This is a genomic window from Streptomyces sp. YKOK-I1, assembly GCF_054660435.1.
In genome coordinates, this window is the sequence record NZ_BAAGDR010000001.1 from 7740219 (window position 1) to 7797294 (window position 57076).

Below are 57076 nucleotides of genomic sequence, written 5' to 3' on the forward strand. Positions count from 1 at the left end.
CGAAGATCAGCGGCATCCCGCTGACCGGCCAGGACGCCGAGCTCGCCGCCATCCAGCGGATCGTCGCCGGCACCCAGTCCTCCACGGTCTACAAGGCCTACAAGCCCGAGGCCGACACCGCCGCCGAGCTCGCGGTCAACCTGCTCGAGGGCAAGGACATCAAGTCCCTCGCCGACACCTCGGTGACCAGCGGCTCCGGCGACAAGGTCCAGGCCAAGCTGCTGACCCCGGTGTCCGTCACGGTGGACAACATCAAGGACACGGTCGTCAAGGACGGTCTGTACACGGTCGCGGACATCTGCACCGCCGACTACGCCGCCGCCTGCAAGAAGGCCGGCCTGGAGTAGTCGCGCGCACCCCGCGCGACCCGGCCCGAGTCCCGTCGAGGGGCTCGGGCCCAGACCGCCGAGCGGTCCCGCGAGACCCCGCCGACGCCTGCCCCACCTTCACACCCCGCTGCCGGGGCGGGCGTCGGACGGAACCGTTGCCAAGCGCGACGGATTCGCGCATGTTCATCTTGTAAACCTCGTGCGTACCGCGGCCCCGCGCCGCCCCTCGCACGTCCCTCCGCGCACTACCCCAAGCGCGGCATCCCCGCCGGTCAGGCGGCGAAGGAGATGGTTCACGTGTCCGCTACGCCCGTGCTGGCGTTGCGCGGAGTCTCCAAGCGATTCGGTGCGGTCCAGGCCCTCACCGATGTCGATCTGGAGGTTCACGCCGGAGAAGTGGTCGCCCTGGTGGGCGACAACGGCGCAGGAAAGTCGACCCTGGTCAAGACGATCGCGGGTGTCCACCCCATCGATGAGGGCGTCATCGAGTGGGAGGGCAAGCCGGTCAGCATCACCAAGCCGCACGACGCCCAGGGTCTCGGCGTCGCGACGGTCTACCAGGACCTCGCGCTCTGCGACAACCTCGACGTCGTGGGCAACCTCTACCTCGGCCGCGAGCTGCTGCACCGGGGCGTCATCGACGAGGTGACGATGGAGAAGAACGCCCGCGAACTGCTGTCCACGCTCTCCATCCGGATCCCGAGCGTGCGCATCCCGATCGCGAGCCTCTCCGGCGGTCAGCGCCAGGTCGTCGCCATCGCCCGCGCCCTGATCGGCGAGCCCAAGGTCGTCATCCTCGACGAGCCCACCGCCGCCCTCGGCGTCGAGCAGACCGCGCAGGTCCTCGACCTGGTCGAGCGGCTGCGCGAGCGCAACCTCGGCGTCATCCTGATCAGCCACAACATGGCCGACGTCAAGGCGGTCGCCGACACCGTCGCCGTCCTGCGCCTGGGCAAGAACAACGGCTCCTTCCCGGTGAAGGACACCAGCCACGAAGAGATCATCGCCGCGATCACGGGTGCCACGGACAACGCCGTGACCCGTCGTGCGGAGCGGCGCACCGCGGAGGCGGCACAGTGAGCGACACGTCGAAGACCGTGAAGAGCGACTCCCCGGAGCCGGAGAAGTCCGGTACGGCCACCAAGGTCGACACGACCGAGGGTTTCGCCGCGACGCAGGACACCGTCGCCCCCGCCGACGACCCGACGGCCGCTCCGGTCGCCGTCGTCGACCCGCGGCTGCTGGTCCGTGAAGAGGGCCTCAAGGGCTACCTCACCGAGTTCAAGCGCAAGGTCAAGGGCGGCGAGCTCGGCTCGCTGCCGGTCGTCATCGGTCTGATCGTCATCTGGACGATCTTCCAGACGCAGAACGACCGCTTCCTCAGCGCCGACAACCTCTCGAACATCAGCTACTTCATGTCGGCCACCGGCATGCTGGCCATCGGCCTGGTGTTCGTCCTGCTGCTCGGCGAGATCGACCTGTCGGTCGGTTCGGTCAGCGGTCTGTCCTCCACCCTGTTCGCCGTGTTCGCGGTGAACCACGGGGTGAACCCCTGGCTGGCGCTGGTGCTCGCGGTGATCACCGGTGTCGCCATCGGTTCGCTCCAGGGCTGGTTCTTCGCCAAGGTCGGCGTGCCGGCGTTCGTCGTCACCCTGGCCGGCTTCCTCGGCTGGAACGGCCTCATGCTGTGGCTGCTCGGCGACAGCGGCACGATCAACATCCCGTCCGACACCGGTCCGGTCCATCTGCTCGGCCAGAGCTCCTTCTTCATGGACCAGGCCATCATCGGCGCCTACCTGCTGGCCGGCCTCGCCGTCGTGCTGTCCCTCGTCGGCAACTTCAACGAGCAGCGCCGCCGCAGGGCCGCGGGTGTGCCGTTCCGGCCGACCAGCGAGATCCTGCTGCGCGTGGGCGCCCTCGCCGTGGCGGCCTTCGTCTCCGCCGCCGTCCTGAACGACGCGGCCGGTGTCTCCAACGCCCTGGTGATCTTCCTCGCGGCGCTGGTGGTCGTCGACTTCGTGCTCCGCCGTACCACCTACGGCCGTCAGGTCTTCGCGGTCGGCGGCGGCATCGAGGCCGCGCGCCGTGCCGGTATCAACGTGCCGATGGTCCGGATCACCGTGTTCGCCATCTCCGGCGGCTTCGCGGCGATCGGCGGTATGTTCTTCGCCGGCCAGACCGCGAGCGCGACGCTGTCCGCCGGTGGCGGCAACACGCTGATGCTCGCCATCGCGGCGGCCGTCATCGGTGGCACCAGCCTCTTCGGTGGCCGTGGTTCCGTGTGGTCGGCACTGCTGGGCATGCTCGTCATCCAGTCCATCCAGACCGGTCTGGACCTGCTGAACATGAACACCTCGATCCAGTACATGATCACCGGTGGCGTTCTGCTGGGCGCCGTCGTGATCGACTCCGTGTCCCGTAAGTCCCAGAAGGCCGCGGGTCGCGGATAGCGCCTCTCGCCGTACGGGGTGCGGTGGGACTGCGGCTGACTCCGCCGTCGCGGCCTGTCGCGCCCACGCGGCGGAGCCGCATGTAGATACAGCCCCGCGCCCCTTCCGGTATCCGAATGTGCCCGGCACCTCACCGTGCCGGGCATAGTCGTGTCATAGGCCGGGTCGCGGAACATTAGACTCGACTGGCCCGGCAACAGCTCGAACAGCGTTTACTGCAAGGAGGCACGGGTGCCGCTGCTGACCCGCATCAGGGGACCGCGCGATCTGGACCGGCTCAGCCCGGAGGAGCTGGACCAGCTGGCGGAGGAGATCCGGACCTTCCTGGTCGATGCCGTGTCCAAGACCGGTGGCCACCTCGGCCCCAACCTCGGCGTGGTCGAGCTCACCATCGCGCTGCACCGGGTCTTCGAGTCCCCCAAGGACAAGATCCTGTGGGACACCGGCCACCAGTCCTACGTGCACAAGCTGCTCACCGGCCGGCAGGACTTCTCCCGGCTCAAGATGAAGGGCGGCCTGTCCGGCTACCCCTCGCAGGCCGAGTCCGAGCACGACGTCATCGAGAACAGCCACGCCTCCACGGTCCTCGGCTGGGCCGACGGCATCGCCAAGGGCAACGAGATCCTCGACCGCGACAGCCATGTCGTGGCGGTCATCGGCGACGGCGCCCTCACCGGCGGCATGGCCTGGGAGGCGCTCAACAACATCGCCGACGCCAAGGACCGTCCGCTGGTCATCGTCGTCAACGACAACGAGCGCTCGTACGCGCCGACCATCGGCGGCCTCGCCAACCACCTCGCGACCCTGCGCACCACCGACGGCTACGAGCGGTTCCTGGCCCGCGGCAAGGACCTCCTGGAGCGCACCCCCGTCGTCGGCAAGCCCCTGTTCGACACCCTGCACGGCGCCAAGAAGGGACTGAAGGACTTCATCGCGCCCCAGGGCATGTTCGAGGACCTCGGTCTGAAGTACGTCGGCCCGATCGACGGCCACGACCTGGAGGCCCTGGAGTCCGCGCTGGCCAAGGCGAAGCGCTTCGGCGGCCCCGTGATCGTGCACTGCCTCACCGAGAAGGGCCGCGGCTACCAGCCCGCCCTCCAGGACGAGGCCGACCGCTTCCACGCCGTCGGCAAGATCCACCCCGACACCGGTCTGCCCATCGCCTCCTCCGGCGCCGACTGGACCTCCGTGTTCGGCGAGGAGATGGTCAGGCTCGGCGAGGAGCGCCAGGACGTCGTCGCCATCACCGCGGCCATGCTCCAGCCCGTCGGGCTCGACAAGTTCGCCAAGCGCTTCCCGGAGCGGGTCTACGACGTCGGCATCGCCGAGCAGCACGGCGCCGTCTCCGCCGCGGGCCTCGCCCACGCCGGCGTGCACCCCGTCTTCGCGGTCTACGCCACCTTCCTCAACCGCGCCTTCGACCAGGTGCTGATGGACGTGGCCCTGCACAAGTGCGGTGTCACGTTCGTCCTGGACCGGGCGGGTGTCACCGGCACCGACGGCGCCTCCCACAACGGCATGTGGGACATGTCGATCCTCCAGGTCGTCCCCGGCCTCAGGCTCGCCGCACCGCGCGACGCCGACCAGGTCCGCGCCCAGCTCCGCGAGGCCGTCGCCGTCGACGACGCGCCGACGGTCGTACGGTTCTCCAAGGGCGCCGTCGGCCCCGCCGTCCCCGCCGTGGGACGCGTGGGCGGCATGGACGTGCTGCGCGAGCCGGGCACCGACACGCCCGACGTGCTGCTCGTCTCCGTGGGCGCCCTCGCCCCGATGTGCCTGGAGATCGCCGGCCTGCTCGACCGGCAGGGCATCTCCACCACCGTCGTCGACCCGCGCTGGGTCAAGCCCGTCGACGAGGCCATGGCGCCGCTCGCCGAGCAGCACCGGGTGGTCGTCACCGTCGAGGACAACAGCCGCGTCGGCGGAGTCGGCTCGGCCGTCGCCCAGGCCCTGCGCGACGCGGGCGTGGACGTCCCGCTGCGCGACTTCGGCATCCCGCCCCGCTTCCTCGACCACGCCTCCCGTGCCGAGGTCATGGCCGAGATCGGGCTGACCGCCCCCGACATCGCCCGCCAGGTCACCGGACTCGTCGCCAAGCTGGACGGCAGGTACGGCACCCAGGCCGCCGAGGTGGACTCCGTGGAGCCCGCCCGCGACTGACACCCGCCGGGGGCAACCCGACACGCCCGGATGGGCCGGTTCCACCACTGCGAAGAGTGGTGAAACCGGCCCATTCGCGTTAACCCGCCCGTGCCGGGGCATACGACCTAGGCCCCCTCTCGATCATGTCGAGGACGACACAGCGTGGGAGGTACCCCGTGAGCAGCACCCTCTTCCGGACGAAGAGAGTCGAGCAGTCCATCCTCGACACCGAGGAACCCGAGCACGCGCTCAAGAAATCCTTGTCCGCACTGGATCTGACCGTCTTCGGCGTCGGCGTCATCATCGGCACCGGCATCTTCGTCCTGACCGGCACGGTCGCCAAGAACAACGCCGGACCCGCCGTCGCCCTGGCCTTCGTCGCGGCCGGGGTGGCCTGCGCGCTCGCCGCGCTCTGCTACGCCGAGTTCGCCTCCACCGTCCCGGTGGCCGGCTCGGCGTACACCTTCTCGTACGCCTCCCTCGGTGAACTGCCCGCCTGGATCATCGGCTGGGACCTGGTCCTGGAGTTCGCGCTCGGTACGGCGGTGGTGGCCGTCGGCTGGTCCGGGTACATCGCCTCGCTGCTCGACAACGCCGGCTGGCATCTGCCGGCGTCGCTCAGCGGGCGCGAGGGGGCGGACGGCTTCGGCTTCGACATCCTCGCCGCCGCGCTCGTCCTGCTGCTCACGACGATCCTCGTGATCGGCACCAAACTCTCCGCGCGGCTGACCTCGATCGTCGTCGCCATCAAGGTGACCGTCGTGCTGACCGTGATCATCGCGGGCGCCTTCTTCATCCACGGCGAGAACTACGACCCGTTCATCCCGAAGGCCCAGACGGTGGAGGCGGGCAACAACCTCCAGGCGCCGCTCATCCAGCTGATGTTCGGCTGGGCGCCGTCCAACTTCGGCGTGATGGGCATCTTCACCGCCGCCTCCGTGGTGTTCTTCGCGTTCATCGGCTTCGACGTGGTCGCGACGGCCGCCGAGGAGACCAAGAACCCGCAGCGCGACATGCCGCGCGGCATCCTCGGCTCCCTGATCATCTGCACCGTCCTGTACGTCGCCGTGTCGATCGTCGTCACCGGGATGGAGCACTACAGCAAGCTGTCCGTGAGCGCCCCGCTCGCCGACGCGTTCAAGCACACCGGACACCCCTGGTACGCGGGCTTCATCAGCTTCGGCGCCGCCGTCGGCCTGACCACCGTCTGCATGATCCTGCTCCTCGGCCAGACCCGGGTGTTCTTCGCGATGAGCCGCGACGGACTGCTGCCGCGCTTCTTCTCCCACGTCCACCCGCGCTTCAAGACCCCGCACCGGCCGACCATCCTGCTCGGTGTGCTGATCGCGATCCTGGCCGGCTTCACCAGCCTCAGCGAGCTGGCCGAACTGGTGAACATCGGCACGCTCTTCGCGTTCGTCGTCGTCGCGATCGGCGTGATCATCCTGCGCCGCACCCGCCCCGACCTGCCGCGCGCCTTCCGCACCCCCTGGGTGCCGGTCGTCCCGATCCTTTCGGTGTGCGCCTCGCTGTGGCTGATGCTCAACCTGCCCACCGAGACCTGGCTCCGGTTCGGCATCTGGATGGTCGTCGGCTTCTTCGTCTACTTCCTCTACGGCCGCACGCACAGCCGCCTCGGACGCCATGAGGAGACGACGGCCGACGAGGTGCGCGGGGGAGGGGAGACGGCCTGAGCCTCCTTCAGGAGGCGTCCGCCGGACCCCGTACCGCACGAGGGCCCGTCACCTCGGCGCCGAGGTCCGTCACCCGGCGGCGCAGCGCGCGGTCGGCGGTGACGACCAGACGGGGGCGGCCGTCGGCCCGGGCGACCAGGCCGACGATGTGGTCGTCCCCGCTGCCGGCCGCCGACTCCACCCGAACCCCCGCCACCGGCTCCACCCCGCGCGCCGCGCCCTCCACGACGAGCACGATCTCCACGGGCCCGGCGTGCCCCGGCAGCCCGTCCGCGGCCAGCCGGTCCCGCAGCCGCTCCGCGGCGCCCCGCCGGTCCCGCCACCAGCCGTCGGGCACCGACCCGACCACGTTCGCGCCGTCGACGATCACGAGCAGGGCGGGGCTGTCGTCCGCGGGGGCGTCCAGGGCGTCCATGGGACCAGCGTCCCACGGACGCCCCGGCCACCGGCCCGGCGGGAGTGGCGGGGAAGCCGCCGACATAAAGTGAACGGGTGAACGGCGACTGGCTCATGCGCGGCCGCGACGGGCGGCTCAGTGTCTATCTGACGTCCGACGACGCCGTCCTGTGCCGCGCGGAACGCGCACCGGGCGGGCCCTGGGACGGCCCGCGCCGGGTCGGCGGCGACCAGCGGCTGCACCCCGTGCTCGCCGTCGGCCAGGGCGCCGACGGCTACGCGCATCTGGTGTCCTGGCGCCCGACCGTGAAGACCGAGGCGAGCCTGGTGCACTCCGTCCACTACCGGCCGCTGCTCGCCCCGCTGGACTGGGCGCCCGTCGGCCACCCGGACCGGCGGGGCGTCCGCACCGGGCCGCCGGCCGTCGCGGTGGACGCCGAGGGACGCGCCCATGTCTTCGTCCGGGGCGGGGCCGCCGGGCTCGGCATGCTCGCCCAGAAGGAGAAGGGCGGCTGGGAGCCCTGGCGGGATCTCGGGGGCAAGGGCGTCGAGGGGCCGCCCGTCGCGGTGACGGGGGAGTCGGGACGGATCGAGGTGTACGCGGCCGTCCCCGGCGGGATCCTGCACTGGCGTCAGGAGGAGGCCGGCGGGCCGCCCGTACTGGAGGAGGCACTGGAGGCGCCGGTCCGCCCCGGCACCCTGCGGGCCCTCGCCACCTCGGCCGAGCACACCACCCTCTACTACACGGACGACTCCGGCGAGGTGTGGGCCTGGCGTCCCGGCGGCAAACCGGCCCCGCTGCTCGCCGCCGCCGGGTCCGGTCCGGTCGCCGCGATCCGCTGCGCACTCGACGGCCACGACTGCACCCTGCTCGCCCAGCGCTCGGCGAGCGGCCGGGTCGCCTTCGCCGCCTACCCCACCGAACAGGAGTCGGCGGGCGCCTGGTGGGCGGAGTCCGGCCCCCGGCTGGACCCGGACGCCGAGGTGGCACTGGCCGTGGACCACGAGGACCGCGTGGTCGCCGCCACCCTGTCCCCGTCGACCGGCCGCCTCCTGCTCAGCCGCCGCAAGGACGAGCCGGTGCTCGCGCTGACGGCGTGGCAGGAGGTCTGACCCACCGTCACCTTTGCCGGAGGCGTGGCGTCGGCGGTCAGGAACTCCCGCCGGTGGCCGGGGACTTCTTCGCGGACTCCGGGATCTCGGCGTCGGAGCGGACCGCCTTCCACAGGGTGGAGGCCTGGGGCTCGGCGGCTACGACCCGGTTCGGGTCGACCTTGTCGTACGCCACCGGGAGCATGATCGTCTCCATGGTCGACGGGTCGACCCCGTTGAGGCTGCGGCCGAACTCCGACAGCTTGGTGAGCGAGGCGAGACCGGAGTCGGTGGTGAGGGCCGCGGTGAGCTGGTCGGCGATCTTGTAGGCCTTGGCGGGACTGCCCAGCAGGTCCTGCTTCTTGATCTCGCTCAGCAGGGCGAGCATGAACTGCTGCTGGAGTCCGATGCGGCCGAGGTCACTGCCGTCGCCGATGCCGTGCCGGGTCCGGACGAACTGCAGGGCCTGCGTCCCGTCCAGCCGGTGGGTGCCCGCGGTCAGGTCGAGGCCGCTGGAGGTGTCGTGGATGTCCTGGTCGACGGTGACCGTCACCCCGCCGATCGCGTCCACCAGCCCCTTGAAGCCCGCGAAGTCGACCTCGACGTAGTGGTCCATGCGGACCCCGGACATCTGCTCCACCGTCTTGACCACGCAGGCCGGACCGACCTGCGAGTAGACGGAGTTGAACATCACGCGCTTCGCGGTCGCCACCGTCGAGCCGTCGGACTTGGTGCACTCGGGCCGGGTCACCAGGGTGTCGCGCGGGATGCTGATGGCGACGGCCTCGGTGCGGCCCTCGGGGATGTGCATCACCAGCGCGGTGTCGGAGCGGGCGCCCGCGACCTTGCCGGTGTTCAGCGCGGCGTTCGCCCCGGCACGCGAGTCCGACCCCAGGATCAGGATGTTCTGGCCGGAGGTCGGGAGCTTCTCCGGCCGGTCGTCGCCGATCGCCCGGTCGATGTCGACGCCCTTGAGGTTGCCGTCGAGGTCCCGGTAGAGCCAGTACGCGGTGCCGGCGCCGGCCACGAGGAGGAGGGTCAGCGCGAGCAGGATCCACCGGCCGGTCCGGCGTCGGCGGCGGGGGGCGCCGCCGCCCGGGGAGGGCGATGTGCTCGGGCTCTCGACGGCTGGGGTCGTCATACGGGTCGGTGTCCTCGTGCTTCTGGGATGACTTTCTCGGATCCGGGCAGGCGTGCACCCGGGCGTTCGGAAGACCGGCGACCCCCGTCGGCCGTTGTACGACAGTGATCCACATCACGTGAATGCCCTGGTGGGCCGGGGTGGGTGAGGGTGGCCTCCCGGCCGGTCTCCCCGCCGGTCTCCCGGCCGGTCTTCCCGCCGGGCCGTCCGGCCGGTGGCTCGGAGCAGTGTAGGGACCATGCATATGATGTGAGAATTCCAGCCACCCGGCGTCACGGGTCGGCCATGTCGTCAGGAGGCCGTGATGCCGGTGCGGGGTCGGTCCGCGCGCGCCGCGACCCGGCGCGGTTCCGCCGTGCCGGTGGCCGCTGCCGCCGCCGTGCCGCCTGCGGCCGTGACCGGCACGGCCACGGGCACCTGGCTCACCCTCGGCAGGGACGGCCGGCTCACCGCGTACGCGCCCGCTCGCGGCGGACTGCTGCGCTGGACCGAGGCCCGGCCCGGCGGCCCCGGCTGGTCGGGACCGGACCTCGTGGAGGTCCGCGGCCTCACCCATCTCGCGATCGTCCAGGGGGCGGACGCCTACGTCCACTTCCTGGGCCGGCGGGAACGCCCGCACGGGGACGGGGCCGTCGAGGTGGACGTCGTCCACGCGATCCAGTATCAGAGCGGACGGCCCGTCACGGAGTGGCGCTCCCTGGGCAATCCGCACCCCGAGCCGGACCGTGCGCGGCGTTTCGGCGCCCCGGCGGGTGCCGTGGCCTCCGACGGAACCGTGCATGTGTTCGCGCCCAACGCGGGTGGCGGGCTGATGATGCGCCGGGAGGGCAGGGGCGGCCGCTGGGAGCCCTGGGCCGATCTGCGCGGCACGGACGTGCGGGACGGGCTCACCGCGGCGGCGACCTCGGACGGCCGGGTCGAGGTGTTCGCCCCGGCCGGGGGCGCCGCCCTGCACTGGTTCCAGCCCGAGCCCGCCGCCGACCCGCAGCGCTCGCACGACGTACGGCCCGCCCCGGCGCCGGGATCCGTCGCCGCGCTGGAGACCGCGCCCGGCCGGCTCACGTACTTCTGGACCGACCCGGTCGGCGGCGGGCTGGTCGGCCACCGGCGCGGCGGCTGGTCCGTCCCGCTGGGCGGCACTCCGGGGGACGGGGCCAACGCCGTGCTGCGCACCGTGCTCGACGGCCACGACTGCACGGTGATCGCCCACCGCGGCGCGTCCGGCACCGTCCTGGTCGGGGTCTGCGCCACGGAGGCCGAGTCCTCCGGCCTGTGGTGGACGGACACCGGCCTGCCCTGTGCGGGCGATCCGGCCCTGGCTCACGACGGCCACGGCCGGGTGGTGGTCGCGGCCTTCGATCCCGGCGGGACCCTGCGCCTTGCCCGCCAGATTTCCGGACCGGGGCTGGTCCTCGGGGAACCGGCGCCGGTGTGAGGCCGGGGGAAACCGATTACCGCCGGACCGTCGATTACTGCTGGACAGCCCGTGGAACAGGTGGAAACATCATGACTGATCAGTAAATCTTCGGTAATCCTTTGCTGTTCATCAGGTGAACGGGGGGTGCCGGTCTCGTGCGCGAGCCGGCCTCGGACGTGGAAAGTGCGGAAGTACAGGTGAGCCTCAACAACCCCGAGGCGAGCGCGCTCGTGTCGACATATCGATCTTTGGTGCCGCTGGGGGCGCGGCGCCGGATCGTGCGACGGGTTCCCCACCCGCTGCGTTCCTCGGTGAAGCGTTCCCTGGCCTCCGCCGACGCCGTCCGTTCCGCCGTGGTCGTCCGGGCACTCGGCGGACAGGGCCGGGGAGGCCGGCGTACCGGCGCGGGGATCCGGGTCGTCCGGGTGGCCGGCAAGCACGTCCGGGCCGTGGAGGTCCCCGGGGCCACCGCGTGGGCCGCCCGGGCCCGCAATCTGCACATCCTCGTCTCCGTGCTGGAGGAGGCGGGCATCGACTACTTCTGTGTGCGCGGTCATGGCTCGCTCACCCCGAGCGTCGCCGTGCCCGCCCGGCGGCGGGCCGAACTGGAGGCGCTGCTGCGGGTCGTCGGCGAGGAGGGTGCCGGATACGCCGGTCCCGTCTCCGGCGGACCGATGCGTCCCGGCGGCGCCGTCGCCACCTGGCGGGCCCTGCGCGGCCAGGACGTGGTGCGCGTGGCGTGGAACGTCTGCGACCCCAGCGGCCATCTGGTCTTCGGCCGGGAGTCCGGCTGCGACATCGAGTTCTGGGCGGAGCGCGACGGGCAGTTGGTCGCGCCGCGCCCCAACCGGGTGATGACCGAGGTGCCGCTGGACGCGGGCCGCTGCTGGGCGGAGCAGAAACGTTTCAGTGTCGTACCGGCCGTCTACTCCACCGGACACGCCCGCACCCTGCCGGAGTTCGTCGCCGCCCTGCCCGAGGACCACCTCTTCCCCATCGACGTCGTCTACACCTGGGTCGACGACTCCGACCCGGTCTGGCGGGCGAACCGCGACGCACTGCGCGGCCGGCACACCACCGCCTCCGGCGGCGCACTGCACGAGCAGGCGGCCAACGACGCCCGCTACACCAGCCGCGACGAACTGCGGTACTCCCTGCGCTCGATCCACCAGTACGCCCCCTGGGTGCGCACCATCTTCCTCGTCACCGCCGGCCAGGTGCCGTCCTGGCTGAACACCGGCTTCCCCGGCATCCGGGTGGTCGACCACCGGGAAATCTTCTCCGACCCCCACGCCCTGCCCACGTTCAACTCCCACGCCATCGAGAGCCAGTTGCACCACATCCGGGACCTCTCGGAGCACTTCCTCTACCTCAACGACGACGTTTTCTTCGGCCGCCCGGTCCAGCCCGGCCAGTTCTTCCACGCCAACGGACTCACCAAGTTCTTCCAGTCCAAGGCGCTGATCCCGTCCGGCCGGGCGGACACCGAGGACCTGCCCGTCAACGCGGCCGGCCGCAACAGCCGCGGACTGATCGCCCAGCAGTTCGGCACCGTCATCTCGCAGAAGATGAAACACACCCCGCACGCCCTGCGCCGCAGCGTCCTCACCGAGATAGAGCAGATCTACGCCAAGGCCCACCGGGTGACCCAGCACTCCCGCTTCCGCTCGCCCAGCGACGTGCCGATCGCCTCCTCGCTGCACCACTACTACGCCTACCACTCGGCCCGCGCCACGGTCGGCGACATCCGCTACGTGTACGTCGACCTCGCCGACGCCCTCGCCCAGCGGCGACTGGACAACCTGCTCGCCCGCCGCAACTTCGACACCTTCTGTATGAACGACACGGTCACGGCGGCCGATCCCGACGCCCAGAGCCGGATGGTGAAGAACTTCCTGGAGGCCTACTTCCCCGTGCTCAGCCCCTTCGAGAAGGACTCCGGCATCCAGCTGCCGGACGACCCGCACCCCGCCCCGCAGCACCCCCGCGCCGACGGGCGCGCGACCGGACCGGGGCGCCTCGGCCGATGACCTCCAGAACCCCCACCCCCGCACCCGAGCGCGGCGGGGCGGCCAGGCTGCGCGGCCGGGCCGTCGCCCTGCGTGAACGCGTCATGCTCGGCCTGTTCGTCCCGCTGCGCGCGAAACGCACCGCCCGGCTGCGCTACGCCGCCATCCTCGACGGCCAGACCGTGAACCTGCACGCGGCGCTGCCGCCGTCCGCCGGCCGTCCCGACCGCGCCGAGATCGTGCTGCTCCGACGCGGCAGCCGCCACCTCGCCGAGGCCCGCGTCCACACCGGCCCCGACGGCGAGGCCCTGGTCGACGCCGCGATCCTGCTGGGCGCCGAGGTCGGCGGCGTCCCCGTCGGCACCGGCCGCTGGCGGCTGCGGCTGCGCGTCCACTCCGGACGCAGACGCCGCACCCTGTCCCTGCTGCTCCTGAAGCCGCCGACGCCGTACGAGGGCCCCACCAAGCCGATGGAGGCCTCCCCGGTGACGGGGGAGCGGCACCGGCTCGGCCGCTCCGTGCGCGGCAGCGCCCGCCTGGTCAGCACCGGTGCGCGCGCCGCCGTGGAGGTGGCCAAGGTGCACCTCGGCCACGCCGGGGTCACCGTCGACTTCCGGGTCCTCGGCACCCGCGCCGAGGACCCCCGGGCCGAGTTCGTCGCCTCCGGACGCCGGATCGAACAGCCCGTCACCCCGCTCGGCGCCGGCGTCTACCGCGTCGACGTCCCCCTGGACCGGATGCCGCCGCGCGGCACCCGCCCCGAGCACTGGGACGTCGTCCTGACCGACCGCACCGGGCACGCCCGACGCCTCGGCCGCCGGCTGCACGACGTCCGCAACCCCCTGCGCGTCTTCGCGATGCGCGCCCTGGCCATCACCCCCCAGGGCCACCCGCCCCTGATCGTCCAACCGCGCTACACCCCCGCAGGAAACCTCCGCATCACCTGCACGCGCATGCCCGAGGCAGGCTGACCACAGATATGAAGATCACGTTCCTGCTGACCACGGCCGACGCCGTCGGCGGTACCGAACGCGCGGTGTACAACCAGGCCTCCGAACTCGCCGCCCGGCACGACGTACGGGTGCTCAGCGTCTTCAAGAGCAAGCGCGAGCAGTTCTTCACCCCGCACGAACGGGTCCGCGTCGACTACCTCGTCGACCTCACCGCACCCGCCCCCCGCCCACTGCGCCCCACCGCCGTCGACGACACCGTCTGGACGGGCCTCGCCGCCCAGCCCAGCCAGATCGTCGACCGCGACTGGGAACCCGCCTTCAACCGGCTCTCCGACCTCGAACTCGGACTCGCCCTCCAGGACACCGACACCGACGTCCTGGTCACCACCACCCCCGCCCTGATGGCCCTGGCCGTCCACCTGGCCCCGGCCCAGGTGATCACCGTCCACCAGGAGCACCGGGTCTCCGAACTGCGCGGCGCCAGCGGTGAGCCGCTGCGCCGGTACGCCGCCCGGCTGGACTGCCTCGCCGTGCTCAGCGAGCGCACCCGGGACTGGTTCGCCGAGACCCTAGGGGACGCCGCGCCTCGGCTGGAGGTCGTGCCCAACGCCCTGCCCGGCGGCTTCCGGCCCCGCTCCACCCTCCAGACCCGCACGGTGGTCATCGCCGGCCGGCTCGTAGCCGAGAAGCAGATCGACCACGCCGTCACCGCCTGGGCCACGGTCGCCCGGTACCACCCGGACTGGCAGCTGCGGATCTTCGGCGACGGACCCCTCAGCGGAGCCCTGCGCCGGCAGATCGACATGCTCGGACTGCACGACTGCGTCCAGCTCAACGGCAACTCCCGGCATCTGGCCGAGGAGTGGGCCAAGGCCAGCATCGCCACCCTCACCTCCCGCAACGAGGCCTTCGGGCTGGTCCTCGCCGAGGCCCAGGCCGCCGGTGTGCCGGTGGTCTCCTACGACTCGCCCAACGGCCCGCGCGAGGTCGTCATCGACGGCGAGACCGGCATCCTCGTCCCGCCCGGCGACACCGACGCCCTCGCCTCGGCGCTGCTGCTGCTCATCCAGGACGCCGAACTGCGCGCCCGGATGGGCGCCGCGGCCCTGGCCTCGGTGAACCGCTTCTCGCCCACCGTGGTCACCGCCACCTGGGAGCGGATTCTGCATGAGCTGGCCGCCGAACGCGACACCGGCCGACGGGCCGTCGCCAAGGCCGAACGCCAGGCCCTGCACGCCTACTTCGGCGGCGCCGAGGGCATCGTGCCCGCCGCCGCCCCCGCCCCCGCCACCACCGTCCGCAGCTCCGACCAGCGCGCCCTGGAACAACGTCTGCTCCAGCGCCGCGAGTTCGTCAGCGACGGCGGCCAGATCTGCCGGCTCCTCGACTGGGAGTCCCCCTGGGACGTCGTCCAGCAGAACCTGGCCCTGGTGGCCAACGTGCTCGAAGGGGCCGACATCCCCTATCTCGTCGTACGCGACCATCTGGTACGGCACTCCGTCGCCGTGCACGCCGTGTACCGCGAGGCGGTCTTCAAGGCGCTCGCCGAGCGCCACCGCGACGACGCCGTGTACGCCGCCGTCCTCAACGAGAGCCAGAAGACGGTCGCGACGGTCCTCGCCGGCCTCGTCGCCCCCTACGCCGACACCCCGTCCTCGGGCATCCGCGTCTACCGGAACGTCGTCGCCCCCTCGCGCCTGCTGCGCCTGGGCGCCGTCTACGGCACCACGATCTCCTTCTGGGAGAACGACCCCGAGGACCCCGCCCACCTCCACGCCCCCGCCCGCACCCTGATCGGCGACCGGATCCCCAACGCGGCCATGCGCCGCTCCACCCTCACCCTCGCCGGCCGCCCCTATCCCACCATCGAGGCCTTCACCCAACGGCTGCACGCAGACGTCGACTTCCCCGTCGACGCCGTCTACACCTGGGTCGACGGCTCCGACGTCGCCTGGCTGGAGCGCAAGAACGCCGTGCTGGCCGCGCTGGGCCTGGACACCGAGGACGCGGCGACCAGCGCCGCCCGCTTCCGCGACCGCGACGAACTGCGCTACTCCCTGCGCTCGATCGACATGTACGCGCCCTGGATCCGGAACATCTACCTCGTCACCGACCGGCAGGTCCCGCACTGGCTGGACACCTCGCACCCGCGCGTCCGCGTGGTCGACCACAGCGAGATCTTCGGCGACCGGGGCGCGCTGCCGACGTACAACTCCCACGCCATCGAAAGCCAGTTGCACCACATCGAGGGCCTCGCCGAGCATTTCCTGTACTTCAACGACGATGTGTTCCTCGGCCGGACCGTGCGGCCGGACCTGTTCTTCCTCGGCAACGGCCAGGCCCGGCACTTCATGTCGCCCACCTCCGTGCCCATGGCACCGCCCGGCCCCGAGGACGAGTTCAACATCAGCGCCGCGAAGAACAACCGGGCCCTGATCCGTCACGACTTCGGGCAGACGCCCGTGCACTCCTTCCTGCACGCCCCGCACCCGCTGCGGCGCAGCGTCCTCGCCGACATCGAACAGCGCTACGGGCAGGCCGTGTCGGGCACCGCCGCCAGCCAGCTGCGCAGCCACGGCGATGTCTCCGTCGCCTCCTCGCTGCACCACTACGTCGGCTACCACACCCTGCGCAGCGTGCCCGGCAGCATCGCCTGCGGATTCGTCAACGTCGGCCTCGCCGAGCACGCCGCCCGGCTGAACCGGATCCTCGGCGTGCGCCCGCACGACGTGTTCTGCCTGAACGACTACCACGACGGAGACGTCCCCGAGGACGAGCAGGACGCCATCCTCGCCGCGTTCCTGCCCAGCTACTTCCCGGTCCCCAGCCAGTACGAGACCGGGTCCGTGCGCAACCAGCGCGCCCACGCCGGCTATCTGCCGGGATGGCCCCTGTGACCGCAAGGAGCGACAACATGACCAGCCCCGCGTCCGTACTGCAGGTCGTGGCCCACCCCGACGACGACCTGTACTTCATGAACCCGGCCGTCTTCCAGGGCCTCAAGGCCGGTGTCCGCACCACCACCGTCTACCTCACCGCCGGTGACGCGAACGGACTCAACCCCCGGCCCTGGCAGCAGGAACCCGCCGTCGAGGACCGGGCGGCCTACGGCAAGGCACGGCAGAACGGCATCAAGGCCGCCTACGCCGCCATGCTGCTCGGCGACCGCACCGCGGCCTGGAAGCCGGCCACCCTGTCCACGGCGGGCGGCGCCGTGGCCGAGGCCTACTCACTCGCCGACGCGCCCTGGGCGACCCTGGTCTTCCTCAACATCCGCCAGCACGGCACCCCGGAGGGCCCGCCGCGCAGCCTGCACGCGCTGTGGCACGAGGAGACCGAGCGGGTCCCCACCCTCGTCGTCGCCGGCGGCCTGGTGCACGAGCCGCACGCCTACACCCGCACGGGCCTGGTGGACACGCTGGTCCAGCTCATGGACCTGGTCCGGCCCACCCTGGTGCGCACCATGGACCCGGACCCCGACCGGCTGGTCCACGACGAGAAGCACCCCCAGCGGCACGACTTCGGCGACCTCTCCGACCACTGCGACCACACCGCGGCCGCGCTGTTCACCTGGCTGGCGCTCGACCACTACCAGGGCCCCGGCGAGAACCGCGCCTTCTCCGTGGAGTCCTACCGCGGCTACGCCAACGAGCGCTGGCCGCACAACCTGAGCCCTCAGGCGGTCTCCCTCAAGGAGTACTTCCTCAACGTCTACGGCGCCGCCGACGGCTACGACGGCGGGGACCCGGCCGGCAGCGGCGACTACGCCGTCGCCCTGAACGCCCGCTCCACGGGCTGGGTGCAGAGCACCGCCCCGCGCCATCCGTCCGGCGCGCCCTGGCTGCTCGCCGACCGGCGGGGCCGGCTCGCCGCGTTCGCCGTCGTCAACCAGCAGGCGGCGGTCTGGCTGGAGGCCCGGCCGGGCACCGACGAGTGGCGCGGCCCCTTCCTCCTCGGCGGCGGCCCCCTCGCCCCGGGCCTCGCCGTCGGCCTCACCCCGGACGGACGCTGGCAGGTGTTCGCCGAGCGGCTCTCGCATCTCGCGGCCGACGGCGCCCACACCCGGGAGATCGTCCTGCTCGAACAGGCCGAGCCCGACGGCGTGTTCCCCGGCTGGGTCACCCTCGGCAACCCCTCCGCCGGCGACCCGCAGCGCGACCGCCACCTCGGCACCCCGGCCGTCACCCGCGACGGCCGGGGCCGGCTGCACCTGTTCGTGCGCAACGCCGGGCAGGGCCTGCACACCCGGATCCAGGAGACCGACGGCTCCTGGGGCGACTGGACCGATCTGCGGGGGCACGAACTCCAGGAGGGCATCGCCGCCCTCACCGCCTCCAACGGCCATGTCGAGGTGTTCGCCGCCAGCAGGGAGGGCGTCTTCCACTGGGCGCAGGGCTCCCTCGACGCTCCGCTGAGCCGGGCGCCGCGGTTCCGGCTCACCGTGCCCGCCGGGCCCGCCGCGGCCGTGGTCCAGCCGACCGGCCAGGTCATGACGGTGTACCGGCAGCCCGGCACCGGACGGCTGCTCATGGCCCAGGAGGACGCCCCCGGCGGCCGCTGGGCCCAGCCCGCGGCCTCGATCGGGGGCCGCGGCGGCTTCGGCGCCGTCGCGCTGGCCGCCTCGCCGTCGCCCGCGGGCGGCACGCTGGTCGTCACCCGCGGCGACCTCGGCGGGGTGGCCCACCGCTTCCTGCCGGGCGACGGGACCTGGCGGGAACTGCCCACGACGGAGCTCGGCGGGACGATCGCCGGTGCCCCCGCGGCCGCCTTCGACGCCCTCGGCCGCGCCGTGATCGCGGTCCTGGGCACCGACGGCCGTCTCGCGGTGGCCCGTCAACTCGCCCCAGAGTCACCGGAGTTCGGACCGTGGACGGTCACGGGCTGACCAACTGAGGAGGGCCCCCGCCGTCCGGCGGGGGCCCTCCTCACTTCTGTACGACGCTCATGTCACGCCGGGACCGACGCCGTCCCCGGCGCCAGGAACCGCTTGCCGTTCACCCGCTCGGAGACACCCTCGCGGTCCAGGTACGGCGTGATGCCGCCCAGGTGGAAGGGCCAGCCCGCGCCCGTGATCAGGCACAGGTCGATGTCCTGCGCCTCGGCGACCACGCCCTCGTCGAGCATGAGCCCGATCTCCTGCGCCACCGCGTCCAGGACGCGCGCCCGCACCTGCTCCTCGGTGAGGACGGTGTCGCCCTGCTTCAGCAGCGCGGCGACCTCGGGGTCCAGCTCCGGCTTGCCGCTGTCGTAGACGTAGAAGCCGCGCTTGCCGGCCTCGACGACCGCCTTGAGGTTCGGGGAGACCGTGAAGCGGTCCGGGAACGCCCGGTGGAGCGTCTCCGAGACGTGCAGGCCGATCGCCGGGCCGACCAGTTCGAGGAGGACCAGCGGGGACATCGGCAGACCGAGCGGCTCCACGCCCTTCTCCGCCACCTCGACCGGGGTGCCCTCGTCGATGACGTTCTGCACCTCGCCCATGAAGCGGGTCAGGATGCGGTTCACGACGAACGCCGGGGCGTCCTTCGTCAGCACCGCCGTCTTCTTCAGCTTCTTGGCCACGGCGAACGCGGTGGCCAGCGACGCGTCGTCGGTCTGCTCGCCGCGGACGATCTCCAGCAGCGGCAGGACCGCGACCGGGTTGAAGAAGTGGAAGCCCACGACCCGCTCGGGGTGCTTGAGCTTCGACGCCATCTCCGACACGGAGAGGGAGGAGGTGTTCGTGGCGAGGATCGCGTGCGCCGGGGCGACGGCCTCGACCTCCGCGAACACCTGCTGCTTGACGCCGATCTCCTCGAACACGGCCTCGATGACGAAGTCCGCGTCCGCGAAGCCCTCGGCCTTGTCCAGCACACCGGTGACCAGGGCCTTGAGACGGTTGGCCTTGTCCTGGTTGATCCGGCCCTTGCCGAGCAGCTTCTCGATCTCGGCGTGGACATAGCCCACGCCCTTGTCGACGCGCTCCTGGTCGATGTCGGTCAGCACGACCGGCACCTCCAGGCGGCGCAGGAACAGCAGGGCGAGCTGCGAGGCCATCAGACCGGCGCCGACGACACCGACCTTGGTGACCGGACGGGCCAGGTTCTTGTCCGGGGCGCCGGCCGGGCGCTTGCCGCGCTTCTGCACCAGGTTGAACGCGTAGATGCCGGCACGCAGTTCACCGCCCATGATCAGGTCGGCGAGCGCGGTGTCCTCCGCGTCGTAGCCCTGCTGGAGGTCGCCGTTCCTGGCGGCGGCGATGATGTCGAGGGCGCGGTAGGCGGCCGGGGCCGCGCCGTGCACCTTGGAGTCGGCGACGAACCGGCCGCGCGCGACGGCCTGGTCCCAGGCCTCACCGCGGTCGACGACCGGGCGCTCCACCGCGATGTCGCCCCGCAGGACGTTCGCCGTCCAGATCAGCGACTGCTCCAGGAAGTCCGCGCCCTCGAAGAGCGCGTCGGCGATCCCGAGCTCGAAGACCTGCTGACCCTTGAGCTGCTTGTTCTGGTTCAGGCTGTTCTCGACGATCACCGAGACGGCCTTGTCGGCGCCGATCAGGTTCGGCAGCAGCGTGCAGCCGCCCCAGCCGGGGATCAGACCGAGGAAGACCTCGGGCAGGGAGAACGCCGGCAGCGCCTTGGACACGGTGCGGTAGGTGCAGTGCAGACCGACCTCGACACCGCCGCCCATCGCCGCGCCGTTGTAGTAGGCGAAGGTCGGGACCGCGAGGCCCGCGAGGCGCTTGAAGACCTCGTGGCCGCCCTTGCCGATGGCGAGCGCGTGGTCGTACTCCTTGAGGAGCTCGACGCCCTTGAGGTCCGCGCCGACGGCGAAGATGAACGGCTTGCCGGTCACACCGGCACCGACGATCTCGCCGGCCGCGGCCTCCTTCTCCACCTGGTCGATCGCGAGGCCCAGGTTCGCGAGCGACGCGGGGCCGAAGGTGGTCGGCTTGGTGTGGTCGAAGCCGTTGTCCAGCGTGATCAGCGCGAAACGGCCCGCGCCGAACGGCAGGTCGAGGTGGCGCACGTGCGCCGACGTCACGACCTCGTCCGGGAACAGCTCGGCCGCACCCTTCAGCAGCTCGGTGGTGGTGCTCACTTGTCCCCCTCGAAGTGCGGGTTCTCCCAGATGACCGTCGCGCCCATGCCGAAGCCGACGCACATGGTGGTCAGGCCGTAGCGGACGTGCGGCTGCTCCTCGAACTGGCGGGCCAGCTGCGTCATCAGGCGGACGCCGGAGGAGGCCAGCGGGTGGCCGAAGGCGATGGCGCCGCCGTACTGGTTGACGCGCTCGTCGTCGTCGGCGATGCCGTAGTGGTCGAGGAAGGCCAGCACCTGCACGGCGAAGGCCTCGTTGATCTCGAACAGACCGATGTCGGAGATGGACAGACCCGCCTGCGCGAGCGCCTTCTCGGTGGCCGGGATCGGGCCGTAGCCCATGACCTCCGGCTCGACGCCCGCGAAGGAGTACGCCACGAGGCGCATCTTGACCGGCAGGCCGTTCTCGCGGGCGAAGTCCTCGGAGGCGATCAGCGAGGCGGTCGCGCCGTCGTTCAGACCGGCCGCGTTACCGGCGGTGACCCGGCCGTGGACGCGGAACGGGGTCTTCAGACCGGAGAGGTTCTCCAGGGTGGTGCCCGGGCGCATCGGCTCGTCGGCGGTGACCAGGCCCCAGCCCGTCTCACCGGCGTCCGCGTTGGTGCGGCGCACCGAGATCGGCACCAGATCGGCCTGGATCTTGCCGTCGGCGTACGCCTTGGCGGCCTTCTCCTGGGAGCGGACCGCGTACTCGTCCGCGCGCAGCTTGGTGATCTGCGGGTAGCGGTCGTGCAGGTTCTCCGCGGTCATGCCCATGAACAGGGCGGACTCGTCGACGAGCTTCTCGGAGACGAACCGCGGGTTCGGGTCCACGCCCTCGCCCATCGGGTGGCGGCCCATGTGCTCGACACCGCCGGCGATCGCGATGTCGTACGCGCCGAAGGCGACCGAGCCCGCGACCGTGGTGACCGCGGTCAGGGCGCCGGCGCACATCCGGTCGATGGAGTAGCCGGGCACCGACTGGGGGAGACCGGCCAGGATGCCGGCGGTGCGGCCGATGGTCAGGCCCTGGTCGCCGATCTGCGTGGTCGCGGCGATGGCGACCTCGTCGATCTTCTGGGGGTCGAGACCGGGGTTGCGGCGCAGCAGCTCCCGGATCGCCTTCACGACGAGGTCGTCGGCGCGGGTCTCGTGGTAGATGCCCTTCGGGCCCGCCTTGCCGAACGGGGTACGGACGCCGTCGACGAAGACGACGTCCCTGACGGTACGAGGCACGATGGCTCTCCTCCAGAGGGTGCGGGATGGCACTGCTGCGATGCGCAAGCTGAGCGCGCGCTCAGGACCCATGCTACTTATCGGTAACGTAGCTGCCCAGTCCCGGAGGTCCAAGCGGCGAAGGTCACACCTTCGGGGGAGCGGTCGACCCCCGCGGCGTCAGCACCGGAGTGGGCACGGGGTGCGATCCCGGCCCCCGTCCGGTGATCGCCCCGAACAGCGTCCGGGCCGCCTCCGCGCCGAATCCGTGCACGTCATGGCTCATCGCGGAGAGCGTCGGATGGGTCAGCCGGCACAGCTGGGAGTCGTCCCAGGCCAGCAGGGAGACGTCCCGCGGCACGCTCAGCCCCATCTCGGCCGCCACCGCCAGCCCGGCCACCGCCATGATGTCGTTGTCGTAGACGACGGCCGTCGGCCGGTCCGGCGGGGCGGCGGTCAGCATCGAGCGGGTGGCCCGCGCCCCCGCCTCCCCGGAGTAGTCCGTGGCCACCTGCCAGGCCCCGGCCAGCCCCAGCTCACGCGCCGCCGCGTCGAAGGCGGCCGTCCGCATCACCGTGTGCCCGAGCGCGGCGGCACCCCCCACCCGGGCGATACGACGGTGACCCAGCGCGGCGAGATAGCGCACCGCCTCCGTCACCGCCGTCGCGTCGTCCGTCCACACCGACGTCAGGGACCCGGTCAGCGAGGGATGCCCGACCGCCACCACCGGCATCCCGAGCCGCTCGGCGGCCGCGACCCGGGGATCGTCGGCCCGGAAGTCCACCAGGATCGCGCCGCCGATCTGCCGCCCCCGCCACCACGACTCCAGGAGATGGGCCTCCTCCTCCACGCTTCTGACCAGCCGCAGCAGCAGCGAGCAGGCGTGCTCGGTCAGCACGCTCTCCACCCCGGAGACGAACTCCATGTAGAACGGCTCCAGGCCCAGCATCCGGGCCGGCCGGCAGATCGCCAGCCCCACCACGTCCACCCGCGAGCTCGACAGCGACCGCGCGGTCAGGTTCGGCTCCCAGCCCAGCTCCCGCGCCGCCGTGAAGATCCGCTCCCGGGTCGCCTCCGACAGACCCGGCTTGCGGTTGAACGCGAGCGACACCGCCCCCTTGGACACCCCGGCGCGCGCGGCGACGTCCTTGATGGTGACGCGGGAGGTCGTCATCGGGAGGGCTCCAGGCAGTACAGGGCGGCACGGGCCGCGTCGGCACCGGGAGTCTGCCAGCCCGTCACACCGATCGTCACCCGTTCCCCGGGGAGCAGCGTCACCAGCCCCCGGTCGGCCCGTACGTCCGGCCCCAGCCGGTCGGCCTGGAGCAGCAGATCCCGTACGAGGGTGTGGGCCGTCACCGTGACGCTCCCCGGTGCCACGGTCACCTCGAACTCGGGTTCCGGCCAAGGGATCTCCCGGTCGGCCACCGGAAACCACCACGCCCTCAGACCGCCCGCGTCCGCCACCAGGAACTCCTTCGCCCCGGTCGGCTCCAGCTCCGTCGGTACCCGTACCAGGCCCACCGCCCGGGCTCCCGCCGCCAGTTCGGCGTCCGCCGTCCCGAGCGCCTCCCCCGCCACGGACATGCGCCGCAGCCGCACCGTCCCCGACCACGGCTCGGCGGACTGGTTGACCGCCGCCAACACCACTTCCTCACCCCGCACTTGGAGCGTCAGCAACCGGTCCGCGTACAGCCGCCGCAGCTCGTGGTACAGCGGCTTCTCCCGCCCGTCCCCGTCGATCGCCGCCCACGAGGTCACCGGCCAGCAGTCGTTGAGCTGCCAGAGGACCGTGCCCGCGCACACCGGCCAGTGCGACCGCCAGTGCTCGATCCCGGTGGCCACCGCCCGCACCTGGTTGACCTGCGTCAGATAGTGCCAGCGGTCGAAGTCCCCCTCCGGCGGCGTGAAATGCCGGGCCAGCCCGCGCGCCAGCTTGCCGTTGCCGTCGTCCGCCTTCTGCCGGTGCAGCATCCCGGGGGAGTCCGCGGCGAGCTCCTCACCCGGCAGCGCCCGCCGCAGCGTGGCGTACGCGGGCGGCGCCTGCCAGCCGAACTCGGCGACGAACCGCGGCACTTCGGCGCGGTACTCGGTGTAGTCCCGCCGGTTCCACACCTCCCAGGAGTGGTGCGTGCCATGCGCCGGGTCGTTCGGATGCCGCGCCCAGGAACCCGACCAGGGGCTGCCCGCCGTGTACGGCCGGGTGGGGTCCGACTCGGCCACGACCCGCGGCAGTACGCCCAGGTAGTACCCCTCCCCCCAGGAGTCCCCGGCGAGCCGCCCCTCCCAGCCCCAGTCCCGGAACCCCCACAGGTTCTCGTTGTTGCCGTTCCACAGCACCAGCGACGGATGCGGCATCAGCCGTACGACGTTCTCCCGGGCCTCCGCCTCCACCTCGCCGCGCAGCGGCTGCTCCTCGGGGTAGGCCGCGCACGCGAACGGGAAGTCCTGCCACACCAGGAGCCCCAGCTCGTCGCAGGCGTCGTAGAAGTCCTCGCTCTCGTAGATCCCGCCGCCCCACACCCGCACCAGGTCCACCCCGGCGCCGGCGGCCTGCCCCAGCCGCCGCCGGTAGCGTTCCCGGGTCACCCGGGAGGGGAAGACGTCGTCCGGGATCCAGTTCACGCCGCGCGCGAACAGCCGCTCGCCGTTGACGACCAGGGTGAACCCGGTGCCGTGCGCATCGGGCCGCCGGTCCAGTTCGACGGTCCGGAAACCGATCCGCCGCCGCCAGGAGTCCAGCGCCGCACCTTCGTGACGCAACGTCAATTCCACGTCGTACAGGGGCTGCTCGCCGTAGCCGCGCGGCCACCACAGCCGTGCCCCGGGCACCTCCAGCCGGACGGCCGCGCCCGTCCCCTCGACCCGGGCACGCGCCTCGATCCCGCCCACCCGGGCCGTCACCGTCAGCCCGGCCTCCACCCGGGTCCGCTCCACCTCCACCCGCAACTCGACCACCCCGACGCCCTGTTCGACGGTGACCAGGGGCCGCACCCGGGCGATCCGCGCCGTCGACCAGCGCTCCAGCCGCACCGGCCGCCAGATCCCCGCCGTCACCAGCGTCGGCCCCCAGTCCCAGCCGAAGGAGCAGGCCATCTTGCGCAGGTACTGGTAGGGCTCCGCATAGGCGGCGGGCCGCTCACCCAGCCGTCCGCGCACCGCCTCGGCCTCGGCGTACGCGGACGCGAACCGGACCGTCAGCCGCCCGCTCGCCCCCGTCACATCGAACCGGTACGAGCGGTGCATGTTCCGCACCGACCCCAGCAGCCGCCCGTCGAGCAGGATCTCGGCGGACGTGTCCAGACCGTCGAAGACCAGATCGGTCTGCTCATGCCCGGACGCCACGTCCGGCAGGTCCGTCTCGTACGTCCACTCGCGCCGCCCCACCCAGGCGACCTCGTGCTCGCCCCGGCCGACGAACGGGTCCGGGATCACCCCGGCGGCCAGCAGATCGGTGTGCACACACCCCGGCACCGAGGCCGCCAGCGCCTCTCCTTCGTGCCGCAGGATCCATCCGTCGACGAGCGGTGAGGCCACCAGCATGCGCACTCCCTAAACCGGTCGAGCCGAGTATTGGGTGCCAGATCTCCATCCTTGGCGGGAATGGGACTTTACCGGTTGAGGAAAGCGCTGTCAGAGTGCCGAATCAGCCAACCCGCACCATTCGCCCCACCCGCACGTGCTCGTCCGTCCCCTCGAACGGAGCTGATGCACATGAACCGCCGTACAGTCCTGGCCGCCGCCGTGGGAGCCGCGCTGCTCGTCCTGCCCGCCTGTACCGCCACCGGCGGCACCTCGAAGGGGGCCGACGCCAAGGCCGCCGACGATCCGTCGAAGGTCACCGGCAGCATCACGGTCCTCACCCAGCGGACCGACCTCGTGCAGGACGGCACGATGAACAAGTACGCGGCCGAGTTCAACAAGACGTATCCGAAGGTGAAGGTCGAGTTCCAGGCCCTCACCAACTACGAGGCCGAAGTCAAGATCCGGATGAACACGGAGAACTACGGGGACGTCCTGATGATCCCCGGGGTCATCAAGAAGAGCGACTACCCGAAGTTCTTCGCCTCGCTCGGCACGGTCCAGGAGCGCAGCGAGAAGTACCGGTTCACCGACTTCACCGCCGTCGACGGCAAGGTCTACGGCCAGAGCCCCATCGGGGTGATGCCCGGCTTCGTCTACAACAAGCGGGTCTGGAAGGAGGCCGGGGTCACCGACTGGCCCACCACCCCCGCCGCGTTCCTCGCCGGCCTGAAGGCGATCAAGGCGAAGACGGACGCCGTCCCCTACTACACCAACTTCGCCGCGGGCTGGACGCTCACCTCCTGGACCTTCGTCAACGGCTCGGTCCACTGCGATCCGCAGGCCACCACGAAACTGGCCGAGGGCGACCCCTGGGCCGAGGGCGCCGATCTGCGCGTCGGCGACACCCTCCTGTACGACATCGTCCACGAGGGCCTCGCCGAGAAGGACCCCACCACCTCCAACTGGGAGGCGTCGAAACCCCAGTTGGCCAAGGGGGAGATCGCCACGCAGTGGCTCGGCACCTGGGCGATCGTCCAGTTCCAGGACGCCGCCCGCAAGGCCGGCGTCGACCCCGACGACATCGGCTTCATGCCCTTCCCGGCCCAGGTGGGCGGAGAGTTCTGCGCGGTCGTCAGCCCCGACTACAACCAGGCCGTCAACGTCCACTCCGAGCACAAGGAGGCCGCCCGCGCCTGGATCGACTGGTTCACCGACAAGTCCGGCTACGACAAGGACAACCTCGCTATCTCCCCGCTGAAGGGCGCGGCCCTGCCCGAGGTGCTGAAGCCGTACGAGGACGCGGGCGTGAAGCTCATCGAGCTCGACGACAGCAAGGGCGCCGAGGTCAAGCTGATCGACACCGAGTCGGAGGTCGGCATCAACACCCCCGACTACCGCCAGGACCTCGTCGACCTCGCACGCGGCGCCCGCAAGGGCACCCTGGACGACTTCCTCGCGGACCTCGGCAGGAAGTGGACGGACACCCGGAAGACCGTGGGGTCCTGATGGCGGACACCACCGAGAAACCGGCGGTGGGACGTCCCGGGGCGCGGCCGGTACGAGGGGACGCCCCCGTACCGGCCCCGGCCCCCCGCCGGGCCCGCTTCTGGCGGCGGCTGACCCCCTGGCTGTTCCTCGCCGCACCGCTCGCCCTGCTGATCGCCTTCACCTACGCGCCGATCGTCAACATGGTCGCGTTCAGCTTCACCGACTGGGACGGCGTCAGCCCCGGGCTGCACTACACGGGCACCGAGAACTACACCGAACTCTTCACCCGCCCCGACCTGTTCGAGGTCTTCTTCGTCAGCGGCTACTACCTGGCCGCCTCGGCCGTGCAGATCGTGGCCGCGCTCTACTTCGCCACGGTCCTCAGCTTCGACGTCCGCTTCCGGAACCTCTTCAAGGGCGTGCTGTTCTTCCCGTACCTGATCAACGGGGTCGCGATCGGTTTCGTCTTCCTGTACTTCTTCCAGGACGGCGGCACCCTCGACTCGGTCCTCGCCCTGTTCGGACACCACGCCGACCACGCCTGGCTCGGCACCCCGGTCTCCGCGAACACCTCCCTCGCGGGCGTCTCCGTCTGGCGCTACCTGGGCCTGAACTTCGTGCTGTTCCTGGGCGCGATCCAGTCCATCCCGGGCGAGCTGTACGAGGCGTCCGAGCTGGACGGCGCGAACCGCTGGCACCAGTTCCGGCACATCATCCTGCCCGGCATCAAACCGGTGCTGACGCTGACCGTGATCCTCTCGGTCTCCGGCTCGCTGTCGGCCTTCGAGATCCCGTACATCATGACGGGCGGGGCGACCGGCACCGAGACCTTCGTGATCCAGACCGTGAAGCTGGCCTTCCAGTTCAACAAGACGGGCCTCGCCTCGGCCGCCGCCGTGGTCCTGCTGCTGATCATCCTGGCAGTGACCTGGCTCCAGCGCCGCCTGGTCCCCGACGACAGGGTGGACCTCGTATGACCCGCCGCGCCGCAGCCCGCACCCTGATGTACCTGTCCCTGGTCCTCGCCTCGCTGGTCGTGCTGCTCCCGCTGGGCGTGGTCCTGCTGACCTCGCTCAAGACCGACGAGGAACTCGCCGACGACAGCGGGGCCCTGTCGCTCCCGGACGACCCCCTGAACTTCCACAACTACGTGACGGCGTTCCAGGACGGCCGGATGCTCCCGGCCTTCGGGCACACCGCGTTCATCCTGGTGTTCTCGATCGGCGGGACCGTCCTCATCGGCTCCATGACGGCGTACGCCATCGACCGCTTCACGTTCCGCTTCCGCAAGCTGGTGGTGGCCCTGTTCCTGCTGGCCGCCCTGGTCCCCGGGGTCACCACGCAGGTGGCGACCTTCCAGATCGTCAACAGCTTCGGCATGTTCGACACGCTCTGGGCGCCCATCGCCCTCTACATGGGCACGGACATCGTCTCGATCTACATCTTCCTGCAGTTCGTCCGCTCGATCCCCCTCTCGCTGGACGAGTCGGCCCGCCTGGACGGCGCGAACGCCTTCACCGTCTACCGGAAAATCATCTTCCCGCTGCTGAAGCCGGCGATCGCGACCGTCGTGATCGTGAAGGGGATCACCGTCTACAACGACTTCTACATCCCGTTCCTCTACATGCCGTCACAAGATCTTGGCGTGATCTCGACGTCCCTGTTCCGCTTCAAGGGCCCCTTCGGCGCCCACTGGGAGACGATCTCGGCCGGAGCGGTCCTGGTGATCCTGCCGACCCTGATCGTCTTCCTGGTCCTCCAGAAGTACATCTACAACGGCTTCATGCGAGGGGCGACCAGGTGAGAGGCCTGCTGCGGACGACCCGCGGCCGCCGTACGACGAGAAGTCCCACGGCGGCCGGGCGCACTCTCAGGCGGACAGTGCCTTGACCAGCACGGGCGTCACCTGCTCCACCTGCCAGGGCCGGGCGCCGAGCCCGGAGAGCACGCCCCCGATCGACTCCACGTCGACAGGGGCCGGCGGCTCCCAGCAGACCCTGCGCACCGAGTCCGGGGCGATCAGGTTCTCCTGGGGCATGTTCAGCTGCTCGGCCAGCGCGGAGACGGCGGACCGGGCCGCCGACAGGCGGGCTGCGGCCGCCGGGTCCTTGTCGGCCCAGGCCCGCGGCGGCGGAGGCCCCGCGACGGGCTGCCCCGGCTGCGGCAGCTGGGACTCGCCGAGCGCCTTCGCCCGGTCGACGGCGGCCTGCCACTGCTCCAGCTGGCGCCGGCCCATCCGGTGCCCGTAGCCGTTCAGCGCGGTCAGCGCGTGCACGTTGGCGGGGAGGGCGAGCGCGGCCTCCACGATCGCCGCGTCGGAGAGCACCTTGCCCGGTGAGACGTCCCGGCGCTGGGCGATCCGGTCCCGGGTCTGCCACAGCTCCCGGACCACGCCGAGCTGCCGGCGTCTGCGCACCTTGTGCATGCCGGACGTACGGCGCCAGGGATCCTTGCGGGGCTCGGGCGGGGGAGCGGAGGCGATGGCGTCGAACTCCTGGTGGGCCCACTCCAGCTTGCCCTGCCGGTCCAGCTCCTTCTCCAGCGCGTCGCGCAGGTCGACGAGGAGCTCGACGTCCAGGGCGGCGTAGCGCAGCCAGGGCTCGGGGAGCGGGCGGGTGGACCAGTCTACGGCGGAGTGGCCCTTCTCCAGGACGAAACCGAGCACGCTCTCGACCATCGCGCCGAGGCCGACGCGTGGGAACCCGGCGAGCCGCCCGGCCAGCTCGGTGTCGAACAGCCGGGTGGGCACGAGGCCTATCTCGCGCAGACAGGGCAGGTCCTGGGTGGCGGCGTGCAGCACCCACTCGACGTCGGAGAGGGCCTCGCCGAGCCCGGAGAGGTCGGGGCAGGCGACGGGGTCGATCAGCGCGCTGCCGGCGCCCTCACGGCGCAGCTGCACCAGATAGGCGCGCTGTCCGTAGCGGTAGCCGGAGGCGCGCTCGGCGTCGACGGCGACGGGGCCGGTGCCGGCGGCGAAGGCGGCGATCGCCTCGGCGAGGGAGGCCTCGTCGGCGATCACCGGCGGGATGCCCTCGCGGGGTTCGAGCAGAGGGGTCGACTGAGGTGTGGGCGCCCCGGAAACAGAAGCAGTAGATCCGCCGTCGTCCGGAGGGGCGCCTCCGGTGGTTCGCAGTGAGCTGGCTGCTGCGGTTTCTTGGGCGTCGGTCACCTGTCAAGGGTATCCGTGTGGGGACGCGACCCGCCGACGGAACGTTCCGCCGACGGGCGCCCCAGGGTCGTAAACCAGTCAGGGCCGGGAAGAGGCCGCAAAGAGGCCCGGAAGTGGCCGGCAGGAGACGGGGAAAGGCCGGGGAGGAGCAGGGAAGGGCGGGGAAGGGATCGGGAACGCGGGCAGAGGGAGGGGGGGAAGAGAAGTCGGAAGGGGTCCGCCGACCGAGGGAACGGGCTGGGGGAAGGGCTGGGGGAAGGGCCGGAGGGACCCGACGTCGTGGTCCCGCCGGGGTCTCAGTGGATGATGCCGGTCCGCAGGGCCACCGCGACCATCCCGGCGCGGTCGCCCGTGCCGAGCTTGCGGGCGATCCGGGCGAGGTGGCTCTTGACGGTCAGCGCGGACAGTCCCATCGAGACGCCGATCGCCTTGTTCGACTGGCCTTCGGCGACCAGGCGCAGTACCTCGACCTCGCGGCCGGAGAGCTCGCGGTAGCCGCCCGGGTGGCTCGGGGCACCCGGGGGGCGGCGGTGCAGCCTGGCGGCCGCGGATCCGATGGGGGCGGCACCGGGCCGGGTGGGGAGCCCGACGTTGGTGCGGGTGCCGGTGACGACGTAGCCCTTCACACCGCCCGCGAGGGCGTTGCGCACGGCGCCGATGTCGTCGGCGGCGGACAGGGCGAGCCCGTTGGGCCAGCCCGCGGCGCGGGTCTCCGACAGCAGGGTGAGACCGGAGCCGTCGGGGAGGTGGACGTCGGCGACGCAGATGTCCCGGGGGTTGCCGACGCGGGGACGAGCCTCCGCGATGGACGAGGCCTCGATGACGTCGCGCACACCGAGCGCCCACAGATGGCGGGTGACGGTGGAACGCACGCGCGGGTCGGCCACGACCACCATGGCGGTGGGCTTGTTCGGGCGGTAGGCGACCAGGCTTGCGGGCTGCTCGAGAAGAACGGACACCAGGCCTCCTGGGTGGGGGACGGAGCCGGTTCGGGGGCTTGTGGGGAGAGGGCGGCCCGGACGAACCGTGCTTTCAAGGTCACAGTCGTCTTCGGCAGCGGGCCGGGGGTCCTTTAGAAAATGATCACGATCTAGTGAGTAACAATACGTGCAATTCGGACACGCGATCGATCATCCGAAGATCGAATCGGTTTGGGTGGATACGGTCCGGGATCGAAAGTGGCCGTATCGACAAAGAGATGGTCAATCAGGACGGCCAAATGGGTCGGCCGCCGTTTCCGGCGGCCGACCCACTCGTACAGCTGTACCGTCCTAACGCGACTGCGGCCCCCGGCGCTGCGGCAGGGTCACCACCGAGGCGTCTCCGGGGCCCGCCGGGGGCAGGCCCGCCACCTGGGCCAGCAGATCGCACCAGGACGCCAGGTGGGCCGCCGCGTCCGGGACCCCGCCCAGGCCCTCGCGGGGGGTCCAGGAGGCGCGGATCTCGATCTGCGAGTTCGCCGGCCGCTCCGCGAGACCGCCGAAGTAGTGCGAGCTCGCCCGGGTGACCGTCCCGCTCGGCTCGCCGTACCCGAGGCCGCGCGCCTGGAGCGCGCCGGTCAGCCAGGACCAGCACACCTCCGGCAGCAGCGGGTCGGCCGCCATCTCCGCCTCCAGCTCCGCCCGCACCAGCGTCACCAGCCGGAACGTCCCGCGCCAGGCGTCGTGCCCGTCCGGGTCGTGCAGCAGCACCAGCCGCCCGTCGGCGAGATCCTGCTCGCCGTCCACGACGGTCGCCTCCAGGGCGTACGCGTACGGGGCGAGCCGCTTGGGCGCCGGGGTCGGGTCGACCTCGATCTGCGGCCGCAGCCGCGCCGCCCTCAGCGCCTCGACGGCGGCCCGGAACGGCGGCGGTGCCGACCTGCCTCCATCGCGCTCCCCCTCGTTCGCCTCGTCCATCCCGCCAGCGCCGTCCGACAGTCGTCCCTGAGCCGCAGCCATGCGGGGAAGATTAAGGGGAACGACGGCCTCGCGCAGGGCAAGACACCCGCGCGGGACCCGCGGGCGGCTGCGCGCTGGGCGAACACGCCCCCCGCCCGCAAGGGCCGAACGGGTGTCTCGCAGGCACGGCGGGAGGCGGTGGGGGCGGCTCCACCGGCTCCGGCGCCGTGCGAGACTTGCCGTCGTGAGCGCGAACGAGAGCCCCGCGGGCCGGCAGCCGACAGCGACGTACGACAGCCCCTTCCTGAAGGCGTGCAGGCGCGAACCCGTGCCGCACACCCCCGTGTGGTTCATGCGCCAGGCGGGCCGCTCGCTGCCGGAGTACCGCAAGGTCCGCGAGGGCATCCCCATGCTGGAGTCGTGCACGCGGCCCGAGCTGGTCACCGAGATCACGCTCCAGCCCGTGCGCCGGCACAACGTCGACGCCGCGATCTACTACAGCGACATCGTCGTCCCGCTCAAGGCCATCGGCGTCGACCTCGACATCAAGCCCGGCGTCGGCCCGGTCGTCGAGCACCCGATCCGCACCCGCGCCGACCTCGCCCAGCTCCGTGACCTCACCCCCGAGGACGTCTCCTACGTCACCGAGGCGGTCGGTCTGCTCACCGCCGAGCTCGGCGCCACCCCGCTGATTGGCTTCGCGGGCGCGCCGTTCACCCTCGCGAGCTACCTCGTCGAGGGCGGCCCGTCGCGCACGTACGAGAACGCCAAGGCGATGATGTACGGCGACCCGCAGCTCTGGGCCGACCTCCTCGACCGTCTCGCCGAGATCACCTCCGCGTTCCTGAAGGTCCAGATCGAGGCGGGCGCGAGCGCCGTCCAGCTGTTCGACTCCTGGGCGGGCGCCCTCGCCCCGGCCGACTACCGCCGCTCGGTGCTGCCCGCCTCCGCGAAGGTCTTCCGCGCCGTCGAGTCCTACGGCGTCCCGCGCATCCACTTCGGCGTCGGCACCGGCGAGCTGCTGCACCTCATGGGCGAGGCCGGCGCGGACGTCGTCGGCGTCGACTGGCGCGTCCCGCTGGACGAGGCCGCCCGCCGGGTCGGCCCCGGCAAGGCGCTCCAGGGCAACCTCGACTCGACCGTCCTGTTCGCCGGCACCGAGGCCGTCGAGACCAAGGCCCGCGAGGTCCTCGACGCGGCCGCCGGCCTGGAGGGCCATGTCTTCAACCTCGGCCACGGCGTGATGCCGTCCACCGACCCGGACGCGCTCACCCGCCTCGTGGAGTACGTCCACACGCAGACGGCCCGCTGAGTCATCACGTGTGCCGGGGCCGGGCCCGTCTGCCGAACAGCAGCCCGCGCGGCTCCGGGGGCGGCGGGGTGCCCGGCTTGAGCGGCCAGGCCAGCAGCATGCCCGTGAGGAAGCCGACGACATGCGCCGCGTACGCCACGGTGCCCGCCTCGGAGACCCCCTCGCCGGAGGAGTACACCGCCTGGAGCCCGAACCAGAAGCCCAGCACCAGCCAGGCAGGCAGCCGCAGCGGCAGGAAGACCAGGAACGGCACCAGCACCCACACCCTGGCCCTCGGATACAGCACCAGATAGGCGCCGAGCACCCCCGCGATCGCCCCGGACGCGCCGATCAGCGGATCGGTGGAGTCGGCGTTCAGCAGCGCGAAGCCGTACGACGCCGCATAGCCGCAGGCGACGTAGAACAGCGCGAAGCGGAGGTGGCCCATGCGGTCCTCGATGTTGTTCCCGAAGATCAGCAGGAACAGCATGTTGCCCAGCAGGTGCAGCCAGCCGCCGTGCAGGAACATCGCCGTGAACACGCTCAGCACCGGCGACTTGGTGTAGTCCGGCGGGCCCAGCAGACAGCCGCCGCCGCGGACGCCGCCCGTCGGTACGAGCTGCGGGAGCTGATCGTGGATCAACTCGCGCGGCACGGCCGCGTAGTGCTCCAGGAAGGCGTGCAGATGGCAGGTCTGCGCCAGGGCGCTGTCGCCGGCCACGGAGCCCGACAGACCCGGCATGAACCAGAAGACCAGCACGTTCGCCGCGATCAACGCGTACGTCACCACGGGCGTGCGGCGCACCGGGTTCACGTCATGGACGGGGATGACCACAAGGAAGTACTGCCCCCGATCCGTTCGTCGAATCGGTGAACGCGCTCCGCGGTGGCCGCGTATGAACCGGCAACCGCCCGCGGCCCGGGGAAGGCGGACCGCGGGGACGACGTGAGGAACAGGCGATGAACGACCGAGTTACCCCCGCGATGCACGCCACGCCCGACGGCGAGGCGGAGATCGCCCTGGTCATCCGGCTGCCCTGGGAGGACGTGGCCCGGCTCGGCCAGGAGGCCGGGCGGCTCGCTTCGCAGATGCAGCGACCGGTGACGCTGGACGAGGCCGTGTCGCACCGGCTGCGGTCGCGGCCTGCGGCTGCCGCGCATGCCAAGCCGGCGGAGCAGGTTGTCGCCGCGGCGCCGGTCTCCGCGCTGCCGCGGCTTGGTACCGCGTAAGGAACGTTGTCGGGCGCGGGTGCGTGGGGGCTGGTCGCGCCCACGCGGCGGAGCCGCAAATCGACACAGCCCCGCGCCCCTACGTCGGCTGGCCTGACCCTCGTAGCCTAGTTGCCGCTTTTCTGGCCGCCACCAGGACCGGGTCCCAGACCGGGCTGAACGGTGGGGCGTAGCCCAGGTCCAGGGCTGTCATCTGTTCCACCGTCATCCCGGCCGTCAGGGCCACTGCCGCGATGTCGACCCGCTTGGCCGCGCCCTCCCTGCCGACGATCTGGACGCCCAGGAGGCGGCCCGTGCGGCGTTCCGCGAGCATCTTGACCGTCATGGGGGAGGCGCCGGGGTAGTAGCCGGCGCGGCTCGTGGACTCGATGGTGACCGTCTCGTACTGGAGGCCCACCCTGCGCGCGTCCTTCTCGCGCAGACCCGTACGGGCGATCTCCAGGTCGCAGACCTTGCTGACGGCGGTCCCGACGACACCGGGGAAGGTGGCGTAGCCGCCGCCGGCGTTGGTACCGATGATCTGGCCGTGCTTGTTGGCGTGGGTACCGAGGGCGATGTGCCGCTCCTGCCCGGAGACCAGGTCGAGGACCTCCACGCAGTCGCCGCCCGCCCAGATGACCCCGTCGCCAAGGGGGCCGCGCACCCGCATCGCCAGGTCGGTGAGCAGACCGCCGTGGGCGCCCAGAGGCAGGCCGGCGGCTTCGGCGAGGGCGGTCTCGGGGCGGACGCCGATACCGAGGACGACCACGTCCGCCGGGTACTCGGCGTCCTTCGTGACCACCGCCCGCACCCGGCCGTCCTCGCCGGTGGGCAGTGCGGTGACCTCGGCGTCGTTGACCATGGTGATGCCGAGGCCCTCCATGGCCCGGTGGACCAGCCGGCCCATGTCCGGGTCCAGGGTGGACATCGGCTCGCTGCCGCGGTTGACGACGGTCACCTCGTAGCCGCGGTTGATGAGCGCCTCGGCCATCTCCACGCCGATGTAGCCCGCGCCGACGACCACGGCCCGCCTCCCCCGCGCGCGGGCCAGCGTGTCCAGCAGCGCCTGGCCGTCGTCCAGCGTCTGCACCCCGTGCACACCGGGGGCGTCCACGCCCGGCAGGTCCGGGCGGACCGGGCGTGCCCCGGTCGCGATCACGAGCTTGTCGTACGACGTCCAGGACGCGTCCCCGGAATCGACGTCACGCGCGCGTACCCGCCGTCCGGGCACGTCGATCTCCGTGACCTCGGTGCGCAGCCGCAGGTCGATCCCGCGCGCGCGGTGCTCCTCGGGGGTGCGGGCGATCAGGTCGTCCCGGTCGGTGACGTCGCCGCCCACCCAGTAAGGGATCCCGCACGCGGAGTACGAGGTGAAGTGACCGCGCTCGAACGCGACGATCTCCAGCTCCTCCTGCCCCTTGAGACGGCGGGCCTGGGACGCCGCGGACATGCCCGCGGCGTCACCGCCGATCACGACCAGTCGTTCCCGCGCAGGCATGCTCATACGAACACGCTACGGGGGAGGCGCACTTCAGTCCCCCTCGGGCCCGCGCGGCGTCCGGCGGCGCGGCAGCCGCAGCCAGGCCAGGACCAGCAGCACGGCCACCACGAGGAACGGCAGCACCGCGCCGAAGGCCACGGTGATCCAGCGCAGCACGCTCACGAACGCGCCCCAGCCGCCCGCCAGCGCGTCCAGGAAGCCGGGGTCGTCGTCCTCGGCCGCCTTCGGGGCCGGCTTCTCCGACAGGCTCAGCGTGATCGTCGCCAGGCTGGTGCGGTCCTTCAGGGACGCCTGCTGGGCGAGCAGCGCCTCCAGGTCGGCCTCCCGGCTGCTCAGTTCACCCTCCAGGGTGACCACGTCGCTCAGTTTGGTGGCCCGGTCCATGAGCTCGCGGATTCGGGCGACGCTGGCCCGCTGGGACGTGATGCGGCTGTCGACGTCGACGACCTGGTCGGTGACGTCCTGGGCCTTCGCCGTACGCTCCAGCAGCTCACCCGCGCCCTGGAGGTCGGCGAGGACCTCGTCGTACCGCTCGACGGGCACCCGCAGGACGACCCGGGTGCGCTCGGTGCCGTCCCCGTCCCGGTTCGTGCTCTCGTCGCCGACGTAGCCGCCCGCGTTCTCGGTGGTCGTACGGGCCTCGTCGAGGGCCTTGGGAACGTCCTTGACCCGCACGCTCAGCGAGGCGGTGCGGATGATCCGGTTCGCGGTGAGCTTCGGCGCGGAAGAGGCCCCGGAAGAGGCCTGGGAGCCGCTCGCCCCGGCGCCCGCCTTGGCGTCGGACCGGGCGGCCTCGCCGGCGGCGGCCTTGTCGGCGAGGCTCGCGCTGTCGCCTCCCGAGTCGCTCGCGCCGCTGCACCCGGTGAGCGCGAGTGCGGCGGCCAGCAGGACGCCGGCCAGGGCGTGGACGGGCCGTGCGGATCGTCGTGCGTGCATGTGGACGTACCCCCGAGGGTTGAGACGACTGACGTTCCTTCGACGCCGGGGCGGGCCGGGACGTTGGACGGAATCGGTTCCGAAGCGGTCACGGTCGGGACTCGGAGGGGCCACATGGCCCTGGCGGCGGTGTCGGTGGGGTCTGAGAGAGTGGGGGACATGAGCGCAACGGGTTCGCGTGCGGGGCAGCACGTCGTCGTCATCGGAGCCGGCATCGCAGGCCTGGCCGCGGCCCACCGGCTGCTGGCGCGCGGGGCGCGGGTGACCGTCCTGGAGGCCTCCGAGCGGGTCGGCGGCAAGCTGCTGCCCGGCGAGATCGCGGGCGTCCGCGTGGACCTCGGCGCCGAGTCGCTGCTGGCCCGCCGCCCCGAGGCGGTCGCCCTCGCGCGCGAGGCGGGACTGACGGACCTGCTGCAGCCGCCCGCCACCGCCACTGCCTCGATCTGGACCCGCGGCGCGCTGCGCCCCATGCCCAAGGGCCATGTCATGGGCGTCCCCGGCACCGCGGCGGCCCTGTCCGGCGTGCTGTCCGACGAGGGACTCGCCCGCATCGAACGCGACGCCGACCTGCCGCGCACGGAGGTCGGCGAGGACGTCGCGGTCGGGGAGTACGTGGCGGCCCGGCTGGGCCGCGAGGTCGTCGACCGTCTGATCGAACCCCTCCTCGGCGGGGTGTACGCCGGGGACGCCTACCGCATCTCGATGCGCTCGGCCGTACCACAGCTGTTCCAGGCGGCGCTCACGCACACGTCGTTGACCGAGGCCGTCCGCGAGATCCAGGCGAAGGCCGCCGCGCAGCAGCAGACCGGACCGGTGTTCACGGGCGTCGAGGGCGGGGTGGGCCGGCTGCCGCTCGCGGTCGCGGAGTCGGTCCGGGCACGGGGCGGCGAGATCCACACGCGCGTGCCCGTCACCGGCCTGCGCCGCGAGCCCGGCGGCTGGCAGGTCACCACCGGTGAGCGCGTGCTGCACGCGGACGCCGTGGTCCTCGCCGTGCCCGCGCCCGCCGCCGCCGCGCTGCTGGCCGCCGAGTCCCCGGCCGCCGCCGCCGAACTGCGCACCGTCGAGTACGCCTCGATGGCCCTGGTCACCCTCGCCTACCGCCGTTCCGAGGCCGCCCTGCCCGAGGGCAGCGGCTTCCTCGTCCCGCCGGTCGACGGCCACACCATCAAGGCGTCGACGTTCGCCTCGCAGAAGTGGGGCTGGATCGCCGACGAGGACCCGGACGTGCTGGTGCTGCGCACCTCCGTCGGGCGGTACGGCGAGACGGAGATCCTCGGCCGCGACGACGCCGGCCTCGTCGAGGTCTCCCGCCACGACCTGCGCGAGGCCACCGGCCTGACCGCCACGCCCGTGGAGACCCGGGTCACCCGCTGGACGGACGGCCTGCCCCAGTACCCCGTCGGCCACCACGCGCGCGTGGCCCGCATCCGCGAGCACGTGGCGAAGCTGCCGGGCCTCGCGGTGTGCGGCGCGCAGTACGACGGCGTCGGCGTCCCCGCGTGCATCGCGAGCGCCCACGCGGCCGTCGACCAGATCCACGGCGACCTGAGCGCCGTACAGGAGCTCACCGCCCACCCGGTGCAAAGTCTGCACGGCGGAGCAGGAGAATGAGAACCATGAGTGACGACGCCCCCACCACCGAGTCCGGCAGGATCCCGAACAAGGGCAAGCTGGCCAAGGACCTCAACGAGGTCATCCGCTACACGCTGTGGTCGGTCTTCAGGCTGAAGGACGTGCTGCCCGAGGACCGTACGGGCTACGCCGACGAGGTCCAGGAGCTGTTCGACCAGCTCGCCGCCAAGGACGTGACGATCCGCGGCACGTACGACGTGTCCGGCCTGCGCGCCGACGCCGACGTCATGATCTGGTGGCACGCCGAGACCAGCGACCAGCTCCAGGAGGCGTACAACCTGTTCCGCCGCACCCGGCTGGGCCGCGCCCTGGAGCCGGTCTGGTCGAACATGGCGCTGCACCGCCCCGCCGAGTTCAACCGCTCCCACATCCCGGCGTTCCTCGCCGACGAGACGCCCCGCGACTATGTCAGCGTCTACCCCTTCGTCCGCAGCTACGACTGGTACCTGCTGCCCGACGAGGACCGCCGCCGGATGCTCGCCGACCACGGCAAGATGGCCCGCGGCTACCCGGACGTCCGCGCCAACACGGTCGCGTCCTTCTCCCTCGGCGACTACGAGTGGATCCTCGCCTTCGAGGCCGACGAGCTGTACCGCATCGTCGACCTCATGCGTCACCTGCGCGCCTCGGAGGCCCGGATGCACGTCCGCGAGGAGGTCCCGTTCTACACGGGCCGCCGCAAGTCGGTGGGGGACCTGATCGCAGGCCTCGCGTAAGGCGCCCCGAAAGGGGCGCGGGGAACTGCGCGACCGGCCACGACCGGCCCGCAGTTCCCCACGGCCTCACGTCACTTCTTCTTCGGAGCAACCGGAGCCGGCTCCACATGCCCCGCACAGGCGGCCCGCCGCGAGGGCACCCGGTCCTCCAGCAGATACGCGTCGAGATGCCCGTTGACGCACTGGTTGGGCCCGCCCGCGATGCCGTGCGTTCCGGAGTCCCGCTCGGTCACCAGCACCGACCCCGACAGGCGACGGTGCATCTCCAGCGCCCCGTCATACGGCGCGGCGGCGTCCCGCTCGGAGGCGAGGATCAGCGTCGGCGGCAGCTCGCCGGGCCCGGTCCGCACGTCCACCGGCTTCTGCCGGGCCGTCGGCCAGTACGCGCAGGGCAGGTTCGCCCATACGTTGTCCCAGGTCTCGAACGGCGCCACGCGCGCGAGCCGGGTGTTGTCGCGGTCCCACACCTTGAAGTCCGTCGGCCAGGGCCCGTCGTTGCACTCCACGGCCGTGTAGACGGCGGCGGAGTTCTCCGACTCGGCCGCGGCCTCGGTCACCGGCCCGGCCTGCGCGATCAGCTCCTTCGGGTCGCCCCTCAGATAGTCCGACAGCGCCTGCGCCCGGTGCGGCCAGTAGTCGTCGTAGTACCCGGCCTGCAGGAACGCGCTCTGGAGCTGCGCCGGTCCGACCTTCCCACCGGCCGGCTCCGCGGCCAGCCGGGCCCGGGCCCGCTCATAGCTGGCCAGCACCTTCTCGGGCGTGTCGCCCAGCCGGTACACCTTGTCGTGCCTCGCGACCCACTCCCGGAAGTCGGTCCAGCGGCTCTCGAACGCCATCGACTGGTCGAGGTTGTTGCGGTACCAGATCCGCTCCGGGTCCGGGTTGACCGCCGCGTCGAACACCATCCGCCGTACGTGCGAGGGGAACAGGGTGGCGTACACCGCCCCGAAGTAGCTGCCGTACGACGCCCCCATGAAGTTCAGCTGTTTCTCGCCCAGCGCGGCCCGCAGCACGTCCAGGTCACGGGCGTTGTTGATCGAGTTGTAGTGCCGCAGCCCGCTGCCGGACCGCTCGGCGCAGCCGCGCGCGTACGCCTTCGCCTCGGCGATCCGCTCCCGCTTGTACGACTCGGACGGGTGGACGGGCGCCGGGGAGGGGCCCTTGAAGAAGTTCTTGGGGTCCTGGCAGGACACCGGGGCGGAGCGGCCGACGCCGCGCGGGTCGTAGCCGACGAGGTCGTACGCCGCGCCGATGCGCTTCCACTCCGGGAGCAGGCCGGCCAGCGGGAAGTACAGCCCGGAGCCGCCCGGGCCGCCCGGGTTGAAGACCAGCGCGCCCTTGCGGGGCATCCGGTGCTTGCTGTTGTGCGGGTCCCGCTGGGTGGCCCTGACCCGGCTGACGGTCAGTTGGATCTGCTTGCCGTTCGGCCGCGCGTAGTCGAGCGGGACGCCGACCGTGCCGCACTGCATGCTGCTGGGCAGATCCTGGGCGTCGGAGCACGTGCCGAAGGCGATGCCCCGGGCGGCGGCCCGGGCGGCGGCGAGCGCGACACCGGCGGGAGCGGTGCCGGCCCGCGCGGAGCCGGAGGCGCCCGGGGTGGCGGGAAGGCCGCCGGCGGGGGCGGCGGAGAGGGTGGTCAGGAGCAGGGCTCCCATGGCCGAGTAGAGCGCGGCGGCTCTCATTCGCGTGTCCCTTCGATGCGCGGCGGCGACAGAAGGGATGTTTCGGACGGCCGTGCGGCAAGGCAAGCACCGCCCCCGGGTGTCGGCGCCAATGCTCCAAGTGCGCCCCCGGGAAGGGGAACGCGCGGGGGTCAGGGCTCGCGGTGGGCGAACGCGGCGCGCAGATCGGGCTCGTCGACCGCGCGGATGCCGAGAACGGCCACGGACGTCAGATACGAACGGTCGTCGCCCCCGGTGCCGCCGGGGTCGCCGGCCCGCCGGGCCAGGGTGCCCAGCAGGCGCTGCCCGGCGGGCGAGGCCCAGCGTGCGTAGGGATGCACCTCGACCCGCGCTATCGCCAGACAGCTCAGGGTGAGCGCCAGGGGCAGCGCGAACCACAGGGCGATCAGCCCGCGCGGCATCCCCGTACCGTCGGAGGGCACCGGCATCAGCAGCGCCACCGCGCCCACCGCCAGGACGACCCCGGCCGCCAGCCGCACCTGACGCACCCCGGCCTCGACCGTCGTACGGGCCCCGTCGGGCACCGCGAGCCCCGCGCTGACCAGCCGGTCGGCGAGACCGCGCACCGCGTCGGCGGACGCCGCACCGGCCCGCGCCGGCGCGATCCGGGACTGCCCCTCGGGCCCGATGGCCCCGATCACCGACCGCTCCATCTCGTCGCGTCCGCGCGGGTCCACGACGGTCGCCCAGCCGGTGCGGGCGAGCAGCAGCCGCCGCTGCCGGGCCATCGACACCATCGTCAGATCGGCGACCCGGCCGGGTCCGCCGGACAGGAAGGCCGCCTCGTAGAGCGTCAGGTCGTGTCCCCGGCTCGCGCTCGCGTCCTCGGTGTCCACGGCCGCCGCACGGACGGCGGCCAGGCACAGCCGGGTGCACGCCGTGCCCGCGGCCGCCCAGGCCAACAGCAGGAGAAGGACCCAGAACATGTCACGTTTCTATGCCGTGTACACGGGAAAACGCCATGCCCTGTTCATCATCCGGACGGAGCGTTGTGGGTATGTGACGTTCCGCTTGGCTCAGGACGGCGACGGCGTCAGCGGCACCACGACCCCGGGGCTGGCCGTGGGCGTGGGCGTGCCGGTCGCCGCAAGGTCCCGGGCCAGGGACTCGAAGTCCACGTACCCGGTGGCCTCAAGGATCTCGATGTGGTCCAGAACGGTCGTGTTGGCGTCGTCGGCGAGCGCCCGCACCAGCGAGTTCTGGGTACCGGCCCGCACCTGTGCGACGACGGTGAACACCCGGCCGTGCGCCAGCCGCAGGATGTTGGCGAACTTCCGGTCGAAGTCCACGCCCTGCGCCGCGTTCAGCTCCGCCAGCCAGGCCTTCTGCTGGTCGCCCGGCTCGTTCGGCAGACCGAGCCCCAGCTTCGCGGCCACGTCCCGCACCCGCTCGTCCAGGAACGTGTGCCCCTCGACGAGGTGCTGCCCGGCGGTCCGTACGGCCTCGGTCGTGCCCTTGCGCTGCGCCAGCTGACCGGCGGGCAGCTCCCACAGCCCGGCCAGCCGGACCTTCGTGACGAACTCCCGGTCGAGCTCGGACAGCGGACCGTACTGCGTGAGCACGGTCTGCGCGTTCAGTACGTCCGCCCCGGCCGACCCGGTGGACGACTGGTTCGAGTACGACGCGACGGGGATGAACAACGCCACGCAGGTCGCGGCCAGGCCGGTCACGATGATCCCGGTCCCGCTGAAGATGCCTCTGCCCTTGACGGGGGGTCGCGGTCGCATGGGGGCCTCCTGCTCACGGCACCGCACGCCAGTGCGTTTCGGGTGCGAAAAGGCATATTACTGCCCCGGCAACTTGGCCTCCCCGCAGGGGTGAAGGAACGGTGAACGCCCTGGCTAGCGCCGGATCAGCGCCCGGCCCGCCCGTGCCGCCCGCGCCAGCCGCGACCCCGACCGCGGCGCCGGTCCCGACCGGTCCTGCCACCAGGTGCGCAGCTCCCGCCGGACCCGCCCCTGCGCCGGCGACCCGTCCAGCAGCACCCGCTCGACGAAGTCCAGGGCGTCCTGCCGGTAGCCGCCGCGCATCGGATGGCCCTGGGCGTACGCGAGGAACGCCGCCCGGTACCCGTCGCCGAGGAGGACCGGCAGCTCCGGCGCCACCTTGGCCACCACCCCGGCCCGCTTCGCCGCCAGCGCCCGCGCCTGCACCCCGATCCGCACCCGGTCGAAGCCCTCCGGCACCGGCGTCCCCGCGACGAGCGCGGACAACAGCGCGGCCTGGGCGAGCCCGAGCCGCTGCCGCGTCAGGTCATCGACGCCGACGCCGACGCCGACGCCGATGCCGGGGATGGGTGCCGGTGCCGACGCGGCGGCGGGGGCGACCGCGACGGCGGACGCGAGGGGAGACGCCACCGTGACGGCGGACGCGGGCGCCGGCGCGACCGCCGTTCGCGTCCCGCCGCCGCCACCTTCGCCGACGCCCAGTTCGACGCCGACTCCGACGCCCACGCCGACTCCGCTTGACTCGCCTCGTCCCACCGGCGCGCCCTGTCCGGTCCGTGCCGCCCCCGCCGCCGCCCGCGCGTCCCGGCCGAGCCGGATCAGCTCCCGCTTGACCGCGAGCCGCTCCCCGTCCCGCACCGCGTCCCGGATCGCCTCCAACTCCAGCTCCAGTACGGCGGGTTCGGGGAAGTTCTCGTCGCGCTCCAGCAGCACCCCGGGCGGCGAGACCCGGGACGCGAGGTCGGTCAGGATGTCGAGGACCGGACGCGGCACGGGATGGGCGTGGCTGTCGTGCCAGACGCCGTCCCGGGCGAACCCGCCCGCGACATGGACGTAGGCGAGGGCCTCCAGGGGCAGCTCGTCGAGCGCCCCGGCGGGGTCCTCGCCGCGGTTGACGTGATTGGTGTACAGGTTCGCCACGTCGATGAGCAGCCGTACGCCCGTCCGGTCGGCCAGCTCGTACAGGAACTGCCCCTCCGTCATCTCCTCGCCCGGCCAGGCGATCAGCGCGGCGATGTTCTCGACGGCCAGCGGCACGGGCAGCGCGTCCTGCGCGACACGGACGTTCTCGCAGAGCACGTCGAGAGCGTCCCGGGTGCGCGGCACCGGCAGCAGATGACCGGCCTCCAGCCGCGGGGTCGCGGTCAGCGGGCCGCCCGCGCGGACGAACGCGATGTGCTCGGTGACCAGCGGCGACCCCAGGACCGAGGCCCGCTCGGCGAGGGCCGCGAGCCGCCCCTCGTCGGGCCGTTCGGCACCGCCGAGCCCCAGGCCGACGCCGTGCGGGACGACGGTGACCCCGCGCTCGCGCAGCCGCGTCAGGGAGGCGGGGAGGTGTCCGGGGCAGGTGTTCTCCGCCACGACCTCGACCCAGTCGATGCCCGGCATCCGCTCCACCGCGTCCGCGATCTCCGGCCGCCAGCCTATGCCCGTTCCCAGTCGTGTCATGGTCACCGCCTCCTTGGTCCCCCCTCGGTGGTGACGGTGGTATGACCCCGCCGCCGACCGCCGAACCACCCGGCGCCCACCTTCAGAGCTACATTTGAGGTTCGGCCGGGCGCGCTCGGCGCAGGGCCGGATGATCCGCCACGACGGTGCAGCTGCCCGGCGCGATCTCGGTGAACCCCGCGTCCCGCACCAGCGGCAGCCCGCTCGTCGTGAGCTCGCGCCACCGCGCGGGGTCGGCGGTCCGCACGGCGAGCGCGAAACCGGACGCACGCCAGGCGCTCCGCTCCTCCTCCGACAGCTCCCACCAGGCGAGCTGGGCACCGTGCCCGGCCTGCGCCATCGCCTTCCCGGCGGACATGTCGAGCTCCGGGTTCAGCCAGATGACCGGAACCCCGGGCTCGGTCCCGGCCGGCGGCTCGGGGTCGTCGAGATCGGTCCCGGAGACCTGGAGCCGGGCCAGATCCTTGGGCCACCCGTCCAGCGGCACCGGCGGAAACACCCGCACCTCGGCGCTCTTCCCGCCCACGGTGACCCCGTCCAGCGCCTCGGCACGCCGCCACTCGGCCCCACGGGCCCGCCGCACGACCTTGCGGATCCGGGCGTCCTGCCAGTCCCGCACGGCCTGTGCCCATTCCCCGTCGCCCAGCGACCTCTCGTCGCCGAGCATCACGAGCACGGCCCGGGCGGCGGTCTCGAGCGCGTCGGTACGAGCGGGCGGCGCGCTCCTTTCCATGCGCACGACCAGGGGGAGGACGTACTGAGGCGCGGAGTCGCGAAGACTGGCCTCGGACTGGAAGGGACTGTCCTCGGGGGGCTGATGATCAAGGCTCACACCAGCCAACCCTAAGGGGCGCGGGGCTGTGTCGATGTGCGGCTCCGCCGCGGGGCGCGACCAGCCACAGACAACCCGCACCCGCCGTACGACAGCATGGACCCCCATGGAACGCGTTCTCCGTCTCACAGACGCCGGCCGCCGCTACGGCTTACGCGGCCCCTGGGTCATCCGCAACATCGACCTGCACATCACCCCCGCCACCCTCACCCGCATAGAAGGCCCCAACGGCACCGGCAAATCCACCCTCCTCCGGCTCCTCGCCCGCATCGACGCCCCGACAGAGGGCCACGTGAGGGGCCGCCCCTGCACGGCCTATGTCCCCGAACGCTTCCCGGCGGCCCTCCCCTTCACCCCCGTCGACTACCTCACCCACCTCGGCGCGGTCCACGGCCTGCCCCGGCCCGCGGCCACCCGCGCCGCAGGCGACTGGCTGGACCGCTTCGGCGCCGCCGCCCACGCCCGCACCCCGATGTCCCAGCTGTCGAAGGGCAGCAGCCAGAAGGTCGCCGTCGCCCAAGCCCTCCTCGCCGAACCGGAGTTGCTGATCCTGGACGAGGCATGGACCGGCCTGGACACCGAAGCGCGCGCCGAACTGGAGAGGGCGGTCGCCGAACGCACGGCCGCCGGTGCCGCCGTCGTCTTCGTCGACCACGACCCCCGCCGCCTCAACGGCACCACGGACGCCGTGTACACGGTCCGCGACGGCACCCTGCACCGCCGTACCGGAGGAGGGGAAGGAGAAGGGGAAGGGGAAGGGGAAGCCGAAGGCGGGGGACCGCACACCACGATCGAGGTACGAGGTCCCGCGCCCCTCCCCCCGGAGGCGGCGCGCAGGGCCACCGTGGCCGAGGAGACGGCCGACCGCACCCACCGCCTCACCGTCCCCGCCTCCCACTCCGACGTCGTGCTCCGCGCCCTGCTGACCGCCCGCCCGCCGTACCACGTGGTGAGCGTGCGGCCGTCCGACCCCGAAGGCCCGCGATGACCGCCCTGCTGCGCTACCAGACCGCCCTGCTCCTGCGCTCCCAGCGCTGGCTGCCGCCGTTCCTGCTGTACGTCGTCTTCCTGGGCGTCGGGGTGCAGGGCGGCCAGCCGCTGCTGGACTCGCTCGGCTGGACGGCCGCCGTGCTGCTGCCCACCGCCGCCTGGCTGGTGCGGAGCTGCGTCACGGGCGAGCCCCCGGCCGCCCGGACCGTCGTGGCGGCGGCGGCCGGGCCCGCCCGGGCGCACCTGGCCGCCGTGCTGACCGCGCTCGGCGCGGCCGTGCTCCTCGGTACGGTCGCCACGGCGGCGGTCGTCTACATCAGCGACCCGGTCGGCGCCGACCACCAGCACCGCATCCCGGTCCCCGCGGCCGGCGCGGCCGGCTTGCTCGCCTCCCTGACCTGCGCCCTGCTCGGCACGGCCGTCGGCGCGCTCACCGCTCCGCCCGTTCTGCGCTCCACGGGCCGGGCCGTCCCGGCGCTGCTGCTGGCGGCCCTGCTGGCGCTGGTGGTGAGCGGCTCCCCGGCCCACGCGGCGGTCACCGGCCTGGTCACCGGCTCCCGCTCGGCGACGGTCAGCCTTCCGCTGGTTCCGCTCGCCGCCGCCGTACTCGTCACGGCCGCGGCGGTCGCGGTGGCCTGCGCGCTCACCTCCCGCAGATCACCCTGAACGGGCGGTCCGCCGTGCCTTCTGCCTCCCTCATGCGGACCGGGCAGCAGGCGTCCTCATTCATCCCTCCCGCGGACGAGGCTCATGACGACGTCCGGACGGCCCCGATCAGCTCGGACACCTTCACGAACCGGTACCCCCGGCGCCGTAGCTCGGGCACGATCGCCCGCACCGCCCGCTCGGTCACCGGCGCGGCGCTGCGGGTGCAGTGCATGACGACCACGGATCCCGGCCGCACCCCGTCCAGGACCTCCCGGGCCACCGCGTCGGCGTCCGTCGCGAACGCGTCCCCGCTGACCACGTCCCACTGCACCGCGGTCACCCCGAGTCCGCTGACCGCGCGCAGTGCCCGCTTGTCGTAACAGCCGCCGGGGAAGCGGAAGTACGGCATCGCGTCCGGTACCCCCGCCTTGCGGAAGGCGGTGTACGCCCGCTCCACGTCCGCGCGCATCCGGTCCTCGGCCACGGTCGGCAGGCCGTAGCAGTCACCGGTGAACGCGTAGTGGCTGTAGGAGTGGTTGGCGACCTCGAACAGCGGGTCCCGCCCGATGGAGCGGGCCTCGGCCGGGTACTCCTCGGCCCACCGCCCGGTCATGAACACGGTGGCCGGCACCTTCAGTCCGCGCAGCGCCGAGATCAGCCCCGGGTTGTCGAAGCGCTCCCCGCCCGCGGCCCGCGGTCCCTGATCGGCGGTCATGTCGGCGTCGAAGGTGAGGGCGACGGTCTTGCCGAGCGTACGCGGACCGTTCGTGAAGACCGGGGTGAGCCCGGCCGGCCCGGGCGCCAGCGTCGGCGCCCGCGAGGGCTCGGCGGAGGCCGGCTCCGAGGGGGAGGCGGAGGCCGAGGAGGGGGCGGGCGCCGACGGGCGGGCGGCCTGGGGGGCCGGGGAGGTGCCGCAGGCGGTGAGAGCGGCGCCGAGGGCACAGACGGCGGCCAGACGACGTACAGGAATGATCACCGTATGAACATACGAGAGATCAAGCCTTAGTTATGACAATAGGACTGGGCTGGCCCGTAGGCATCACCCACCCGGCGGTGGTTCGAGAGGTGGGGCCGGAGGGGGTTCCGTGTGGGGGCCCGGCTGCTGCGGGGCCCGCTCGAGGAAGCGCAGCAGTTCCACCGGGATGGGCAGCACCAGCGTGGAGTTCTTCTCCGCCGCCACCGCCATCACCGTCTGGAGCAGCCGCAGCTGGAGCGCGGACGGTGTGTCGGCCATCTGCTGGGCCGCCTCGGCGAGCTTCTTCGACGCCTGGAGCTCCGCGTCCGCGTTGATGATCCGGGCCCGGCGCTCCCGGTCGGCCTCGGCCTGGCGGGCCATCGAGCGCTTCATGGACTCCGGCAGGGACACGTCCTTGATCTCGACCCGGTCGATCTGCACGCCCCAGCCGATGGCCGGACTGTCGATCATCAGCTCCAGACCCTCGTTGAGCTTCTCCCGGTTCGACAGCAGATCGTCCAGCTCGCTCTTGCCGATGATCGAACGCAGCGAGGTCTGCGCCATCTGGGAGACGGCGAACCGGTAGTCCTCGACGTTGATGACCGCGGCCGCCGCGTCCACGACCCGGAAGTAGACCACCGCGTCGACCCGCACGGTCACGTTGTCACGGGTGATGCCCTCCTGCGCGGGGATGGGCATGGTCACGATCTGCATATTGACCTTGTGCAGCCGGTCCACGCCCGGGATCACCGTCGTGAACCCCGGCGTGCGCACGTCCCCGCGCAGCCGGCCCAGCCGGAGCACGACCCCGCGCTCGTACTGCTTGACGACCCGTGCCGCCGCCCCGAAATACACCAGGCCCGCCGCCGCGGCCGCCAGGACCGCGCCGAGTACTTCCTCGAACATGACGACCTCCTCGACAGAGGGCCGTTCTGTCTGCATATGCAACGATATGCCCGCCGTCCGGCCCGGGGCCACGCCCCGGAGCACGGACCGGACGACGGACCGGACGACGGACCGGACGACGGCCCCGCACGGCTCTCGGGCCGCCGGGGCGGGGCCCCTCAGACCGCCGGGGCCCGGACCGGCTCCCTGACCCGCACCGGCTCCGTGCCGGCCGCGCTGTGCTGCCGGGCCCAGGACTCCAGGGCCGTACGGCAGGCGTGGTCGAGGTGGTGCAGGCCGGTGAGGTTCAGCTCGACGGGCCGGTCCTGCGGGAGAGCCTCCAGGCTGTCGAGGATCTTCGGCAGCCGCAGGAAGGTCGCGTTGCCCGACAGATGCGCCTGGACCGGACCGGCGCCCTTGTCGACCACCTCCAGCCGGAGGTGCGAGGCCTCCCAGGCCGTCTTCGCCACGGCGAGCGCCAGCCCGACGAGCACCCCCTCGAACATGCTGACCACGACGATCGACACGGCCGTGACGACCAGGATCAGCGCCTCGCCGCGGTGCTCGCGCCACAGGGACGCGAGCGCGCGGAGCGGGACCAGCTTGGCGCCGGCGTGGACGAGGACGCCGGCCAGCGCCGGGATCGGGATATAGGCCAGCGCGTCCGGCAGCAGGGCCGCGAACAGCAGCAGCCACACCCCGTGCAGCACCCGGGACGCCTTGGTGCGCGCGCCCGCCTGGACGTTGGCCGCGCTGCGCACGATCACCGCGGTCATCGGCAGCGCGCCGAGCAGCCCGCAGAGCGCGTTGCCCGCGCCCTGCGCGACCAGTTCCCTGTCGTACTCGGTGCGCGGCCCGTCGTGCAGCCGGTCCACGGCCGCCGCGCTGAACAGCGACTCGGCGGACGCGATCAGGGTGAACGCGACGATCGTGCCGAGCAGCCCGACGCCCACGAGCCCGCCGAACGCGGACAGCGGGGGCGGCTGGACGGAGCCGAGCAGACCGTGTACCTCCACGGTGGCCACCGGCAGGTCGAGCAGCAGGGCGGCGAGGGTGGCGAGGCCCACCGCGGCGAGCGGTCCCGGCACGGTGCGCACCTTCGCCGGCAGCCGCTTCCACAGCACGAGGACGGCGACGGTGCCCGCGCCCAGCGCGAGCGAGGCCGACGCGCCGGGGCTGCCGAACGCGTCCACGAGCGCCGCGGGCAGTCCGGCGATCTTCTCCGGGCCGGAGTCCGGGGCCTTGGCGCCGACCAGCGTGTACACCTGGCCGGCGATCAGCACCAGACCGATCCCGGCGAGCATGCCCTCGACGACGGAGACCGAGATGGCCCGGAAGTACCGGCCCAGCCTGAGGGCGCCCATGGTGATCTGCAGGGCGCCCGTGGCGAGGACGATCACTCCGAGGGCGGGCAGACCGAACTCCCGCACCGCCTCGAAGACCAGCACGGTCAGCCCGGCCGCCGGTCCGGAGACCTGGAGGGAGCTGCCGCGCATCAGACCGGTGACGACGCCGCCGACGATGCCGGTGACGAGCCCGAGCTCGGCCGGCACGCCGGAGGCCACGGCCACGCCCACGCACAGCGGGAGCGCGACCAGGAAGACGACGAGCGAGGCGGCGAAGTCCTGCCGCAGATGGGGGAACCTGGCTATTCGGGTGTTCTTCGGCTGGGTCATCGCGGCGCTCACAGGGCTTCGAAGCCGTCGGTGTCCACGTGGTGTTCCAGCACCGCGCCGGTGTGCACCTCGTAGTACCAGCCGCGCACCCGCAGCCGGCCGTCGGCGAGCCGCTTCTCCACACAGGGGTAGGAGCGCAGTCGCAGCAGCTGGGCGAGGACGTGGTTCTGGACCGCGAGGGCGACCGTCGGATCGCCGGGGTCGGCGGCCGAGGGCTCGTCGGCGGCGTGCGCGAGCCAGTCGCGTACGGCGGGGACGGCGTCAAGGTCGTCGCCGCGCACCAGCGCGCCGACCGCCCCGCAGTGGGAGTGGCCGCAGACGACGACGTCCTGGACGCCGAGGACCTCCACCGCGTACTCGATGGTGGCGGCCTCGCCGGTGGGGCGCTCGGAGCCGTACGGCGGGACGATGTTGCCCGCGGTGCGCAGCTCGAAGAGCTCGCCGGGACGGGCGCCCGTGATCAGCGCGGGGACGACCCGCGAATCGGAGCAGGTGATGAACAGGACCTGCGGGGACTGGCCTTCGGCGAGCTTGGCGAACTCCTCAGGGCGCTGTCCGAACGTACGGGCGTTGTCGATGAGGGGCTGCATGACGTGGTGACTCCTCCTGGCGCGCTGTGGGGGGCGCGTCGGATGTGCAGAACAGGACAGGTGGGGGAACTGCGAACTGTTGTTGCGGAGGGAGTCGTCTCAGCAGCGGAAGACCTGGAGCGCCGCCGGGGAGTGGCCCGCCGAGGATCTCGACGAGCGGTGATGGGGGTCGGCCGGACGGATCGGTGGGTGCTCGGCCGCCGGGTCCAGGGCCAGCAGGGTGCGCTCGGGCTCCTGGGGGGCCGAGGCGGCGCCGACGGTGGCGCGGTGCCGGTCACGGGGGCGCAGGGGGTCCGCGGGGCCGCCGTGACCGCAGTCGCGGACGGTGACGAGCTCGTCGCGCAGCGGCTTCCCGGCGGGTTTGATTCCGGTCTTGGTCTTGGCCTCGGCCTGACGCACGGTGTGCGCGTGTGCGAAGGAAGACGCGGGTGCGAAGAACGGGAGGGCGAGCAGGACGGCGGCGAGGAGCGCGAGCGCGGTCCGGGCCGTCGCACCTCGGAACATGTGCCCCCCTTCCCGCCATGCGCACGTCTAGTACAGACCAATGACTGGTCAATGGTTGGTCAAGAAACACGTTAACCCTGCAAAGTTGTTTGCAGGGTTAACTCCGCGTTTCGAGAACAAGTGCGCCTCAAAAGCGTGGGTGATGTGGCGTGATTTCCCTCTAGACGGCCTCGGCGAGCCGCTTTGCGTCCCGGGCCAGCGCGGTGAGCCGGGAGATCGCCCGGAAGTACTTCTTGCGGTAGCCGCCGTTCAGCATCTCCTCGCTGAACAGCCGGTCGAAGGGGAGCCCGGAGGCCAGCACCGGGACCTCGCGGTCGTAGAGCCGGTCGGCCAGGACGACCAGCCGCAGCGCCGTCGACTGGTCGGGAACGGGCTGGACGTCCGTCAGACACACCGCCTTCAGGCCATCGGCGAGCGCTCCGTAACGGCTCGGGTGGACCCGGGAGAGATGGTCGAGGAGGTGCGGGAAGTCGTCCAGCGAGGAGCCCGGGGTGGCGTACGCCGCCTTCGTCACCTGTTCGTCGGAGTACGGCGCCGGAGCCTCGGGCAGACCGCGGTGGCGGTAGTCCTCGCCGTCGATGCGCAGGGTGCGGAAGTGCGCGGACAGGCCCTGGATCTCGCGCAGGAAGTCGACGGCCGCGAACCGGCCCTCGCCGAGCTTGCCGGGCAGGGTGTTGGAGGTGGCGGCCAGCGCCACCCCCGCCTCGACCAGCTTGCCGAGCAGGGACGACACGAGCACGGTGTCGCCCGGGTCGTCCAGCTCGAACTCGTCGATGCACAGCAGCCGGTGCCCCGAGAGCGTGCGGACGGTCTGCTGGAAGCCGAGGGCGCCGACCAGGTTCGTCAGCTCCACGAAGGTGCCGAACGCCTTCAGCCCGGGCTCGGCCGGGGTGGCGTGCCACAGGGAGGCGAGCAGGTGGGTCTTGCCGACGCCGTAGCCGCCGTCGAGGTAGACCCCGCGCGGACCGGCGGGCGCCTTGGGCGTCTTCGCCCTGCCGAACCCGAGGAACCCGCGCCGGGCGCCGCCGCCCACGGCGTGCGCCCCGCCGAGCCCGCCCGCGAAGCCCTCCAGGACCGACACGGCCTCGGTCTGGCTGGGCTGGTTCGGGTCCGGGAGGTAGGTGCTGAAGCGCACCGAGTCGAAGCGGGGCGGCGGCACCATCTCGGCGACCAGCCGGTCCGCCGGGACGTACGGCTCGAGGGCGCACAGGGACAGCGGGGCCGCGTCGGCTATCTCGTCGACAGGGGCGGAAGGGGTGGAGGACGACACGGTTCCCCATGCTAATCCGCGTGCCAGACTGCGAGGCATGCGACGGCTGTTCCCTGTGACCGACCAGACACCGACCCCCGCCCCTGGCGACCGGGAGTGGAGCCTCGACGAGCTCGCCGAGGCCTACGCCTATCCCGAGCCCGCGGCCGGGGAGCCGCGGCCCTGGCTGCGGGCCAACATGGTCTCCACGCTCGACGGCGCCGCCCAGCACGACGGGCGCTCCCAGCCCATCTCCACTGCGGCCGACATGCGGATCTTCGGCACGCTGCGGGGGCTCGCGGACGTGGTGGTCGTGGGCGCGGAAACGGTACGGCAGGAGGGGTACCGGCCGGCCCGCGCGCGGGCGGAGTTCGCCGCGCGGCGGGAGGCGGCCGGACAGGGGCCCGCACCCGCGATCGCCGTGGTCACCGCCGGCCTGGACCTGGACTTCTCGCTGCCGCTGTTCACCTCGCCGCTGGTGCCGACCCTGCTGCTGACCGGTGCCGCGGCCGCCCCCGACAAGGTGGCCGCGGCCGAGAAGGCGGGGGCGCGGGTGCTGATCGCCGGTGACGGGACGGGCGTGGACCCCGCGCGGGCCGTCGCGGCCCTCGCCGGGCTGGGGCACACCCGGCTGCTGACCGAGGGCGGGCCCCGGATGCTGGGTCAGTTCGTCGCCGCCGGGGTGCTGGACGAGCTGTGTCTGACCGTCTCCCCGATGCTCACCGCGGGGGACGCGCAGCGCATCGCGGGCGGACCGTCGATCCCGGTGCCGCAGCGGTTCGCACTGGTGTCCCTCCTGGAGGAGGGGGGTTTCCTCTTCGGCCGCTATCGGCGGTCCTGAAATCGTTCAGTGGTACCGGTGGTCCCGAAAATGGCGGAATGAATCGTTCCGCTTGGCTTCGGGTGGGCACACTAAAACTCGCAGCCCCCGTGAGATCACGGGGCAGGATGGTTTCCGCAGAAGGGGCGGCGTCCGGTGTTCACAAGCGTTCTGATGATCGAGAAAGCACTGACCTCAGCCGACGTGGAGTTCGTCACCACCCTGCACGGGGACGAGGACGTCGCCTTCCACGTCCTGCTCCAGCCGCGCGGCGACCAGGCGGACCGCCTGCTGCGGGCCATCGACGACGTCGCCCTCGGCGAGCTGGACGAGGCTGCGCGGGAGCGGGAGACGCCGGAGGGCGACGAGGCGAAGGGGTTCGGGGAGCGGGCGCTGGAGGTGTCCCTGCAGGCGCTGCACGCCTCCGGCAGTCCGGCGGAGGGGCGGTTGGTCGAGGATCACCCGTTGGACGCGCTGAAGTCGCTGGTGGAGGAGGTGGAGGCGGACGAGGTGATCGTGCTGACCGATCCTCACTACGTGGAGGAGTTCTTCCATCGGGACTGGGCTTCCCGGGCTCGGCACAAGGTGGGTGTTCCGGTGCTGAAGCTGTTCTCGCACAGCAAGGTGTGAGCCCCTGGGGGGTTGCCGTCACCCCGACCCCATAGGCTGGGGCGGATTCACCGTCGTACGCACCCCTGGAGATCACGCATGGCAGCCGGCCTTCCTCCCGCCATGGACCGACCGCACTTCATCGGCATCGGCGGCGCCGGGATGTCGGGGATCGCGAAGATCCTCGCCCAGCGCGGGGCGAAGGTGGCCGGCAGCGACGCCAAGGAGTCCGGGACCGCGGCGGCGCTGCGGGCGCTCGGGGCCACCGTGCACATCGGGCACGCGGCGGAGCACCTCGCGGACGACGCGAGCTGTGTCGTCGTGTCCTCGGCCATCCGCAGGGACAACCCGGAGCTGGCCCGCGCGGCCGAGCTGGGGATCCCGGTCGTGCACCGGTCCGACGCGCTCGCCGCGCTGATGGAGGGGCTGCGGCCGATCGCGGTCGCCGGTACCCACGGCAAGACCACCACCACGTCCATGCTGGCGGTCTCGCTCTCCGAGCTGGGCCTGAAGCCGTCGTACGCGATCGGCGGCGACCTGGACGCCCCCGGCTCCAACGCGCTGCACGGCGACGGCGAGATCTTCGTCGCCGAGGCGGACGAATCGGACCGCAGCTTCCACAAGTACGCCCCCGAGGTCGCGATCGTCCTCAACGTGGAGCTGGACCACCACGCCAACTACGCCTCGATGGACGAGATCTACGAGTCCTTCGAGACCTTCGCCGGGAAGATCGTGCCCGGCGGCACGCTGGTGGTCTCCGCCGACCAGGCGGGCGCCCGTGAGCTGACCCGGCGGGTCGAGGGCGTGCGGGTGGTGACGTACGGCGAGGCCGAGGACGCCGACGTCCGGGTGCTGTCGGTCGTACCGCAGGGGCTGAAGAGCCTGGTGACGGTGGTGCTGGACGGGCGGGAGATCACCTTCACGGTGTCCGTGCCCGGCCGGCACTACGCGCTCAACGCCGTCGCCGCGCTGACCGCGGGGGCCGCGCTCGGTGTCCCCGCCGCCGAGCTCGCGCCCGCGATCGCCGCGTACACGGGCGTCAAGCGGCGCCTCCAGCTCAAGGGCGAGGCGGCCGGCGTCCAGGTGATCGACTCCTACGCCCACCACCCCACCGAGATGACCGCCGACCTCGAGGCGATGCGCGCCGCGGCCGGGGACGCCCGCATCCTGGTCGTCTTCCAGCCGCACCTGTTCTCCCGCACGCAGGAGCTCGGCACCGAGATGGGACAGTCCCTGACCCTCGCCGACGCCTCCGTCGTCCTCGACATCTACCCGGCCCGCGAGGACCCGGTCCCGGGGGTGACGAGCGCGCTGATCATCGACGCGGCCCGGGCGGCCGGCGCGGACGTGACGGCAGTGCACGACAAGGACGAGGTGCCCTCCGTGATCGCGGGAATGGCGAAGCCCGGTGATCTCGTTCTCACCATGGGCGCGGGTGACGTGACGGACCTGGGCCCGCGCATTCTGGACCGTCTTTCGAACTGAGGGGCTGAGAATCGTGTCGTACGACGTCGAGAAGCCGGACGAGCAGTGGCGGGCGGAGCTGACGCCCGGCGAGTACGCCGTGCTGCGCCAGGCCGCGACGGAGCCCGCCTTCACCGGTGAGTACACCAACACCAAGACCGAGGGCGTCTACTCCTGTCGGGCCTGTGGCGCCGAACTGTTCACCTCCGCCACCAAGTTCGACTCGCACTGCGGCTGGCCGTCCTTCTTCGACCCGAAGGACACCGACGCGGTCGAGCTGATCGAGGACCGCTCGCACGGGATGCTCCGCACCGAGGTCCGCTGCGCCCGCTGCGGCTCCCACCTCGGGCACGTGTTCGAGGGTGAGGGGTACGGGACGCCCACCGACCAGCGCTACTGCATCAACTCGATCTCGCTGCGGCTGGCGCCGGACGCGGGCTGAGACAAGCCGCCCCGGACGCCGCTCACAGCAGCTTGCGCTGCACCATCGCCGACAGCACCAGCATCCCCGGCAGCAGCGGCAGCCAGACGGTGAGGGTGCGGTAGCCGATCACGGTGGCGGTGGCCAGGGCGAGCGGGGTGCCGTAACCGGCCAGGGTGAGGATCAGGGCCGCGTCCACCGGGCCGATGCCGCCCGGGGCGGGGACGGCACCCGCGGCGGTGCTGGCGGCGAGGAACGCGAACAGCAACTGGGGCCAGGACAGGGGCAGATCCAGCGCCCTGCCCACCGAGGCCACCACGCTCGCCTGGATCAGCGGGGCGGCGGCGGCCCCGCCCCACAGGGGCAGGAAACGGCCCGGACGCGTGTGCAGGTGGCGCGCGTCCGTGAGCGCCGTCCGGACGAACTCCATGACCGGGCCGCGCACCGCCCGCACCAGGGCCAGGACCACCGCGGCCCCGGCGGGCACCAGGAGGAGTCCGGCCACCGCGCCCAGCAGGGTCCGGCCGTCCGGCACGAGCGCCGCCGGGCGTACCGCGGTGGGGGCGAGCAGCAGGAAGGCGAGCACCACCGGGGTCTTCGCCACCGCTCTGACCAGGGAGTACAGCGCGATGGAGGCGGTCGCCCGGGAGAGCGGCACGCCCTGGCGCTGAAGGAAGCGGACCGTCACCGCGTGGGCGCCGATGCTCGCGGGCAGGACGTGGTTCGCGGCGCCCGCGGCGATCTGGGAGGCCACCAGCGGCCCCGGCGGCAGCCGGTCGGGGACCGCGCCCTGGCGGACACAGGCGGCCGCGGCCGAGCCGAGGTAGGTGAAGACCAGGCCGGCCAGCAGCCACCACGGATCGGCCCCGGCCAGCCGGGCGGTGCCGTCGCGCACGGCGTGCCAGTCGACGGCCGCCCACACCCCCAGGTACAGCACGGGCAGCAGACTCACGGCGTGGCGTGCGGAGGGGCGGAAGCGGCGGGGGGCCGCGGTCGCCGAGGGGGGTGGGGTGAGGGCGGCGAGGCACTCGGCCGGGGCTGCGGCGGGGGGCTGGAGCGCGGTGGCGCGTGGGGTGTCGCTCGGGAGCGCGGTGAGTGCGGGGAGCTGGGGCG

Annotated in this window: 48 protein-coding genes (2 of these 48 only partly in view); 24 read left to right on the forward strand and 24 right to left on the reverse strand. The window is 72.4% G+C overall.

Annotation, left to right across the window (positions count from 1 at the left end; all coding sequences use genetic code 11):
* The 5 genes from ACYQ8Q_RS34455 to ACYQ8Q_RS34475 all read left to right on the forward strand — a co-directional run.
* Window positions 1–347, forward strand: the 3' end of a protein-coding gene (locus ACYQ8Q_RS34455) for a sugar ABC transporter substrate-binding protein (RefSeq protein WP_460070537.1). The gene continues 739 nt to the left of window position 1, outside the view; only the last 347 of its 1086 coding nucleotides appear in the window; its start codon lies beyond the left edge, outside the window; the stop codon is at window positions 345–347.
* A gap of 270 nt (window positions 348–617) precedes the next feature.
* A complete protein-coding gene (locus ACYQ8Q_RS34460) occupies window positions 618–1409 on the forward strand; it encodes an ATP-binding cassette domain-containing protein (RefSeq protein ID WP_055634530.1) in 792 nt (263 codons plus the stop codon).
* On the forward strand, window positions 1406–2779 hold the full coding sequence (locus tag ACYQ8Q_RS34465) for a sugar ABC transporter permease (RefSeq protein WP_460070538.1): 1374 nt from the start codon (window positions 1406–1408) through the stop codon (window positions 2777–2779). Before ACYQ8Q_RS34460 ends, ACYQ8Q_RS34465 begins: the two co-directional genes overlap by 4 nt.
* 231 nt (window positions 2780–3010) lie before the next feature.
* Window positions 3011–4939, forward strand: coding sequence for a 1-deoxy-D-xylulose-5-phosphate synthase (gene dxs / locus ACYQ8Q_RS34470; protein WP_460070539.1), 1929 nt, complete (start codon window positions 3011–3013; stop codon window positions 4937–4939).
* A 158-nt stretch (window positions 4940–5097) separates the two neighbouring features.
* Window positions 5098–6615 carry an amino acid permease gene (locus ACYQ8Q_RS34475; protein ID WP_460070540.1) on the forward strand — a complete coding sequence of 506 codons (1518 nt, stop codon included), beginning with the start codon at window positions 5098–5100 and terminating at the stop codon, window positions 6613–6615.
* A 7-nt stretch (window positions 6616–6622) separates the two neighbouring features.
* On the opposite strand, the gene ACYQ8Q_RS34480 is transcribed toward ACYQ8Q_RS34475, so the two are convergent.
* The gene (locus ACYQ8Q_RS34480; protein WP_460070541.1) at window positions 6623–7030 is read right to left on the reverse strand and encodes a PIN domain-containing protein; all 408 of its coding nucleotides are present in this window, start codon (window positions 7028–7030) and stop codon (window positions 6623–6625) included.
* Between the two features lie 77 nt (window positions 7031–7107).
* On the opposite strand from ACYQ8Q_RS34480, the gene ACYQ8Q_RS34485 reads away from it, so the two are divergent.
* Window positions 7108–8124 carry a PLL family lectin gene (locus ACYQ8Q_RS34485; RefSeq protein WP_460070542.1) on the forward strand — a complete coding sequence of 339 codons (1017 nt, stop codon included), beginning with the start codon at window positions 7108–7110 and terminating at the stop codon, window positions 8122–8124.
* A 37-nt stretch (window positions 8125–8161) separates the two neighbouring features.
* Here the strand turns inward: ACYQ8Q_RS34485 and ACYQ8Q_RS34490 are convergent, their stop codons facing one another.
* Window positions 8162–9244 carry an LCP family protein gene (locus ACYQ8Q_RS34490; RefSeq protein WP_460070543.1) on the reverse strand — a complete coding sequence of 361 codons (1083 nt, stop codon included), beginning with the start codon at window positions 9242–9244 and terminating at the stop codon, window positions 8162–8164.
* Between the two features lie 304 nt (window positions 9245–9548).
* On the opposite strand from ACYQ8Q_RS34490, the gene ACYQ8Q_RS34495 reads away from it, so the two are divergent.
* From ACYQ8Q_RS34495 to ACYQ8Q_RS34515, 5 genes are all read left to right on the forward strand, one after another.
* On the forward strand, window positions 9549–10679 hold the full coding sequence (locus tag ACYQ8Q_RS34495; protein WP_460070544.1) for a PLL family lectin: 1131 nt from the start codon (window positions 9549–9551) through the stop codon (window positions 10677–10679).
* A 179-nt stretch (window positions 10680–10858) separates the two neighbouring features.
* A complete protein-coding gene (locus tag ACYQ8Q_RS34500; RefSeq protein WP_460070545.1) occupies window positions 10859–12691 on the forward strand; it encodes a stealth family protein in 1833 nt (610 codons plus the stop codon).
* Window positions 12688–13641 carry a hypothetical protein gene (locus ACYQ8Q_RS34505; protein ID WP_460070546.1) on the forward strand — a complete coding sequence of 318 codons (954 nt, stop codon included), beginning with the start codon at window positions 12688–12690 and terminating at the stop codon, window positions 13639–13641. The genes ACYQ8Q_RS34500 and ACYQ8Q_RS34505 overlap by 4 nt, the downstream gene beginning before the upstream one ends.
* Before the next feature lie 8 nt (window positions 13642–13649).
* Window positions 13650–16520, forward strand: a complete 2871-nt coding sequence (locus ACYQ8Q_RS34510; protein WP_460070547.1) for a stealth conserved region 3 domain-containing protein — start codon at window positions 13650–13652, stop codon at window positions 16518–16520.
* 17 nt (window positions 16521–16537) lie between these two features.
* Window positions 16538–18508, forward strand: a complete 1971-nt coding sequence (locus ACYQ8Q_RS34515) for a PIG-L family deacetylase (protein ID WP_460070548.1) — start codon at window positions 16538–16540, stop codon at window positions 18506–18508.
* A 62-nt stretch (window positions 18509–18570) separates the two neighbouring features.
* Here ACYQ8Q_RS34515 and ACYQ8Q_RS34520 read toward each other — a convergent pair whose 3' ends face one another.
* The 4 genes from ACYQ8Q_RS34520 to ACYQ8Q_RS34535 all read right to left on the reverse strand — a co-directional run bounded on the left by ACYQ8Q_RS34520 (window position 18571) and on the right by ACYQ8Q_RS34535 (window position 25436).
* Complete coding sequence (locus tag ACYQ8Q_RS34520; protein WP_460070549.1) at window positions 18571–20700, reverse strand: 3-hydroxyacyl-CoA dehydrogenase NAD-binding domain-containing protein; 2130 nt, start codon at window positions 20698–20700, stop codon at window positions 18571–18573.
* Window positions 20697–21914 (reverse strand): thiolase family protein, encoded by a 1218-nt coding sequence (locus tag ACYQ8Q_RS34525; protein ID WP_460070550.1) that lies wholly within the window; start codon window positions 21912–21914, stop codon window positions 20697–20699. Before ACYQ8Q_RS34525 ends, ACYQ8Q_RS34520 begins: the two co-directional genes overlap by 4 nt.
* A gap of 124 nt (window positions 21915–22038) precedes the next feature.
* The gene (locus ACYQ8Q_RS34530; RefSeq protein ID WP_460070551.1) at window positions 22039–23067 is read right to left on the reverse strand and encodes a LacI family DNA-binding transcriptional regulator; all 1029 of its coding nucleotides are present in this window, start codon (window positions 23065–23067) and stop codon (window positions 22039–22041) included.
* Window positions 23064–25436 carry a glycoside hydrolase family 2 protein gene (locus ACYQ8Q_RS34535; protein WP_460070553.1) on the reverse strand — a complete coding sequence of 791 codons (2373 nt, stop codon included), beginning with the start codon at window positions 25434–25436 and terminating at the stop codon, window positions 23064–23066. The genes ACYQ8Q_RS34530 and ACYQ8Q_RS34535 overlap by 4 nt, the downstream gene beginning before the upstream one ends.
* 171 nt (window positions 25437–25607) lie before the next feature.
* Between ACYQ8Q_RS34535 and ACYQ8Q_RS34540 the strand changes: the two genes are divergently transcribed.
* The 3 genes from ACYQ8Q_RS34540 to ACYQ8Q_RS34550 are packed head-to-tail and all read left to right on the forward strand — an operon-like array spanning window position 25608 to window position 28710.
* Entirely contained in the window at window positions 25608–26924 is a 1317-nt protein-coding gene (locus ACYQ8Q_RS34540) for an ABC transporter substrate-binding protein (protein ID WP_460070554.1), read from the forward strand.
* Window positions 26924–27883 carry a carbohydrate ABC transporter permease gene (locus ACYQ8Q_RS34545; protein WP_460070556.1) on the forward strand — a complete coding sequence of 320 codons (960 nt, stop codon included), beginning with the start codon at window positions 26924–26926 and terminating at the stop codon, window positions 27881–27883. The genes ACYQ8Q_RS34540 and ACYQ8Q_RS34545 overlap by 1 nt, the downstream gene beginning before the upstream one ends.
* Window positions 27880–28710 (forward strand): carbohydrate ABC transporter permease, encoded by an 831-nt coding sequence (locus tag ACYQ8Q_RS34550; protein ID WP_460070557.1) that lies wholly within the window; start codon window positions 27880–27882, stop codon window positions 28708–28710. The genes ACYQ8Q_RS34545 and ACYQ8Q_RS34550 overlap by 4 nt, the downstream gene beginning before the upstream one ends.
* A gap of 66 nt (window positions 28711–28776) precedes the next feature.
* Here ACYQ8Q_RS34550 and ACYQ8Q_RS34555 read toward each other — a convergent pair whose 3' ends face one another.
* The 3 genes from ACYQ8Q_RS34555 to ACYQ8Q_RS34565 form a co-directional block, all read right to left on the reverse strand.
* A complete protein-coding gene (locus tag ACYQ8Q_RS34555; RefSeq protein WP_460070558.1) occupies window positions 28777–30075 on the reverse strand; it encodes a ribonuclease D in 1299 nt (432 codons plus the stop codon).
* A 296-nt stretch (window positions 30076–30371) separates the two neighbouring features.
* Entirely contained in the window at window positions 30372–31034 is a 663-nt protein-coding gene (locus ACYQ8Q_RS34560; RefSeq protein ID WP_059202319.1) for a response regulator transcription factor, read from the reverse strand.
* A gap of 312 nt (window positions 31035–31346) precedes the next feature.
* The gene (locus ACYQ8Q_RS34565) at window positions 31347–32015 is read right to left on the reverse strand and encodes a DUF3000 domain-containing protein (RefSeq protein WP_460070560.1); all 669 of its coding nucleotides are present in this window, start codon (window positions 32013–32015) and stop codon (window positions 31347–31349) included.
* A 184-nt stretch (window positions 32016–32199) separates the two neighbouring features.
* Here ACYQ8Q_RS34565 and hemE point away from each other — a divergent pair, with 184 nt between their 5' ends.
* Window positions 32200–33267 carry a uroporphyrinogen decarboxylase gene (gene hemE, locus ACYQ8Q_RS34570; RefSeq protein WP_460070561.1) on the forward strand — a complete coding sequence of 356 codons (1068 nt, stop codon included), beginning with the start codon at window positions 32200–32202 and terminating at the stop codon, window positions 33265–33267.
* Between the two features lie 4 nt (window positions 33268–33271).
* Here the strand turns inward: hemE and ACYQ8Q_RS34575 are convergent, their stop codons facing one another.
* Window positions 33272–34081: a rhomboid family intramembrane serine protease gene (locus ACYQ8Q_RS34575; RefSeq protein WP_460070562.1), complete on the reverse strand. Its 810-nt coding sequence runs from the start codon at window positions 34079–34081 to the stop codon at window positions 33272–33274.
* A gap of 125 nt (window positions 34082–34206) precedes the next feature.
* Here ACYQ8Q_RS34575 and ACYQ8Q_RS34580 point away from each other — a divergent pair, with 125 nt between their 5' ends.
* Window positions 34207–34476, forward strand: coding sequence for a hypothetical protein (locus ACYQ8Q_RS34580; protein WP_460070563.1), 270 nt, complete (start codon window positions 34207–34209; stop codon window positions 34474–34476).
* A gap of 79 nt (window positions 34477–34555) precedes the next feature.
* Here ACYQ8Q_RS34580 and ACYQ8Q_RS34585 read toward each other — a convergent pair whose 3' ends face one another.
* Complete coding sequence (locus ACYQ8Q_RS34585; RefSeq protein ID WP_460070564.1) at window positions 34556–35959, reverse strand: FAD-dependent oxidoreductase; 1404 nt, start codon at window positions 35957–35959, stop codon at window positions 34556–34558.
* A gap of 27 nt (window positions 35960–35986) precedes the next feature.
* Window positions 35987–36892: a DUF4349 domain-containing protein gene (locus tag ACYQ8Q_RS34590; protein ID WP_460070566.1), complete on the reverse strand. Its 906-nt coding sequence runs from the start codon at window positions 36890–36892 to the stop codon at window positions 35987–35989.
* Window positions 36893–37051: 159 nt separating this feature from the next.
* On the opposite strand from ACYQ8Q_RS34590, the gene hemG reads away from it, so the two are divergent.
* Entirely contained in the window at window positions 37052–38506 is a 1455-nt protein-coding gene (hemG, locus tag ACYQ8Q_RS34595; RefSeq protein ID WP_460070567.1) for a protoporphyrinogen oxidase, read from the forward strand.
* A gap of 5 nt (window positions 38507–38511) precedes the next feature.
* Window positions 38512–39243 (forward strand): hydrogen peroxide-dependent heme synthase, encoded by a 732-nt coding sequence (hemQ, locus tag ACYQ8Q_RS34600; RefSeq protein ID WP_460070569.1) that lies wholly within the window; start codon window positions 38512–38514, stop codon window positions 39241–39243.
* A 71-nt stretch (window positions 39244–39314) separates the two neighbouring features.
* Here hemQ and ACYQ8Q_RS34605 read toward each other — a convergent pair whose 3' ends face one another.
* From ACYQ8Q_RS34605 to ACYQ8Q_RS34625, 5 genes are all read right to left on the reverse strand, one after another.
* Complete coding sequence (locus tag ACYQ8Q_RS34605) at window positions 39315–40925, reverse strand: alpha/beta hydrolase (RefSeq protein ID WP_460070570.1); 1611 nt, start codon at window positions 40923–40925, stop codon at window positions 39315–39317.
* Between the two features lie 131 nt (window positions 40926–41056).
* Entirely contained in the window at window positions 41057–41851 is a 795-nt protein-coding gene (locus ACYQ8Q_RS34610) for a TIGR04222 domain-containing membrane protein (protein ID WP_460070571.1), read from the reverse strand.
* Between the two features lie 90 nt (window positions 41852–41941).
* Window positions 41942–42652, reverse strand: coding sequence for a DUF4142 domain-containing protein (locus ACYQ8Q_RS34615; RefSeq protein ID WP_460070572.1), 711 nt, complete (start codon window positions 42650–42652; stop codon window positions 41942–41944).
* Window positions 42653–42766: 114 nt separating this feature from the next.
* The gene (locus tag ACYQ8Q_RS34620) at window positions 42767–44320 is read right to left on the reverse strand and encodes an MbnB/TglH/ChrH family RiPP precursor modification enzyme (protein ID WP_460070573.1); all 1554 of its coding nucleotides are present in this window, start codon (window positions 44318–44320) and stop codon (window positions 42767–42769) included.
* An 88-nt stretch (window positions 44321–44408) separates the two neighbouring features.
* Window positions 44409–45161, reverse strand: a complete 753-nt coding sequence (locus ACYQ8Q_RS34625; RefSeq protein ID WP_460070574.1) for a peptidyl-tRNA hydrolase — start codon at window positions 45159–45161, stop codon at window positions 44409–44411.
* Between the two features lie 97 nt (window positions 45162–45258).
* Here ACYQ8Q_RS34625 and ACYQ8Q_RS34630 point away from each other — a divergent pair, with 97 nt between their 5' ends.
* Together ACYQ8Q_RS34630 and ACYQ8Q_RS34635 are read left to right on the forward strand one after the other, a co-directional pair.
* Window positions 45259–46140 (forward strand): ABC transporter ATP-binding protein, encoded by an 882-nt coding sequence (locus ACYQ8Q_RS34630; protein WP_460070575.1) that lies wholly within the window; start codon window positions 45259–45261, stop codon window positions 46138–46140.
* Window positions 46137–46808 carry an ABC transporter gene (locus ACYQ8Q_RS34635; RefSeq protein WP_460070576.1) on the forward strand — a complete coding sequence of 224 codons (672 nt, stop codon included), beginning with the start codon at window positions 46137–46139 and terminating at the stop codon, window positions 46806–46808. Before ACYQ8Q_RS34630 ends, ACYQ8Q_RS34635 begins: the two co-directional genes overlap by 4 nt.
* An 82-nt stretch (window positions 46809–46890) precedes the next feature.
* Here the strand turns inward: ACYQ8Q_RS34635 and ACYQ8Q_RS34640 are convergent, their stop codons facing one another.
* From ACYQ8Q_RS34640 to zapE, 6 genes are all read right to left on the reverse strand, one after another.
* A complete protein-coding gene (locus tag ACYQ8Q_RS34640; protein ID WP_460070577.1) occupies window positions 46891–47766 on the reverse strand; it encodes a polysaccharide deacetylase family protein in 876 nt (291 codons plus the stop codon).
* Window positions 47767–47829: 63 nt separating this feature from the next.
* Window positions 47830–48651: a slipin family protein gene (locus tag ACYQ8Q_RS34645; protein ID WP_460070578.1), complete on the reverse strand. Its 822-nt coding sequence runs from the start codon at window positions 48649–48651 to the stop codon at window positions 47830–47832.
* 158 nt (window positions 48652–48809) lie between these two features.
* Window positions 48810–50306, reverse strand: a complete 1497-nt coding sequence (locus ACYQ8Q_RS34650; protein ID WP_460070579.1) for a SulP family inorganic anion transporter — start codon at window positions 50304–50306, stop codon at window positions 48810–48812.
* A gap of 8 nt (window positions 50307–50314) precedes the next feature.
* Window positions 50315–50896: a carbonic anhydrase gene (locus tag ACYQ8Q_RS34655; protein ID WP_359004712.1), complete on the reverse strand. Its 582-nt coding sequence runs from the start codon at window positions 50894–50896 to the stop codon at window positions 50315–50317.
* 99 nt (window positions 50897–50995) lie between these two features.
* The gene (locus ACYQ8Q_RS34660; protein WP_460070580.1) at window positions 50996–51400 is read right to left on the reverse strand and encodes a hypothetical protein; all 405 of its coding nucleotides are present in this window, start codon (window positions 51398–51400) and stop codon (window positions 50996–50998) included.
* Window positions 51401–51560: 160 nt separating this feature from the next.
* Window positions 51561–52709: a cell division protein ZapE gene (zapE, locus tag ACYQ8Q_RS34665; RefSeq protein ID WP_460070581.1), complete on the reverse strand. Its 1149-nt coding sequence runs from the start codon at window positions 52707–52709 to the stop codon at window positions 51561–51563.
* On the opposite strand from zapE, the gene ACYQ8Q_RS34670 reads away from it, so the two are divergent.
* The 4 genes from ACYQ8Q_RS34670 (at window position 52708) to msrB (ending at window position 55984) form a co-directional block, all read left to right on the forward strand.
* Entirely contained in the window at window positions 52708–53490 is a 783-nt protein-coding gene (locus ACYQ8Q_RS34670) for a pyrimidine reductase family protein (RefSeq protein WP_460070583.1), read from the forward strand. The two genes, zapE and ACYQ8Q_RS34670, sit on opposite strands and share 2 nt — an antisense overlap.
* Before the next feature lie 135 nt (window positions 53491–53625).
* Window positions 53626–54099 carry an indole-3-glycerol phosphate synthase gene (locus tag ACYQ8Q_RS34675; RefSeq protein WP_460070584.1) on the forward strand — a complete coding sequence of 158 codons (474 nt, stop codon included), beginning with the start codon at window positions 53626–53628 and terminating at the stop codon, window positions 54097–54099.
* A gap of 78 nt (window positions 54100–54177) precedes the next feature.
* Window positions 54178–55563: a UDP-N-acetylmuramate--L-alanine ligase gene (gene murC / locus ACYQ8Q_RS34680; RefSeq protein ID WP_460070585.1), complete on the forward strand. Its 1386-nt coding sequence runs from the start codon at window positions 54178–54180 to the stop codon at window positions 55561–55563.
* 13 nt (window positions 55564–55576) lie between these two features.
* Entirely contained in the window at window positions 55577–55984 is a 408-nt protein-coding gene (gene msrB / locus ACYQ8Q_RS34685; RefSeq protein ID WP_460070586.1) for a peptide-methionine (R)-S-oxide reductase MsrB, read from the forward strand.
* Window positions 55985–56006: 22 nt separating this feature from the next.
* Here the strand turns inward: msrB and ACYQ8Q_RS34690 are convergent, their stop codons facing one another.
* Window positions 56007–57076, reverse strand: partial view of a lysylphosphatidylglycerol synthase transmembrane domain-containing protein gene (locus ACYQ8Q_RS34690; RefSeq protein ID WP_460070587.1) — the 3' portion only. The gene runs 76 nt beyond the window's last position; the window shows 1070 of its 1146 coding nt (coding positions 77–1146); the start codon falls outside the window, past its right edge; the stop codon is at window positions 56007–56009.

Excerpts from the sequence above, each read along its gene's own strand:
- ACYQ8Q_RS34480 (WP_460070541.1), bottom strand. The coding sequence starts at position 7,030 with ATGGACGCCCTGGACGCCCCCGCGGACGACAGCCCCGCCCTGCTCGTG.
- ACYQ8Q_RS34650 (WP_460070579.1), bottom strand. The coding sequence starts at position 50,306 with ATGACCCAGCCGAAGAACACCCGAATAGCCAGGTTCCCCCATCTGCGG.
- ACYQ8Q_RS34510 (WP_460070547.1), top strand. The coding sequence starts at position 13,650 with ATGAAGATCACGTTCCTGCTGACCACGGCCGACGCCGTCGGCGGTACC.
- zapE (WP_460070581.1), bottom strand. The coding sequence starts at position 52,709 with ATGCCTCGCAGTCTGGCACGCGGATTAGCATGGGGAACCGTGTCGTCC.
- ACYQ8Q_RS34615 (WP_460070572.1), bottom strand. The coding sequence starts at position 42,652 with ATGCGACCGCGACCCCCCGTCAAGGGCAGAGGCATCTTCAGCGGGACC.
- ACYQ8Q_RS34635 (WP_460070576.1), top strand. The coding sequence starts at position 46,137 with ATGACCGCCCTGCTGCGCTACCAGACCGCCCTGCTCCTGCGCTCCCAG.
- hemQ (WP_460070569.1), top strand. The coding sequence starts at position 38,512 with ATGAGTGACGACGCCCCCACCACCGAGTCCGGCAGGATCCCGAACAAG.
- murC (WP_460070585.1), top strand. The coding sequence starts at position 54,178 with ATGGCAGCCGGCCTTCCTCCCGCCATGGACCGACCGCACTTCATCGGC.
- ACYQ8Q_RS34515 (WP_460070548.1), top strand. The coding sequence starts at position 16,538 with ATGACCAGCCCCGCGTCCGTACTGCAGGTCGTGGCCCACCCCGACGAC.
- ACYQ8Q_RS34495 (WP_460070544.1), top strand. The coding sequence starts at position 9,549 with ATGCCGGTGCGGGGTCGGTCCGCGCGCGCCGCGACCCGGCGCGGTTCC.
- ACYQ8Q_RS34670 (WP_460070583.1), top strand. The coding sequence starts at position 52,708 with ATGCGACGGCTGTTCCCTGTGACCGACCAGACACCGACCCCCGCCCCT.
- ACYQ8Q_RS34565 (WP_460070560.1), bottom strand. The coding sequence starts at position 32,015 with ATGGCTGCGGCTCAGGGACGACTGTCGGACGGCGCTGGCGGGATGGAC.
- ACYQ8Q_RS34630 (WP_460070575.1), top strand. The coding sequence starts at position 45,259 with ATGGAACGCGTTCTCCGTCTCACAGACGCCGGCCGCCGCTACGGCTTA.
- ACYQ8Q_RS34605 (WP_460070570.1), bottom strand. The coding sequence starts at position 40,925 with ATGAGAGCCGCCGCGCTCTACTCGGCCATGGGAGCCCTGCTCCTGACC.
- ACYQ8Q_RS34645 (WP_460070578.1), bottom strand. The coding sequence starts at position 48,651 with ATGTTCGAGGAAGTACTCGGCGCGGTCCTGGCGGCCGCGGCGGCGGGC.
- ACYQ8Q_RS34590 (WP_460070566.1), bottom strand. The coding sequence starts at position 36,892 with ATGCACGCACGACGATCCGCACGGCCCGTCCACGCCCTGGCCGGCGTC.
- ACYQ8Q_RS34660 (WP_460070580.1), bottom strand. The coding sequence starts at position 51,400 with ATGTTCCGAGGTGCGACGGCCCGGACCGCGCTCGCGCTCCTCGCCGCC.
- ACYQ8Q_RS34655 (WP_359004712.1), bottom strand. The coding sequence starts at position 50,896 with ATGCAGCCCCTCATCGACAACGCCCGTACGTTCGGACAGCGCCCTGAG.
- ACYQ8Q_RS34610 (WP_460070571.1), bottom strand. The coding sequence starts at position 41,851 with ATGTTCTGGGTCCTTCTCCTGCTGTTGGCCTGGGCGGCCGCGGGCACG.
- ACYQ8Q_RS34540 (WP_460070554.1), top strand. The coding sequence starts at position 25,608 with ATGAACCGCCGTACAGTCCTGGCCGCCGCCGTGGGAGCCGCGCTGCTC.
- ACYQ8Q_RS34620 (WP_460070573.1), bottom strand. The coding sequence starts at position 44,320 with ATGACACGACTGGGAACGGGCATAGGCTGGCGGCCGGAGATCGCGGAC.
- ACYQ8Q_RS34530 (WP_460070551.1), bottom strand. The coding sequence starts at position 23,067 with ATGACGACCTCCCGCGTCACCATCAAGGACGTCGCCGCGCGCGCCGGG.
- ACYQ8Q_RS34550 (WP_460070557.1), top strand. The coding sequence starts at position 27,880 with ATGACCCGCCGCGCCGCAGCCCGCACCCTGATGTACCTGTCCCTGGTC.
- ACYQ8Q_RS34505 (WP_460070546.1), top strand. The coding sequence starts at position 12,688 with ATGACCTCCAGAACCCCCACCCCCGCACCCGAGCGCGGCGGGGCGGCC.
- ACYQ8Q_RS34535 (WP_460070553.1), bottom strand. The coding sequence starts at position 25,436 with ATGCTGGTGGCCTCACCGCTCGTCGACGGATGGATCCTGCGGCACGAA.
- ACYQ8Q_RS34545 (WP_460070556.1), top strand. The coding sequence starts at position 26,924 with ATGGCGGACACCACCGAGAAACCGGCGGTGGGACGTCCCGGGGCGCGG.
- ACYQ8Q_RS34580 (WP_460070563.1), top strand. The coding sequence starts at position 34,207 with ATGAACGACCGAGTTACCCCCGCGATGCACGCCACGCCCGACGGCGAG.
- hemG (WP_460070567.1), top strand. The coding sequence starts at position 37,052 with ATGAGCGCAACGGGTTCGCGTGCGGGGCAGCACGTCGTCGTCATCGGA.
- ACYQ8Q_RS34460 (WP_055634530.1), top strand. The coding sequence starts at position 618 with ATGGTTCACGTGTCCGCTACGCCCGTGCTGGCGTTGCGCGGAGTCTCC.
- ACYQ8Q_RS34490 (WP_460070543.1), bottom strand. The coding sequence starts at position 9,244 with ATGACGACCCCAGCCGTCGAGAGCCCGAGCACATCGCCCTCCCCGGGC.
- ACYQ8Q_RS34585 (WP_460070564.1), bottom strand. The coding sequence starts at position 35,959 with ATGAGCATGCCTGCGCGGGAACGACTGGTCGTGATCGGCGGTGACGCC.